Raw genomic sequence first — 41,524 nt, forward strand, 5'->3', positions numbered from 1 at the left:
TTGCATATAGTTTTCGATATTAATTAAAGTGTCATTTTCAAAAAAGAGCGTTAGCCGTTTATGCTCAGTTAGGTCTCCTTTCTCCCGCATTAAATAAACATAATCCCATCGATTTTCACGAAAGGCATCAACGATTAACGGAGAACCCATCACAAAGAGTACTTGGGATTTGGTCATGCCGAGTGTTAATTTTTCCAGCATTTCATCTGAAACAACATTGCCTTGTTGAACATCAATTCGGTATAGAATATGGGGGAGGAATGAGCATCCGGTGAATAGTAGAAAAATAAGCAGTGCGGAAAATTTTACAGCCATTTTATGAATAGTATGTTTTCAAAGTGAGCACAGCACTATATGATACAGTAAATAATTTTCCGGATAGAAATAACCATGAATAGCTCTGATGGTCTGAAAAGTATAGATCTTAAAAATATCGGTCTAAAAACTACGTTACCCAGACTCAAGATATTGAATCTTTTTGAGCAAAGTAGCATACGGCATCTGTCTGCTGAAGATGTTTATAAAGAGTTGCTCAATGAAGGTGAAGATATTGGATTGGCGACTGTATATCGTGTACTCACGCAGTTTGAACAGGCTGGCCTGCTTGAACGGCATCACTTTGAAAGTGGTAAAGCGGTATTTGAATTAAAGGGAAGCGGCCATCATGATCACTTGGTCTGCCTGCAATGTGGACGTGTAGAAGAATTTTACGACTCGGAAATAGAGAAACGCCAATTAAATATTGCAAAAGAACGTGGATTTACTCTGCAAGAACATTCACTCTCACTTTATGCCGACTGTATTAAACTCAATTGCCCACATAAGAAATAAACCATGCTTGCGATTGTCGCCCCCGCTGTCTTAATCAATTTTTTTGGCGTAAAGTATGACGCGTAAGAAATTCTGTTTAAGTATTGTTGTTGTGTTAGCAGAGTTGATTTCATTGCCATTTGCTTATGCTGATACTGCCAGTTTTGGCGAATGTATTTCCAGAATGAAGATTTTGGCGAGATCCGGGGGTATTTCAGACAGAACGGTGAATCAAGTATTAGATAAGGTCAAACATATTCCGCGTGTCATTGAACTGGACAGGCGGCAGCCTGAATTTACACAAACATTTTCGGGTTACTTTAATACACGCATCAATGATGAGCGTATTAAACGCGGTCGAGCGTTATTAGCACAATACCGTACATTATTGGAGAGAACTCAATTAGAAACAGGTATTCCGGCGCAATATTTGGTTTCATTCTGGGGATTGGAAACTAATTATGGCGGATATTTTGGTGATTGGCTGGTAACGGATTCTTTGGCGACATTAGCTTGTGATCCGCGTCGAAGCACCTTTTTTACGCAAGAGTTGCTCAATGCTATGCGGATCCTGGATGCGGGAGATATCGCCCATGAGCGGATGATCGGTTCCTGGGCGGGCGCCATGGGACATATGCAATTTATGCCCTCGACTTTCTTGAGTTATGCCAAAGACGTCGATGGTGACGGACGCCGGGATTTATGGGGCAGTATTCCGGATGCCATGGGATCGGCCGCGAATTTCTTGCGGGAACTGGGCTGGACGCCAGGATTGGATTGGGGACAGGAAGTTCGATTGCCGCCATCATTTGATTATGGATTGGCTGGCCGTGATCAAATGTTAAGTCTGGCAGCGTGGGCGAAGCTGGGGGTTACTACAACTTCTGGATCGCCTGTAGCATCGACAGAGCAGAAGTTTGCCCTGCTTGTACCTTCCGGTCATCAGGGGCCGGCGTTTTTAGTTTCAAAAAATTTTCACGTCATCATGCGCTGGAATCGTTCAGAGTTTTACGCATTGTCGGTGGGTCATTTGGCGGATCGCATTGCGGGTGCAGCTGCATTACATCGCATACCTCCGGCTGATACTGATAAAATATCCCGCGAACAAGTACGCCAGCTTCAGCTGGATTTATTGGCTTTAGGCATTGATGCAGGTGAAGTCGATGGCGTATTGGGCTCAACAACCCGCAAAGCAATCAGTCGCTTTCAGCAAAAAACACAACGTATTGCTGACGGACATTTGGATATAGCTTTATTAACTGCGATTCGTCAAGCAGCCAGCGTGGTGCCTCGCTAGAAATCATTAATAAGGATCCAGCAGCATGTCCGGTTTCTAAGTCAGAAGGTGCTTGATGGCCTCTTGTTCCGCAATCAATTCTTGATAACTTTGTTGCATTTTTACTTGATCAGACTGATTTGTTTCCAGGTTCTCAACGATTCTGTACTGACCGTTCTGACAGGTGACAGGGAAGCTGTAGATGACTCCGCTCGGAATACCATAGCATCCATTCGAAGGTACGCCCATCGAGACCCAGTCACCTTCCCGCGTACCGAAAATCCAATTCTGCATATGATTGATAATAGCGTTAGCTGCACTCGCTGCGCTGGATTTGCCACGACGTGCCTCGATAATTGCCGCACCGCGTTTTTGCACTACTGGAATAAAGTGATTTTCTACCCACGCAGAATCATTGATTAGCGAGGAAGCTTTATCGTTTCCTACTGTTGCATGACTTAGATCAGGAAATTGCGTATTTGAGTGATTTCCCCAAACGATAATTCGTTTAACATCTGACACGGGTACCTGAAGTTTAAGCGCAACTTGCGACAATGCGCGATTGTGATCCAATCTTAGCATTGCAGAAAAATTTTCTGGAGCAAGATCGGGGGCATTTTTTAAAGCAATGTAAGCATTCGTGTTGGCCGGATTGCCAACAACTAATACCTTGACATTACGCTTGGCAACTGCATTAAGTGCTTTTCCTTGTGAAATGAATATGGGGCCGTTGGCTGCAAGAAGATCCTTGCGTTCCATATTTTCTCCACGTGGCCGCGCACCCACCAGCAAAGCAATATCTGCATTTTCGAATGCAACTTCAGGATTGTCAGTGGTGATGATTCCAGCCAGTAGCGGAAAAGCGCAGTCGTATAGCTCCATGACGATGCCGTCAAAGAAAGATTGAGCCTCAGTAATGTCATGTAATTGCAGAATAACGGGCTGATCTTTACCCAACATGTCACCCGCTGCAATGCGATATAGCAGGCTATAACAAATCTGTCCGGTTGCACCGGTGACAGCGATACGAATAGGCGATTTCATTTTTTCCAATCCTCGAGAAGCCACCAATAGACTGGAAAATTGGCGGTATATGGGGAATAGTCAGCAAATTATACTTGCAATCAGAGTCTGGCGAAAGAGCAAGTGTGCCTAATAATAAGGCATTCTTCTAGGGCATTGATTGCATATCAGAATACTAATATGTGAAACATGTGAAGCTAATCAATGCTGACAGGAAATAGCTTTTCTGTTTTTGCTTTTTTGCACCTGCTAACTGATCGATGAAGTGATTGCGCGGTCCTCAGACGTGCATTTGATACAGCTGGGTCTGGTTCAATTAGTAAATCTCATTAAGTATTGAGCATTCAGCATCCATTCAGCTCGTATTCAATACAATCGTGCAAAACGAACCTGCAAGGTAGCCGTATGAAAAGTTTTTATTGAAATTATTTGATCATTGTTTTACCTGCATGATTGTCAGAAACTGGAAGATTGCTATTCATGAAGCTGGATAGAGGTAGCTCCTCAATCGAGAATGGAATAATGTAGGGAGGTTATATGTTAATACTGAGAAATTTGATTGTCATTATGATCGCCGGGTTTCTGGTTGCTTGTGTCCATTTACCAACTGGTCCGAGTGTAATGGCATTGCCAGGATCCGGTAAGAACTTTGATCAGTTCCGGTCTGATGAATATGTATGCAAGCAGTATGCGTACGAGCAAGTTGAGGGTTACACACCGCGAACCGCATCCCGGATGAGCGGTATCCAGAATGCCGCTCTGGGGAGTGGGCTTGGTGCCGCAGGAGGCGCTATTTTGGGAGGTGGACATGGCGCGGCGATCGGGGCCGGAATCGGTCTTTTATTTGGTAGTGTCCTTGGAACAAGTAATGCAACAGCCACAGGTTATGCTGCTCAACAGAGATATGACAACAGCTATGTGCAGTGCATGTATGCCAAGGGACACAGCGTTCCTGTCAATGGCAGAGTTATTCATGGTTCATCGGGCACAAATAGTGTCAGCAGGGTAGCTGTGCCGGTACCGGGAAATTTTGTTCCACCGCCACGCGGTAATCCGCCGCCTCCACCTCCACGCTGATACTTTTTCATTTAGTCATCGACGTGGGGCCACTAAGACTAAGGAACGAGCAAAATGCCACTGCCGCATTGAAACAAAAGCTGATTCTGGAATTAAGTTATGGAAAGATATTCAGTCACGTTTTCAGTGAATGAATATCTTTGGTAACGATATGCAATATAAGCGTTGATAACAGCTGTTACTATTGCCGTTGCTTAATTTGACGTCGCTTCAGCAGTTTATCTGTAAATAATGCGATCAACAGGAATGCGATGATATAGGGTATAGCAGTAAAGAAAGCCTCCTGATAATTGGTCATTTGTATTCGTAGTGGATATTCATACTGCAAGGGGGGGACGCCTTCTCCTGTTACAAATAGGGTGTATTGCCCCTCATCCAGGTTAAATGCGCCCTTGATGATCCCGTCAGAATGATTGGTAGAATATAAAGTTGTTATTGTATCGCTTAACGCTTGGCCGGTACCTCTCACAATTTTGATAGCAATCGGCATATCACGCAGCGCCTGATCGACAAGATCCAGTACCCACAAGGTTTCGCCTTCATTTGGAATTTCAGTGCAGTATTCCGCTTCCGGGTCGCGGTGAGGTTGATATGTACTGAGATGCACCATGCTGCCGGAAATATTGCGCATGCAAATATCGGATTCCAAGGATACTTTACCGTGAGCGGCGGCTAGGCCGGAATAGAAAGCTGCGGCGAGTATGATGACTGAAATCCATATTTTTATGATTGGGCTCATTCTCTAAACTCCTATACTTTTTGATCAACGATCTGTTTGAGTATTTGATGCAATTTTAATTCCATGATCTGTTGATTACAGATTACGCATAATAGGAAAAATTAAGGAACGATGTGCTTGCGGCTATATAACGGCAGACGCGTCATCGCATACGATGCACATCGCAACAAATTTTCAGGAGATTACCGAATTTATAGAGATTTTCTATAATTGACAGAGAAAACAAAAAAGACTGGTTTATTTGTCATCAGTACAATTTATGCAGCAGTACTATGCCAATTTGCTTACTGCTTAAACCTCGCCATCGACATGGTGCCAACGGCGATTGGTGTTTACCCCTATAACCAGTATAGTGGGCGAATCGTACACCGGCTCGAGTTCAGCACCGAAACGGCGGCAATGGTTGGCGTAAGGGTTGAATGCGTGGCTAATCAGATTAAACAGTGGAATGCCGTGGACTGCTTCGAGATCGACAGGTATAATTTTCATGATTTTTTCTTATTCTGCAATGCGCAAGCTCCAGTTCCTCATACCAACAATATGGCCGACTTATGACCAAGCGTTTGATCACTGACGGCCAGGAAACTCCGCTGGTTACTCACTGGCATGCGCGGTCTAAGGAACAGGTCGAGCGCGCGCTGCAAACTGGAGTAGATGGTCTAACAGATGTGGAAGCGCGGCGCCGCTTAGCATTTTACGGTACGAACCGGTTGGCCCCGCTGAAGCGGCGCGGCCCGCTGCAGCGTCTGTTGATGCAGTTCCACAATATCCTGCTGTACGTGATGATGGGAGCTGCTGTTATCACGGCCGTACTTGGGCATTGGATCGATACCGGTGTGCTGATGGCGGCAGTAGTCATCAACGCCATCATCGGCTTTATTCAAGAAGGCAAGGCCGAGTCGGCACTCGGTGCCATTCGCGCCATGCTGTCGCCGCATGCCACGGTGATCCGGGATGGACAACGGCAGGAGATCGACGCTGCCGAGCTGGTGCCTGGCGACCGGGTGGTACTCACCTCAGGAGATCGAGTGCCGGCCGATTTGCGTCTGATCGATATTCGGGAGTTGCGCATCGAAGAGGCCGCCCTGACCGGCGAATCGCTGCCGGTAGAGAAGTCCGAAGAAGCCGTGGCCGTCGATGCCTCGTTGGGGGATCGATACGGTATGGCCTACTCGGGAACGCTGGTGGTCTATGGGCAGGCCAGTGGCGTCGTGGTCGCGACCGGTACGGCCACCGAATTGGGTAAGATCAATCAGATGCTGTCCGGCATCCACGTGCTGACCACCCCCCTGCTGCGCCAAGTGGACCGTTTCGGCAGGATGCTGGCTCTGGCTATCCTGGGCATGTCGGCCGCCACCTTCGTGCTCGGCATTTGGTGGCGCGGATATGCTCCATCGGAAATGTTCATGATGGTGGTGGCGCTGGCCGCCTCGGCGATTCCGGAGGGGCTGCCGGCGATCATGACCGTTACCCTGGCGTTTGGTGTGCAGCGCATGGCCCGTCGCAATGCCATCATCCGTCGCCTGCCAGCCGTAGAAGCCTTGGGCTCAGTAACAGTGATCTGCTCAGACAAGACTGGTACGCTGACGCGCAATGAAATGACCGTCCAGCGCGTGGTGTGCACCGGCCGCGTATTTGACGTGGGCGGAGTCGGTTATGCTCCGGTGGGAGATCTGAGTATCGGTGGCCATATCATCGATCCTAACCGCTATCCCGCGCTGGTCATGACAATCCGCGCCGGTGTCTTGTGCAATGATGCTCGCCTGTGTGAAGAAGACGGCGTGTGGCGAATTGAAGGGGATCCCACGGAAGGAGCCTTGCTCGTGCTTGGAGGCAAGAGCGGCTTTACTCAGCACGTGGGACATAAGACATGGCCACGGCTGGATGCCATTCCTTTCGAGTCGCAGCATCGCTTCATGGCCACCTACCACCGCGACAGCGACAATGAGCCGTGGATATTTGTCAAAGGTGCACCGGAGCGCATCCTCGAGATGTGCGGCACGCAATTGGATCATGACGGCGAACGAGTGCTGGAGGTCGATTACTGGCGGCGCATGGCGACCGATACGGCAGCCCAAGGGTTGCGGTTGCTGGCTCTTGCGTGCAAGCGGGCATCTCCGCTGAAGGGCCGCTTGAGCTTCACCGATACAGAATCCGGTTACATGCTGCTGGCTCTGGTGGGCATCATCGATCCGCCGCGGGAAGAGGCCATCCTTGCCGTGCGCGAATGCCACCGCGCCGGCATCCGGGTCAAGATGATTACCGGCGATCACGCGGAAACGGCGCGCGCCATCGGTGCGCAACTCGGCATCGGCGTCGGCAAGCTCGCTGTCACCGGTGCCGAAGTGGCAGTGATGGATGACGCCGCCTTGCGTCGCGTGGCAATGGAGGTCGACGTATTCGCGCGCGCTAGCCCGGAGCACAAGCTGCGTCTGGTAAAGGCGCTCCAGGAAGATGGTCAGGTGGTGGCCATGACTGGCGACGGAATGAACGATGCCCCGGCGCTAAAGCGTGCCGATGTCGGCGTGGCGATGGGGATGAAAGGTACCGAGGCAGCCAAGGAAGCCGCCGACATGGTGCTGACTGATGACAACTTTGCTACCATTGCGGCGGCGGTGCGTGAAGGCCGGGCGATCTACGATAATCTGAAGAAATTTATCCTCTTCATGTTACCCACCAATGGCGGCGAGGGGTTGGGGGTGGTTGTCGCTATCCTGTTCGAGCTGGCCCTGCCGTTTACGCCGACGCAGGTGCTGTGGATCAACATGGTCACCTCCAGCACGCTCGGTTTGGCCTTGGCTTTCGAGCCAGCTGAGCGCGGCATCATGAACCGCTCGCCGCGTCCGCCTCGCGAGGCACTGCTGTCTGGCTTCTTCGTCTGGCGGGTGCTGATGGTTTCGGTTCTAATGATGATCGGCGCATTGGGTCTGTTCCTGTGGGAATTGAACAACGGAGCGAGTATTGAGACGGCGCGTACGATGGCCGTTAACGCAGTGGTGGTGGCCGAAATGTTCTACTTGATCAACAGTCGCTTCATTTTCGCGTCAGTTATCAGTTTCGACGGTCTGACTGGCAACCGCTATGTGTTGCTGGCCATCGCCGCCTGCATTCTGCTTCAAATCGCCTATACCCATGCGCCGGCCATGCAGGCCGTTTTCAGTTCGACCGACCTGACGCTGCTGGAGTGGGGGAAGGTCTTGGCAGCCGGTCTATTGGTATTCAGCGTGGCCGAGTTCGAGAAGTTCGTGGTCCGCCGCAGCCCTCTGGCTGTGCGCTTGAACAAATGACTTTCAAGGAAATCTCATGACTGCCATTGCTTTGTCCGATACTGCGCCTCAGCGTCTCCTGTTGGCCACCGACCTGACGGTACGATGCGACCGAGCTTTGGATCGAGCGGTTCAGTTGGCTGAAGGATGGAAGGGCGAACTGATTGCGCTCCATGTCCTCGATCCCTCCGCATCGCTTGAGCAGGCGCTGGCCTGGGCCAGCAGGGCCGACGATGAGAAATTTCTGCAAATGGCGCAGCGCCAGCTTGCCCGCGACCTCAAGGCTATCAAGGTTCCGGTAAAGCTATGCCTCAGCCGCAGCGGGGACACCACGGCAGCTATTCGAAGAACGGCTACCGACACGCAATCAGGCTTGGTTATCACCGGCGTGTCCCGCGATGAGACACTGGGGCGGTTCCTGCCCGGATCGACTGTTGAAAACCTGGCACGCTCACTGTCCGAACCCCTGTTGGTGGTGCGCAACCGAGTGCATGAACCATACCGGCGAATCGTCGTGGCCGCTGATTTTTCGGAATCCTCTCGATATGCCCTGCTTGCTGCCGCACGGTTCTTTCCTGGGCGCGAGCTGATTGTGTACCATGCACACGCATCTCCGATGGCAAAACTGACCGATGCATCCGTTCATTCCGGCCTGTGCGTGAGTATCGTGGAAAGCGAATGCGCCGCCTTCTTGGCGGCTACAATCCTCCCCGAGGAAACGAAGCTCAGAACGGTCGTGAAATACGGGGCCATTGAGGATACGCTGACCCAGTACGTGCGCGAGCACGAGATTGATCTTGTAGTCATGGGCAGCCACGGCCGTAGCGGGATCATGAGCTTGTTGCTTGGCAGCACCGCCGCCAGGCTGCTCGACTGGCTGTCTTGCGATATGCTGCTTGTGCCCGACCCGCGTGCCAGAGAATGATGGCGGCTCAGGCCGGGAAAATATCAAGTGTGAGTGCGGTACCGAGTGAGCTGTGCGGCGAAACGTTGCAACACATGCCCGTTATCCCTTGATCGGTTTTTCCTCGCCGAAGGAGATCGTGCCGATGCCTGACAGCAAAGGATATGGATTTTGTTCTGTGAATTTGTGGTGTGCACATTTTGCCTGTAGGATTCGTGATTCAGCAGCTGCTTCCGATAGTGCGTGACTAAAACATAAATGGAGGTTCTTGTAAAAAGATATCAAATATTTATGGTTATATCTTTTGTTTTAGGTTCAATGTCTGTTGCAGTTCAAGCGCAAAATTGTCGCTCTGGTGGTTTGGGCGGTTTTAATTGCAACCAGATTGCCTAATGAGGCAAATCGTTCCAGAGAACTGCTTCGGCAGTCCTCTGAACTCAAGCGTTATATGTCTCTCTGGCAGTTTGAATGTAATATCAATGAGCCGCATTGCTCTGGTTTATTCAAAGCAATGCGGTTTTTCAGGTAATTACTTGGCGCGCGCAGCTTGGTAGCTGGCCTTGTTACCGTTATTACTCCGAAAAGAATTTCCGCGATTGTCGGGGCCGATGGTGCGAGCGCCCTGTCCATTGCGATTCCTGCCGGATTCACCTGTTGCGCCGAAGCCTGGACGACTGTCAAAACCGGAAAAAGGCGCGCGTTTGCGTTTTTGCGTAACGTTAGGCGTGCCTCTGGGGCCATTATTGTGGAAACGTGGTTTGATACGGGGCTCAAGACCGGGGATGATATGCGATGCAATGCGCTGACCGGTATAACGTTCGATTTTTGTCAGGTGCATGCTGTCTTTCACCGATGCGAATGAAACTGCCACGCCTGTTGCACCTGCGCGGCCGGTGCGACCAATACGATGGACATAATCTTCGGCGAATTTGGGTAAGTCAAAATTGATGACATGGGTGATATCAGCGACATCAATGCCACGGGCGGCGACATCGGTTGCGACCAATACGCGCAGGCCGCCATTGCGCAGACGGGTCAGGGTACGGTTACGCTCGCGCTGATTCATGTCGCCATGAAGTGCGGCGGCGGCGTAGCCCTGAGCGTACAGGTTGTCTGCCAGTGAATCGGCGTCACGCTTGGTGGCGGTGAAGACGATGGCTTGCTTCAATTTTTCGTCGCGCAGTACATGATTCAGCAGGCGGTTTTTGTGCGACATATCGTCGGCATAATGCAATCGTTGTTCGATATTATCGAGTTTGGATTTAGGCGATGAAACTTGGATACGTTTTGGTGTTTTTAATAATTTTGCGGCAACTTTGTCGATTGCGTTGTCCAGTGTGGCGGAGAACAGTAATGTTTGCCGGGTAGCCGGCGTGGCGGCCGCTATGGTTTCGACATCCTCAATGAAACCCATATCCAGCATACGATCAGCTTCGTCCAGTACAAGCATTTGCAAGCGTTTGAAGTCGATGCGTCCGCGTTGAATATGATCGATCAATCGTCCTGGCGTGGCTACCAGAATATCAACAGATTGTGACAACAATTTGTTCTGCAATGGATAGGGCATGCCTCCCAGGATGCTCACCACGTTGATGTGCGGCAAATACTTGCCGTATTTTTTTGCGGCTTCGGATACTTGCAGTGCCAATTCACGGGTCGGGGTCAGTACCAGAACGCGTGGGCCGCGGCCGCGAATTTGCGCCGGTGTTGCCAGCGTATGTAATGCCGGTAACATGAATGCAGCGGTTTTTCCGGTACCCGTTTGCGCGGAAGCCATTACATCGTGGCCGGCGATTAATTCGGGTACGGCTTGCTGCTGAATCGGTGTTGGGGTGGTATATCCAGCTTCTTGAATTGCTTTAAGTATTGAGGGATGTAAATTTAATGCTTCAAAAGACACGTTATTTTCCTAAAAAATACAGACAATGAGACACACAGGCATCATAATTGCATGCCGCAAATGTGAATTGTGCGAAACCTTGTCAGCGCGTTAAAAAGCATCGCCGCTAACCATAGTTGTTGCACTTTTTCGGAAAAAACTTGAAAAATTGGGAAGGTCAGGAACGATGAAACCATGCAAAGTTGATCAAAAAATGACCCTGTTCAACTTTGAGCAGCGAAGTATACCGGATTCTGCCGGCTCCTGCAATTGTTTGCGGTAATGTTTTTTATTGAATAATAGCTTTGGCAAATTTTCGTTTGCCGACTTGTATTACAACAGATGCGCTACGTGCTATTTGGATCGATTTGTCGGTTACTTTCTCATTGTTCAATTTGACGGCGCCTTGTTCGATCATGCGCAGTGCCTCGCTGGTGCTGGCGGTCAATCCCGTCTGTTTTAACACTTGCACCAGCGGTATTTCGTTGCCCGGAATTTGGATTATTTTTTCCGGAATACCTTCAGGCAACACACCGTGTTTAAACCGTGCTTCAAAGTCAGCCAGCGCGGCCTCAGCGCTAACCTGATTATGGAAACGGGTAACTATTTCCTGTGCCAGCATCACTTTGATATCGCGTGGATTGCGGCCTGTCGCAACTTCTTCGCGCCATTTTTGAATGGTTTGTAGGGATTCAAAGGACAATAGTTCCAGGTAACGCCACATTAGTTGATCCGAAACTGACATTAACTTGCCGAAAATTTCGGTCGGGCTTTCGGTGATACCGACATAATTGTTCAAGGATTTGGACATTTTATTAATGCCGTCCAATCCTTCAAGCAGCGGCATTGTAAGAATGCATTGTTGTGATTGCCCGAAATGCTTTTGTAGTTCCCGTCCCATCAATAAATTGAATTTTTGATCGGTTCCGCCTAATTCCAGGTCTGCCTTGAGCGCGACAGAATCGTAACCCTGGATCAAAGGATACAGAAATTCATGAATGGCAATCGCTTGATTGTTGCGATAGCGTTTGTCGAAATCATCTCGTTCCAGCATGCGTGCAACGGTATGAGTCGCAGCCAGCTTGATCAAATCCGCGGCGTCCATTTTGCTCATCCAGGTGGAATTAAACACCACTTCGGTCTGATCCGGATTTAAAATCTTAAAGACCTGCGTGGTGTAGGATTGCGCGTTTTCTGCAACTTGCTCCCGGGTGAGTGGCGGGCGGGTACTGTTTTTCCCGCTGGGATCTCCGATCATGCCGGTGAAATCCCCGATGAGAAACAGAATGTGGTGTCCCATATCTTGCAGTTGGCGCAACTTGTTCAATAATACCGTATGGCCTAAATGCAGATCCGGTGCTGTTGGGTCGAATCCGGCTTTAACACGCAAGGGATGCCCGGAAACAAGCTTGGTTTCAAGCTCGGCTTCGACCAATAACTCTTGACTGCCGCGTTTTATGATTTCAAGTTGGGATTTTATTGATGTATTCACGATGGAGTAAGCTTGTAATTTTTATTTGATATGAAATTCTGGAATGCTTATTTAGGTCATTTTTAGTCGTTTTTTGGTACATATTGACTATTTCCATGTTAAACTCGCGCCTGTCTTGTTACATGACTGGAGGTACTTCATAGATGCTATATACGCCTATTAGCAGTAAACAAAGGATTCTAGCTCAAAAATCATCTAAATTAACAAAAAAATCAATTCGCTGGCTGGTGGCTCTCTCCAGTATTCCATTATTTGGCATTGTCACAGCGTTTGGTATCGCGCCTAACTCTCCGTCATTTGGAGAAATTCCTGTAGAAGAAATCGTTCTTGATCTTGATTTATCCATTCCGGATGCGCTTGCCGAGGTGCAGTCCAATCAATCCTTCTGGCGTCAGGAAAGCATTCGGCGTGGTGATACGATTGCGGCAATCTTGAATCGACTGGATGTCAGCAGCGAAGATTCTACCTATTTCCTTCAGGCAGCTCGCGATAGCCGTGCGATGCGGCAGTTGAGACCTGGTAAAACCGTTTATGCACAAACGACTGCTGAAGGTGAATTGTTGTCATTGCGTTATTTCTTCGGGAATGAAGAGTTGTTTTTGATGGAAAAAACAGACGATGCCTTCAAGATGACGGAGCAGTCGATTGAATTGGATGCGCAGATTCACATGAGATCCGGTGTGATTAACAGTTCGTTGTTTGGTGCGACCGATAGTGCGGGCATACCGAACAATATCGCCATGCAGCTGACGGAAATATTTGCATCAGAAATCGATTTTTACCGGGATTTGCGTCAGGGAGATCGTTTTACCATAGTTTATGAAACTTTCTCGAGCGATGGTAGACGTGCTAAAACGGGTCGAGTGCTGGCCGTTGAGTTTGTCAACAAAGGAAAATCTCATCAAGCGATCTATTTCAAATCATACAATGGGGCAGAGGGGTATTACACTCCTGAAGGTGAAAGCTTACGCAAGGCATTCTGGCTTTCGCCGCTTTCTTTTACGCGCGTAAGCTCCGGTTTTACGAACAGACGTTTTCATCCCATACTTAAACAGTGGCGGGCACATCGTGGTATTGATTATGCTGCTCCCACCGGTACTCCTGTAAAAGCTACGGCAAGTGGGATTGTTGCTTTCTCCGGTTCGCAAAGAGGTTATGGCAATCTGATTGTGCTTAAACATAATAGTAAATACGAAACCGCCTATGGTCACCTTTCCCGGTTCGCAGCCGGATTAGGTAAGGGTAAGCGCGTAAACCAGGGGGACGTGATCGGTTATGTGGGTTCGACGGGTATGGCGACAGGGCCGCATTTACATTATGAATTACGTGTTGATGGCGTGCAGCGTGATCCAGCTAAGGTTGTTTTGCCAACTGCGCCATCGATAGCGAAGCGCGATTTAAATACATTTAAAGATGAGGCACATGCTTTGCTGAGTCGCTTAAGCATCATGCGCAGTATTCATCTCGCTGCAATAGAGTAATCTTGTCAAGTTTATTAATTGACGGTTTGTTTCAGTAAACGAATCGTCAATTCCTCAATGGAAATTGACCTCTAACTTTTTCCGCTCTGTACCCGAATAGTTGAAACCCGTTTATTACATAGGCATGATGTCGGGCACCAGTTTGGATGGTGTGGATGTCGTACTGGCGGATTTGCGGGTGACTACTGCTCCATTATTACTGGGGACCTGTTATTACCCATATAACGATGATCTGCGCGAAACATTGCTGCTGTTGCATCAGTCCGGTTACGATGAGCTTCATCGTGCGGCAATGCTCAGTAACCAATTGTCTCGTTTATATGCGAAAGCAACTACAGATTTGCTAGAAAGAACGGGTGTTTTAGCAGCACAAATTGTTGCCATCGGGTGTCATGGACAAACAATCAGACATTGCCCGGAACCGGAGAAGCGTTATACGATTCAGCTTGTCAATGCGGCTTTGTTAGCTGAATTAACCGGGATCACAGTAGTTGCTGACTTAAGAAGTCGTGATATCGCGGCGGGTGGTCAGGGTGCTCCACTGGTACCTGCGTTTCACGAAGCTGTTTTCAAAAGCTCAAGCCGTCATCGCGTAATCGTTAATATTGGCGGCATAGCCAATATTACGAATCTTGATCCTCATCATGCAACTACGGGGTTTGATTGCGGGCCAGGTAATGTATTAATGGATGCGTGGTGTTTGCAACATACTGGAAGAAATTATGACCAAAACGGGCAATGGGCAGTAACGGGTCGGATTATTCCTGCTTTATTAGATGCTTTACTATCAGATCCTTTCTTTGCCCAAGCGCCTCCCAAAAGCACGGGCCGGGATTTGTTTAATCTCCGTTGGCTGGAAAAAAAGCTGCAATTCAGTGAAGAATCACCGGAGGATGTTCAGGCAACGTTGCTGCAATTAACCGTCATATCAATTGCCAAATCCATCGATACTCACTGTTTGGGTGCGGAAGAAGTTTATATATGTGGCGGCGGAGGGCATAATTCTTTATTGATAAATCAGCTTGCTGAGGTAATGTCCGGGAAAAAAGTGGCGCTGACTGATCGGCTCGGCATAACGATCGATTGGGTAGAGGCTTTTGCATTTGCGTGGTTGGCCCAGCAGGCGATTTTGCGTAAGACGGGCAATCTGACAGCAGTTACCGGTGCAAAAGGAAGTAGAGTTCTGGGAGCGATTTATCCCGCATGAAATATCGAATGTGGATGCGCGTTCGCGTTATACCGAAAATGATGATCCACAGCCGCAAGTGCTGGTGGCTCCGGGGTTTTTGATGATGAACTGAGCGCCTTGTATATTTTCTTGATAATCGATCTCGGCGCCAATCAAATACTGAAAGCTCATAGGATCAACCAGTAGCTTAACGCCATTCTTTTCCATTACGGTATCATCTTCATTGATTGATTCATCAAAAGTGAAACCATATTGAAATCCTGAGCAACCGCCACCGCTGACAAAAACTCTAAGATTAAGATGATCGTTGCCTTCTTCCTTGATCAGTTGTTTGACTTTGGAGGCTGCATTTTCAGTAAAAGTGAGCGGGATATTCAGTTCAGTGTTCATATTAATCTCTGCGGTAACTGTCAAATCATGGATTGCGAATACTATACAACATATACATCAGGGTATATCTTTCTCAGTAACAGTGTGAGTGTGCGACTGATCGGCCGCTGGGGCTATGTTATCATTTTCTCTGATTGTTGCGTGCCTTCTATACCCAGCGTGTGCTGGTGAATCATTTTCCCCGCAACGGAAGCACCAAGCCGGATCTCTAAAGAACCATAATGAACATCGCCGTATACTTTGGCTTTTTCCTGTAGTTCCAGATATCCTTGCGCGTCTATGGGGCCGGTCACTGTGCCATTAATGACGACATTAGTCGCTTTTATTTCCCCTTTGATACTGCCTTCATTGCTGAGCACCAGTGTACTGTGTTCGTCATCGGTTGCAAAGATGTTTCCTATAATATGTCCATCGACTCGAAGGCCACCCGTAAAATGAATATCGCCCGATATCGTTGTGTTTGCGCCGATTAGGGTATCGATATGATGATGTAGTTGGTTTTTCTTTTTTCTACCGAACATTTCTTTTCTCCTTCACAATGCCGGTTGTACAGTTTCCGATAGCATGGCTTTCTTGTCACCATTTCTAAAAACTTCTACCTGAATATTTTCTACGATGGAGTTCGGTGGTATTTTAAAAAATTCTTCCAGTCTATGGAAGAACTTAAAGATAACAGGAAAATCTTGTTGCTGATTTTTTTTTGTGAGGGGTAGCACCTTGCTCTGATCATTCTGCGTCAGTTTAACAGTGAACCTTAAATTTCCCTTAAAGTCATTCGGTCTTTCTCCACCTTGAATCAATGTCAATGCATAGCGGTATTCACCAGGTGTTTGCGTTTCTTTCAAGCTAAATTGATAAATTGAAATGCCTCTCTTCGTATTGATGGAGGTAAGATGCTGGAAAAATTCGAGTTTTTCTTTTAATTGACCATTCTCACTAGCTAGAGACTTCATTTCCTCCGTAAGGTTCTGGTTGGCTGTATTGCTGATTTGTAATTGCTGAGTTAAATCACCAATCTGAGCGCATAATTTTTGTTTCTTGGTTTGTCTGCATGCTCCAGGATCAAATAAGTAGGCTAGTTTTTCTTCAAGAACATCTTCTTGTGTGCTAATGGATTGCTTTCCCATTTCGTACATAAACCAAGAAAGCAACAGTAGTAATGTGCAGCTAACGATCATACCGATCAGATATGACTGCCAAGTCCGGCGAGGGCGAACAACGACCCGTGGAGATAGAATTTTAGGTTTTCTCTGGAACAACTTATACACCGGGCACTCTGCGGAATTCGGCTTAATTGATCTGGATGTGATATCGGTAGAATTTTGTTATCAAGGCAGCAGTGGTACCTGATTAATTCCCAGTGTTTCAGGCAGGCCAAACATGATATTCATGTTCTGTATGGCTTGCCCTGCTGCGCCTTTGACCAAATTATCGGTCACCGATAGTACCACAACTGTATCACTATCTTGCGGTTGATGCACGGCGATGCGGCAAATATTTGAACCGCGTACAGAACGAGTTTCCGGGTGTTTCCCGGCAGGTAGTACATCAACAAAAGCCTCGTTCTGGTAGCGCTTCTCGTACAAGACTTGTAAGTCAACCTGCTGGGTTAGTTTGGCATAGAGCGTGGCGTGGATGCCGCGAATCATCGGTACCAAATGCGGAACAAATGTTAGGTTAACTGGTTTTTTGGCGATATTGGAAAGCCCTTGCTTTATCTCTGGTAAATGCCGGTGTCCCGGAACGCCGTAAGCTTTGAAATTATCAGATGCTTCTGCGAGCAGAGTATGAACTTCGGCTTTACGTCCCGCACCGGAAACGCCTGATTTGACATCAGCGATGAGATGATTGATATCTATGATGCCGGCTTCTATCAGTGGCAAGAAACCAAGTTGTACAGCAGTAGGATAACAACCGGGGTTGGCGATAAGACGCGCATTTTTTACCAGTTCGCGGTTAATTTCCGGTAAACCATATACCGCTTCCGCGATCAGAGCGGGACAAGCGTGCTGCATGCCGTACCATTTTTCCCATTCCGCAATATTTTTGATGCGGAAGTCTGCAGCCAGATCGATTACTCTGACGCCTGCTTGCAATAAGGATTCTGCCTGTTGCATGGCGATGCCGTTAGGCGTGGCAAAAAATACTAAATCGCATTTATTGAGCTTTGCATCTGCGGGATCGCTGAATTTAAGGTCGATATATCCTCGTAAGTTGGTAAACAAATCCGCGACATTTATGCCAGCTTCGCTTCGTGAGGTAATCGCTTTGATTTTTACTTTAGGGTGCAGAGTCAGTAACCGTAGTAATTCCACGCCGGTGTATCCTGTTCCGCCAACAATACCGACATTAATCATTGTGACTCCTGTTAAGCACTCAGTAGATACTGCTTTAATAACACAAACAAAAAAGCCACCTCATTGAGGCGGCTTTTGGTGTGAAATCCAATACGAAAAAATTATCGTTTTGAGAATTGTTTACGCCGCCGCGCCTTACGTAAACCAACTTTCTTTCTCTCTACTTCACGTGCATCACGGGTTACTAAGCCTGCTTTGCTTAAAGTAGGTTTAAGTGTCGCATCATAATCGATCAATGCGCGAGTAATGCCATGCCGAACTGCGCCAGCTTGACCTGATTCTCCTCCTCCATGAATATTAACCATAATATCAAATGTGTTGGCATTATCGGTTAACTCCAAGGGTTGTCTTACGATCATTCGACCTGTCTTGCGGGAGAAATAATCATCAATGGGTTTATTGTTAATGACAATTGCACCTTTTCCTGGTTTGATAAAAACGCGTGCAACAGCACTTTTACGTCGTCCGGTACCGTAATTGTATTGAGTGGCCATAGGTTAAGCTCTAACTTCAAGTGGTTTGGGTTGTTGAGCAGCATGCGGGTGAGTATCACCAGCATAAACTTTAAGTTTCTTTAACATCGCATATCCCAAGGGGCCTTTAGGCAGCATTCCTTTGACTGCTTTTTCAAGCGGACGTGCGGGAAAGCGCGCGTGCATTTTGTTCAGAGGGGTTGCATATATACCGCCTGGATAACCGGTGTGGCGATAGTAGATCTTATCTTCCATCTTGTTGCCGGTAACTCTCATTTTGTCAATATTGACCACAATGATGTAATCACCCGTGTCAACATGCGGTGTATAGATCGGTTTATGTTTGCCACGTAAGCGATGAGCAATCTGCGAAGCAAGACGCCCTAATACTTTATTGGTTGCATCAATGACGAACCAGTCATGGTTTACTTCGTGTGGTTTGGCCGAAAATGTTTTCACGAAAAACTTGTCCTGCGAATTCAAAAAGAGCCGGGAATTTTAAGTCAGACATCGAGAAAAGTCAAATTTGGAAAGCTTTATTTTTGCCACGGCAGTTGTGACCAAAAGGGATAGGGCGTGTTTACCCAAGAATAGTGGATTTTGTGCTAATCGCCGCTATAATTATGCTGTACTGAGAAGAAAAATGACATTTGAATGAGCAATTTTGAATGAATTTCTGATCGGCCAAATGAGTCAGTGGTATTTTCTTACTATTAAAAATATGCCGAGAGATACGCTTTGAGAGAGAAATCTGAAACCAGTTTGCACGTTGAATCAGCGCCTTCCAATTTTATTCGTAATATCGTAGAAGAAGATAACCGTTCTGGCAAATGGAATGGGCGTGTAGAAACGCGCTTCCCACCCGAACCGAATGGTTACTTGCACATTGGTCATGCCAAGAGCATTTGTCTGAATTTTGGCATTGCGCTCGATTATGGTGGTGTTTGTCATTTGCGTTTTGACGACACTAATCCGGAAAAGGAGGCGCAGGAGTATGTCGATTCGATTTGTGACAGTGTTTCCTGGTTGGGTTTTGATTGGGGTCGACATCTTTATTATTCTTCGGATTATTTCAATCAGTTATATGACTTCGCCGAATATTTGATCAATTGTGGAAAGGCTTATGTGGAAAGTCTCTCAGCTGATGAAATTCGTGAATTGCGTGGCACATTGACTAATCCCGGTAAAAACAGTCCTTTTCGTGATCGTCCGATTGTGGAAAGTCTGGATTTGTTTCGGCGGATGAAAGCAGGAGAATTTCCTGATGGACAGTATGTATTGAGAGCGAAAATTGATATGGCATCACCCAATATCAATATGCGCGATCCGGTGATTTACCGCATTCGTCACGTACATCATCAACGTACCGGCAAACAATGGTGCATCTATCCAATGTATGACTATACACACTGCATCTCAGATGCACTTGAGAGAATCACGCACTCATTGTGTACGCTCGAATTTGAAGATCACCGGCCACTATATGACTGGGTGCTGGATCAACTGGCCGATGAAGTGCCATGTCATCCCCAGCAGATCGAATTTGCCCGTCTCAATTTGACGTATACGGTAATGAGCAAGCGCAAGCTGATCGAACTGGTTGAAAGCAAGCTGGTTGACGGTTGGGACGATCCCCGGTTAAGCACGCTTGCCGGGGTGCGCCGCCGCGGATTTACGCCACGCTCTATTCGGTTGTTTGCCGAGCGTATTGGGATCAGCAAGGCTGATTCCTGGATAGATATGGGGGTGCTGGAAGACTGCTTGCGTGAAGATCTGAATGAAAGCGCACCGCGACGCATCGCTGTTCTTAAGCCAGTCAAGTTGATTATTGATAATTACCCGGAGAATCAGCACGAAGATTGCTTCGCGCCCAATCATCCGCAAAAGCCGGAATGGGGAAAACGCACCATTCCATTTTCCAAAATTTTGTATATTGAGCGTGATGATTTCATGGAGGTTCCGGCTAAGGGCTATTTTCGCCTTGCACCCGGCGTTGAAGTACGATTGCGCTATGCTTTTATCGTCAAGTTCGTACAAGTGGATAAAAATGCACAAGGTGATATTGAAGCCATCCATTGTACCTACGATCCGGATACCAAAAGTGGAACCCCTGGCGCAGAAAGCCGCAAGGTTAAAGGCAATATTCACTGGCTTTCAATAAAATACGCGCAGGCAGCAGAAATACGGCTTTATGATCGTTTGTTCACCGATCCATATCCGGATAGCGGTAATAAGGATTATAAAACTTCATTGAATTCAAATTCGAAGCAGATCATTACCGCGTATGTAGAGCCATCGCTATGCGAAGCGAAGCCTGAACAAAGCTTTCAATTTGAGCGTAATGGTTATTTTATTGCTGATCGTATGGATATGAAATCCGATAAACCGGTGTTTAACCGGGCTGTGACCTTGCGTGATTCTTGGGGGAAATTGACGGATAAGTAACTGTTCCTTTAGTGAATTATTGAAAATTAATAATCAATATGGGTTTTTGGGTATTCGTTCCTTTCAGTATCGATATTAACTGCAATTGATTAGAATTTATTTTTCCATTCGCGTAATACCTCGAAAACATTCTCTGGGTTTTGCATGGGTTGGGCAGAATAATTTTGCGCGCTGCTAATGATTGGCTGGTATTCACAGCGCAGGAACGGATTAATTGCTTTTTCGAGTGCGAGTGTTGTCGGAATTGTTGGAATATTTTTGTGACGTAATTCTTGTGCAGTGATTGCGAATTCGTTAAGTTTTTTATTTTCTGGATTAACGGCTCTGGCAAATTCTATATTTCCCAGAGTGTATTCATGTGTGCAGTAAATTAAGGTAGCATCGGGTAGCCGGGAGATTTTTTGTAGGGATTGGTAGAGTTGTGCTGCAGACCCTTCAAATATTCTTCCGCAGCCGCAAGAAAAAAGCGTGTCACCGCAAAATATCATATGCCATGGATCTGATCCATAATAGGTGATGTGCCCCCGAGTGTGCCCGGGTGTATCTAACACTGTGAGATTGAGTGATATCTCGGGGAGGTTTACGATATCATTTTGCTGCACGGGGTTTGTTATAGCGGCGATTGATTCGTTGCCTGGTCCGTATACGGGAATATCAAACAGTTGAAGTAATCCCGCTATGCCTCCAGTGTGATCGTTATGGTGATGGGTAATAAGAATTGCATTGGGTTGCAGTTCTTCTGATCGAAGATACTCAATCACCGGGGCCGCGATACCCGGATCAATGATGACCGCATAATTTTGGTTGTGAGCTACCCATATATAATTGTCTTTAAATGCATGTACTGGATGTATATTCAGCATGAAAGCTCCATTTAAAGAAGATGCCGTAATGAAAAATGTTAATTGATATCACTAAATAGTGTAAATTCTGATATCGAGTAAGCGATATGGTTCATGATGATTGCGCAAAATGTTCAGCAATGGTTTGAGTCTTCCCTTGGTCAATATTTGATTGAACATGAGCACCGTTATTTTGATCAGGTTGTGGCGAATATCTTTGGTTACAATGCAGTGCAGATAGGTTGGCCGCAGTTTGATTTTTTACGTTTGAATCGCATGCCTTTACGTTTTTCCGTTGGCCTTGAACGTGAAACTTCAGTACGAGCTGAAGCGGGTTTTGTTCCTATTCAGACTAACAGCATGGATCTCGTTATTCTGCCACATGCGCTTGAGTTTAATGCAAATCCCCATCAAATTTTAAGAGAGGTGCATCGAATCCTGATACCTGAAGGCCATCTCGTTGTTTCAGGCTTTAATCCGTTCAGTTTATGGGGTGTCTGCCATCATTTAAAATCAATGCGAGGGGAATTTCCGTGGCATGGAGATTTTATTGCATTGTCGCGGCTTAAAGATTGGTTGAAGTTGCTGGATTTTGAAATGGCTGGCGGTCGGCTTTGTTGCTATGCGCCGCCACTCAAACAGGAAAAATGGCGGCGGCGGTTTGCTTTTATGGAGGCTGCAGGGGATCGCTGGTGGCCAATTTCAGGCGGGGTATATTTCTTGCATGCCATTAAGCACACGCACGGGATGCGAATTATCAAACCTGACTGGAGAAATTGCTTAGATGCCAAGAGAAAGATGGTGCCGATTGCCCGGATAATTATCAGGGCTTCTAAGGAAAATCAATCATCAGGCAATTCAAATCAGATTGATGATTTAAATAAATCGTGATGAGTAATGCTTCTAAGGTTGTGGAAATATATACAGATGGTGCGTGCAAAGGAAACCCTGGAATTGGGGGATGGGGGGCATTACTGCGATACGGGGATCATGAACGGGAAATTTTCGGGGGAGAGAAACTTACCACCAATAACCGGATGGAGCTGCTCGCGGCCATTCGTGCTTTAGAATCTTTAAAGCGTCCTTGTAAAATACATCTGCATACCGATTCACAATATCTGCAAAAAGGCATCAGCGAATGGCTTGATTCATGGAAGGCACGCAACTGGCGTACTGCAGGTAAAAAACCGGTTAAAAACGAAGATCTGTGGAAGCTGCTTGACCAATTAACCCGACAGCATGAAATTGAGTGGTGTTGGGTGCGCGGACATTCCGGGCATATTGATAACGAACGCGCTGATCAGTTGGCTAATCGGGGTGTTGAAATGATAATTTCTGAGGAATTGCATCAATGTTAGGAATGGGGATATGCGTCAAATTGTGCTAGATACTGAAACAACAGGCTTGGAATACAAGCTGGGTCACCGCATTGTTGAAATTGCAGCTGTTGAGTTATGTAATAGACAATTTACCGGTAGCCATTTTCATTACTATCTGAATCCGGAACGGGAGAGTGATGAAGGCGCTTTGCAAGTTCATGGTTTAACGATGGAATTCCTTCAAGACAAAGCAAAATTCCATGATATTTCCAGGGAGTTCCTGAGTTTTATTGGTGAGGCTGAGCTAATCATCCATAATGCCCCGTTCGATGTCGGATTTATCAATCATGAATTAGGGTTGTACAATTTAAAAACGCTCGATAATTATTGCTTGCAAATAACCGATACGTTGAAGCTGGCGAAGGAGCTTCATCCTGGTAAACGCAATAACCTTGACGCTTTGTGTGAACGATACAATATCGACAATTCAAAGCGTAAGCTGCATGGCGCATTATTGGATGCTGAATTATTAGCTGAAGTCTATCTTGCGATGACCCGTGGGCAAGAAAGTTTGTTGATCGAGCTGGATTATGTTGAATCTGTGCAGCATTCGCAGACAGACCTGGATAGTTCTGATTTAAGAATTATTGAAGCGACTGCGGAAGAAAATGCGCGGCATTGCGGGATACTGGAAGAAATTGCGCGAGCAAGTAACAATAAATGCCTGTGGAATAATCTTGAGACCACAGATATGTTTGATGATACAAGCATGGCGAGCAATTAATAAGCCACGCGTATGTGATGCTGGATTCCATGGGACGAAAGTGATCGTGTTTTGATGTCTCTGGTGATGAGACATTTCCTGGTAAGTGATTTTATATCGCGAAGTACAATCGCCATTTCAGCGGCTCTGGAAATTTGATGCTGGCTAACTATTGGTATGGGCTTGGTGCAGCTGTTTGGAATGCGCAAATAATCGGCAGGAAATTTGAGAAATTCTTCACATAAGCTTGTTTACAATGCCGAATTAGTAGTTCCGGGCTAGTGATGACAGGGTTTGTATGAAACAGAAACTATTAGCGCATTGTATTTATTGTTTGATGATGTCTATCACAATGACCGGGTGTGTATCTGCCATTGTTACAGCTGTGAATCTTGGTTTCTCCGGTACTTTTCTCGAGCACTGGTTTTATTCGTGGAGTATTGCATTTCCGGTTGGCTTTGTTCTGTTACTGTTAGTGTCGCCGTATTTCAAACGTATCGTAGAAGCATTCATACATTAATGATTAAATACAGAACAAACAATAGAATGAGCGCGTTTGCCGGTAGAGTCACTATTTAAAGTTAATCAATAAGGTTTTTTCTGATACCAATGCAATCCATCAATCCGGCCACAGGTCAAATCATACAATCGTTCGCAATTTGGCAAACCGAAGAAATCGGCGCAGCCCTGAAGCAAGTGGAATCTGCGCAGACTGAATGGGCGGCGCTTAATTTTGCGCAGCGATCGTGCTTAATGCACAATCTCGCACAAATCTTGCGTCAGCGCATCGACGAATACGCCAGTCTGATTACCGAAGAAATGGGTAAACTGCTCAAGGAAGCTAGAGCGGAGATAGAAAAATGCGCAATAGGCTGTGAGCATTACGCTAATCAAACTGAATTCTATCTGCGCGATGAAATCATTGCCTCCGATGCCAGCCGCAGTCTGGTGGTTTATCAGCCTTTGGGTACTGTGCTTTGCATCATGCCGTGGAATTTTCCGTTCTGGCAATTAATTCGCGCTGCTGCACCGGCAATGATGGCGGGTAACACGATAGTGCTTAAGCATGCGTCAAATGTACCCCGATGTGCGTTGGCACTGGAAGATGCATTCCGTCAAGCAGGATTTCCTGAGTATGCTTTCCGTACACTGATGATTAGCGCGGAGCAGGTGCAGGCAGTGATTGCCGATCGACGCATTGCCGCCATCACTTTGACAGGCAGTGGCACAGCAGGTCGCAAGGTTGCCGCTATTGCCGGACAGCACTTAAAAAAATGCGTGCTCGAATTAGGCGGCTCAGATCCATTTATTGTGCTTGATGATGCTGATATCAAGTCGACGGCCCGGCAAGCCCTTGTGGCTCGCCTGCAAAATATGGGGCAGAGCTGCATTGCCGCTAAGCGTTTTATTCTCATTGATACGATTGCCGATGCATTTGTCGAACAATTGAACATGCTCTTTAGTCAGTTGCAAATCGGTGATCCGAAACACGAAGCAACCGGTATTGCACCCATGGCACGGGAAGACTTGCGCACGGAACTGCATGCGCAGGTTGAGCGAAGCCTGGGAGCAGGTGCGAAGCTTGTATCCGGCGGTACTGTTATCGGTACGCAAGGCGCATACTACGCGCCGACAATTTTGGATCACGTGCAACCGGGTATGGCGGCGTTTGATGAGGAATTATTCGGCCCGGTCGCCGCAATCGTACGCGTGAAAGATACGGATGAAGCGATCCGATTAGCCAATCAAACGCAATTCGGCCTTGGCGGCAGCGTGTGGACACGCAATACGGCACGCGGGGAAGAGCTTGCGCGGCAGATTCATGCCGGCTCTGTGTTTGTCAACGGTATCGTCAGAAGTGATGCGCGCCTGCCATTCGGAGGTATTAAGGAATCCGGCTACGGACGGGAATTGTCGTATCATGGAATTCGAGAATTTGTGAACGTTAAAACGGTGTGGATCAAATAACGGTTAATTACCGGATCATTACCAGCCGGTATGCAATCCAGGTATGCCGATGCGCTGGATATGAATAGCATTGCTGCCTTCTTCGTAAGCAAGCAATTTGCCTTCTTTGTGCCAGAGACGAAATGCCAGCGAGTAGGATAATACCCGGATCGGATAATCGCGTGGCAAGGTCTGCAAATAAGGCTGTATCGTGGTGAAATCAGCCGCGCCGTATTGTTGCATGATAAAACGTAATCCCCCATTTGCGGGGCCGATATTATAGGCCAGCAATCCCAAGAAGAGATCATCTTTCATTTCAGTCAGGTAATGCTTAAATGTGGCTGCGGCGACAAAGGCGTTATGGCGGGAGTTATCCAGAGCTATTTTTTCCGTACCCAGCCGTTTGCGCGCTTGCGCAATAACCGTTTCCGGAACGCGAGTGATTTGAAATAATCCTTTGCCGCCATCGCTGCTGTCGCGCGGAATGAAAGAGGATTCCGTTGCGGCAATACCATGTAGCAGATTGACATCGATATTAAAAGAACGGGCAGCATCTTCGATCGCCTGCCGATATTCCTGCGACCGGTCAACCATTTTTTGCAGCTGTGCGGCATCGTGCCGTCGATAAGCCGCGTAGACCTGATGTGCAACCGTTACGCGCCCGGCTTCTTCCTTGCCGCCCACTAAAGTGCGGAAATGACCATAAGTCAGTGTAAATTGATCGTGCGTAACAAGCCAGGAGATCAGCAACGCCAGCGCCAAGGATAAACCCGGGGTCAGAAATTCCGAATGCAATCGCAACCACTTTCTCAGTTTCCACCAGCCAATCAGAAAAAGACTTGCTGCTAATATCAAACCCGATATACCGGCAGCAAATGGCAACAAGTTAACAAAAAAACTGGTACCTGAGAATCGGCTGGCGGAATAACCCAGCAACATGATAGTGGTGCAAAATGCTGCAATGCCCAGGCCCAAAAATTCAATACCGGTCAGGAATATTTTTCGCCGGAGTCCGCCGGGTTGAATTTTTCCGGTTCGCTTCCTCGATTTGTCGATATTGGCGCTACGCACAACTTTGGTGCGTTTGCGTTTTTGCTTCGGTTTGATGTCGCCGGATTCAAGATTATTAAGCGGCTTTGTTTTGTCCATCGAAATAAGGCCTAGGCGATTGAATATATTATGACTAGTGGATCGGGAGATTTATTCACATTAAATTTTTCTAATGGTTTCACTGAGTAAGAAACAAGGGTTTCCCCGGTATGCAGCATTGTCTCGATTACGTTAAGGTGCGTCCTTCCATTTTACTTTGAGTTATTACAATCAGGAACATAGGACGATGAAAAAATGCATAATGCGTGCAGAAATAACAAAATAAGGCTATACGCTCGTACTGGAGTTCTGTTGCTTGCTTTGCTGGGCATCTGTAATGCTCATGCCAATAGCTTGTCAAATCTGTTTAAACAAAGCGGCCTGGAATTAGGTGGCTGGATCAACGGTGGCGCGACATATAATGCCAACAATCCTGCAGATGGTTTCAATGGGACGGTTACTTTTGCCGATCGTGCCAATCGGTTTCAGCTCAATCAGCTTAATTTGTTTTTACAACGCAATGTCGAATCGGAAGGCACAAAGTGGGATCTCGGCGGCCGCTTTGATTTTTTGTTCGGTACTGATGCCATTTATGCACAGGCTTTTGGCATCTCCGCGTTCGATGAGAATACCGGTGAGCCTTCAAATCGAGGGAATTGGGATCTGAATTTGTGTTGCAATTCGACGCGTACGTATGGAATTGCGTTGCCGCAAGCCTATTTAGAAGCTTATGTGCCAATGGGTCGTGGCCTCAATATCAAAGTTGGACATTTCTATACTCCGCTGGGATATGAAACCGTTCCTGCACCGAATAACTTCTTTTATACACGCGGATATATTCTGAACAGCGGCGAACCGTTTACACATACTGGACTTCTAGGCAGCCATACCATCAATCAGAACTGGCAAATTCAGGGTGGTGCAACCACCGGCAGTGCAACGGGTGGTTGGGATGGAGGTTTTGATAAGCAGCTTGATAACTGGGGCGGGCTAGTGAATATCCTGTGGAACAGTGACGACAAACGAACTGCGGCGCAACTCGGTGGCACTTATGGACGAACCGCCGTTAATGAACCCTGGATGATGTATAGCGTTGTCCTGCAACACTGGCTCACGCCCAAAACCCATATGGTGCTGCATCATACCCATGGTTGGGCTGCCAATATCAACCTGCCGGAAGGGATTAAAAATGCTGCATGGTATAGCATCAATACGCATCTGACTTATGACCTGCTGCGCGATTTGTCTGTCGGCATTCGCATGGAACGCTTTCATGACCGCAATGGCTGGCGCGTTTTCTCACCTTATCGTATATTGTCCGCGTTGAACAACAAGGGGGTCAGTTACGCAGGAAATATCCCTTTCGTGAGCGCGCCCGCAGACTATTACGCGGTTACACTGGGGATGAACTGGAAGCCGATAAAACGATGGAATGGGGGGTGGAAACCTATCCGCAATATCAATATCCGGAAAAATATTCGTTATGATCGTGCGGACGGCATCGACATGGCGTTTCGTCCGTTTGATGGTAAAAAGGATCAGTTTCTGTTTTCATTGGATGCAACAATTCCATTCTGAGCAACCACTGATACAGTGGTTGGGTAGTATGAAGCCCGAAGACGCCGCATATAATAATACGAGGAAGCGCTAAAATTTAAAAGTAGCCATGGTGTATCCATAGTTGGTATCCGCCATGCCCGGACTTTGTGAGACTTTATCGAAATAGTCGCCTTTGAATATATGGCTATACCCTATATCAAAACTTACGCGTTTTAGATAACTCCATTGAGGAGCCCAACCTACACTGATATCAAGCATGTTACCCAGGAAAGTACCGGCCTGCCCCGTCGGATCCTGCAGGCCGCTGCCTACATACGCGCCATGCTTATTGGCTAACCAATATGCGCGATGAGACAACATAAGCCTGACATCGGGGCGTGGTATGAAGGTTGCACGAAAACCCACAGGTGAAAACAGATTGGAAGGAAAGAATGGTCCGAACATACCGGTGGGGCCATATTCCACGCGGCGTTTAGCATACAAGATATCAAAATTCTTATTGGGATCCTGGCTTCCTGATGAAAAATCGAATAGGTAAATTAATCGTAATGGCATTGAAGTTTTAAAGCTGTAGCCTATTTCACCATGATGACGATGCGCAAAAACCTTGGTGTCCTGGGTATCACCAAACTGATACATGGATTCAATTTCATAATCCATTTGTCCTGCCACTGGCTTGGCAAACAGTCTGAAGCCCGTGGTGGATAGATTGCGTTTCCTAAGCTTATTTCCTTCATTTAATTGAAGGAAATAATAATCAACGTTAGCCCAGGGCAGATCACGATTCGTAATTTGCAAGCCAGAAAAATAAGTTTCAGGCGTATTCCAGTCCATATGCGTCGTTTCTCTATTGACCGGGCGGGTGCCGAAGACTTGCAGACCCCATTTTTCTTGATCGTTTCCTACTACAAGCCGTATCCCATCAAAAGTGGGCGTAAAAGGTCCCCACCGATGACCCCCTAACAGGCGCGCCTCTCCAGTTTCCAGCAAGAATCGGCCTACTTCGAACGTTGCGTTATAGCCTGTTCCTAGAAAATTCTTGAATAAATAATCGAGATGAAATTGAGTAAAATCAAAATGATTAGCAAACAACGGTGAGCGGTCTTGTCCAAAATTTGCTAATGGTGCACGTTGATCTGTCAGTTCAAGCGTAAACTTGAGAGGCTCTATAATATTCTTGATTTCCATCAAGAATCTTGTTCGTTGATGAATCTGATCATTAAAACCCGGAATATTTCTTGTAAATCCGTTATCGTAAGCATCATAGCGCGTTCGATGCTCAACCGCTAAATCAAGCCAGTTTGGTGTTATGGCAGAAAGCGGGTTTTTGTGATTTTCCATAAGCTTGGTTAAATTATCAAAGTCAAACCGAGTCTCTCCCACCGTTTCCTGCGCACTGAATGGTGCTCCATTAGTTTCTTTGGGTATTTTGTGGCTTCTGGCAAGAACCGAAGATTTTTGGGTTTTCCCTGCTTCGACATTTTTCATTTCAGCAGCAAAAGCACTGTTATTCCCGATAATGCATCCTAAAATAAAGAAGATTATTCCGTGGATTAAGATTAATTGCTTGTTCTTTCTCGTCATTTGTTCACACCTCCTATTCTTGTTTCAAGAAAACTTGATGCCGAATAATACTGAAGAAGCGCGATACGCAACATTCGGGCTGACACGTAAGGATAATTCCTTATATGCATAATTTTTACAGTAAAATCAATTTATTGATCTGGGTTGGGAGTTGGGGTTTTTTAACAGCAGCTACATTAAAGCGCAGCTGGAAAGAGGTTGTAGATGGACTGTAGGGAGAAATCGTACGGGAATCCTGCAAAGAAGCATCTGGCGATTGATGGTTGTCGTTTACCTGCTGAGTTTGCGATTGATGCTGGAGAAGCGAATAAGAGAAGTTAAGAAAATCGGTAGCCATCGCCTTTGGATATCAATGGCTACCTGCGTGGAATTCAATAAAGCCTAGTAAGAACCTTTTTGAGGGCTTTCTTCACGAGGTCCTCCTGAATTAACATCACGTTTTTCAGACTCACTTTGTTTTTCCTTAGCATTATCATCTTTTGGGTGGGATGAAGGATGAGGCTGTGCTTGCTTGGGTGAATTCTCTTTGTCATCAATTTTATTTTGTGTTTGAGAATAGTCAGCAAAAACATGCATACTTGTTAATAGGAATGCTGCACTGATAACCAGCGCTAATGTTGATTTTTTTCCTTGAATCATAATACTGCTCCTTTTTTGATTAACAGATTTTGCATGATGCTTTTAATTCTTATTCCCGTCTGTGCGCTATCTTACAAACAGGCAAAAATCCTTGGGCCTTGCTTTCCAGAAATCTGCCCAAGAAATTGTTAAATGTTGGCTATCGCACATACAGATTCGATTTCACCCGATAATTTAAAAAACGATGATAAGAAAAATCATTCATTATTCTTGTTATCGTATAAATTTAATTAATGAAATTAGAAACTTACTAAGGAGAATTAATTATGAATTGGGATCAAGTTAAAGGAAATTGGACGCAAGTTAAAGGTAAAGCCCAGCAACAATGGGGCAAATTGACTAACGATGACTTGGACGTTATTGAAGGAAGCCGCGAGGAATTCGTTGGTAAAGTTCAGGAAAGATATGGCATTGCAAAAGAAGAGGCTGAAAAACAAGTTGATGACTTTTGCAGAAAATGTAACTAACTGAATTAGTTAAATACAGCTGTGATTACAGAGCTCATTTTTCATGAGCTCTGTAATCGAAAATATTCAGTTCCAGAATAACTACCTACCTACCCGACGATCAGAGACCCCTTCTTACAACGATATCCACTCGTACTCATATACTCCTCGCTACAAATTAGGCAATTCTGCTACCGTCGCACCGATATTCCAATATTACGCCAACTTTTCTTTGGTGAATACCTGCACAATGGTGTTCATTCATGGTGACCGTTTTACTGTTCCAGATGACATAAACCAGAGCTATCCTTGGCAATCAGGATGTTCTGCTTAACTTGGCGCTTTGTGTGTGATCGCACATACCACACAGAATTCCTGCGGTAGTATTACCTTTGTAACGTCTGCAGTGCGGGACACAATCGATCAGAAGCATCAATAACTTCTGAATATTATTTTCCAGGTTGATGTAATAAGTTAATGCGCTAATCTGGAGCCTTAAACAAGGAGAAAACTCATGATAAATTTGGCGATTACTTTCTTGGTGATAGCAATAATTGCCGCTCTATTAGGCATTACCGGCGTTGCAGGTATTGCTATGGAAATGGCTTGGATTTTGTTTGTTATCGGTGTTGTTTTAGCGATCGTATTCTGGGTAATGGGACGACGTCCACCGCCCGTGTAATTTTGTAATGGTATATAAATCGTAATTTCTCATAAAAGCAATTAAGGTACTGACGTTTGCAAATTTATCTAGCAAGTTAGGAGCCTCAATTAAATTGCTATCTCAATTTTAATTAAGGAGCATTTATTATGAACTGGGATCAAATCAAAGGTAATTGGACACAGATCAAGGGTAAGGCGCAACAGCAATGGGGTGAATTAACGAATGATGATCTGGATATTATTGAAGGAAAGCGTGAAGAACTGGTCGGCAGAATTCAGGAAAGATATGGAATCGCCAAAGAAGAAGCTGAAAAGCAAGTCGATGATTTCACAAAAAAATGTGAATAAGGATTTTTATCGTAAAACGGAGGTATCAAAATGAATAGTTTAATGAAAATGACCGTAGCCTTAAGCGCTTTCTTGTTTATTATCGTTGCATCCAATAGCTATTCCCAAAGCGCCATTCAAAGAATGGATGATGCTGAGACACGGGCTGACAGATTGGAAGATAAAGCGGATCAGATAAGAGAAGCAGATGAAGAGGCCAAAGAAGCAGTGGACAAGGTGCGCGAAAATCAAGCCGATAAAATTGAGGATCGTGCGGATCAGCTGAGAGATGCGGCTGAAGATGAAGCCGACAGAATAGAAGATCGTGCAGATAAAGTCAGGGATGGTTATTAATTACATATTTACATTTCTGCTGCTCAGACTTAGACTCGAATCAAATCTAAATTATTAGCTATTTATTTTTCTGATAATTAACAATGTAGATTCGGGCTGAATCCTACAACAATCAGTATCAAACAAAACAGGAGAGTAGTTATGAGTATGAAAGAAGCCTACGAAAAGAAGCTGCAAGCGCAGCTGGATGAATGTGCCGCAGAGATCGATAAACTCAAGGCAAAGGCAGATAAAGCAGAAGCTGATGCGCAAATTGAATATTACAAGCAGATTGAAGAATTAAAATCCAAGCAAGCTGCGGTGGATGGAAAGCTTGCGGAACTCAAAGAGGCCAGTGAAGATGCTTGGGAAGATCTCAAGTCTGGTGTTGAGAGTGCGTGGGATTCACTGGGTAGTGCAATAAAATCGGCTGCTTCCAGATTTAAATAATAGCTACTGCGTGATATGAATGTGGAGAAATCTATTGGAAGTGATTCTTTCCATTAAGGAAACTCCGGAAAGATTGCATTTGTCATTTCGAGCGTAAGTAAGAATCTCTAACAATCAATGTATAGGTTTCCTTGCGTGCTCGAAGTGGCACTTCCCCGGCATTTTTCTACAAATAACAAATAATTCAACTTTAGATATGAGGTGTGCGACATGAATAAAATAATCTTATCAATTCTACTGTTATCGTCATCATTGATACTGGTCGGCTGTGCAGAACAACAAGGTCCTGCCGAGCAAGCAGGTGAGAAAATAGACAGAGGGATAGAGAACAGCAAAGATGCGACTAGTGATGCTATTGAGAATGCGGGGGATAAGATTGAAGATGCTACTGATCGTTATTAAAAAATAATCAAGAACTCCCTGTTGATTCAAACTGCCACATGAAATTTTGTCTTCCACTATTTTCCAACTATACGATTTTACATGAATAAAGTTCAGATCGAACAATCAAAAGATAAACTTAATCGATTAGCGTGGCTATTAGACAATACTTTCCGCATTCCGGGAACACAAATAAGGTTTGGTCTGGATGGATTGATTGGATTGATTCCCGGAATCGGGGATGCTGCAGGGGCAGTAATCTCCAGTCACATTCTGACACAAGCGGCTCAAATGGGCGTTCCCAAGTCAATTCTTCTAAAAATGGCATTCAATATTGGATTCGATGCAATCTTGGGAATAATCCCTGTTTTGGGGGATGTTTCGGATTTCATGTGGAAGGCCAATCTGCGTAATGTTCAGTTGCTCAATGATTATCTTGAACAACCGGAAAAAACGGTAACGCATAGTCGTCTTTTCGTGGGGCTATTAGGTTTTGTGGCATTCTGCGGTGTAGCTTTTATCAGTATGCTGGGATTTCTGTTGATACGCTGGCTTTGGTTGTCAATCGAGGGAAACTGATATCAGAAACCTCCATGCTTATTGACCTTGTTCCAGTGCCGTCTTGTTGTTTGTTGCCGTTTCATAAAAACCGGAGTAAATATGGAACCGTGACTAGTAATTAAAACCTGTTCTCAAGAATACGATCAGCAGCATATTCATAATCTTTGCTTTGCAATGAAGTCATTTTGCCGGATATCAACTCTCAGGTTCTTTCAAAAATAATTTTAGCAAGCGCATGAATATATTATTATGAATTCAAGTATAACTCCGCTAAACGATTAGCCGTCAATTCTATGCATCTATGATCAATCAAAGAAAAAAAAGGGGATTTTGTGTTTGAATGGCTGACAAGTCCAGAAGCATGGATCGCATTAGGTACATTAACCGCGTTAGAGATTGTTTTGGGCATAGACAATATTATTTTCATTTCCATTCTTGTTGGACGGCTTCCTGAGAATCAGCGGGCTTATGCCAGAAGAGTGGGGCTTGCGCTCGCAATGATAGCGCGCTTGGTATTGTTATTTTCAATTTCCTGGATCATGGGTTTAACCGAGCCATGGATTACAGTGCTTGGTTATGATATTTCCGGGCGCGACGTGATTCTGGTCGGAGGAGGTTTGTTTTTAATTGCCAAAGCGACACATGAAATCCACAATAGCTTGGAAGGAGTCGAGGAGCAGGGGGCTAATGTGGCGATTTCCGGCTTGGGGATGGCTTTGCTTCAGATCGCGCTTCTGGATATTGTATTTTCTTTGGATTCAGTCATTACGGCGGTTGGATTAGTCGATGAAGTCTCCCTCATGGCGATCGCCATCATATTGGCAGTATTGGTGATGCTAGTGGCGGCAAAGACGATTGGAGATTTTGTGGATGGACATCCTACGATCAAAATTCTTGCACTTTCTTTTCTGATCCTGGTGGGCGTTACTTTGATGGTGGAAGGATTCGGGGTTCATGTGCCTAAGGGTTACATTTATTTTGCAATGGCTTTTTCCGTTACCGTGGAGATTCTCAATCTTCGCATGCGAAAAAGACAGGCGGAACCCGTCAAGCTCTACAGGAAGATTTCAAAAGACCATGAAGGCTAACCAGTTTTCCATGCTTGCTTATTCATTAATAGCAGCTATTCGTGCGATATCGTACATACCCGGCAGCTGATTTCTGCAAAACTTTCAATCAGTCAAAAATTTTTTCTTTATGATCTGAATTATGCCAAGTAATTGCAGGTCAATAAATCCAGAACGTTATAAAAATATAAAGGATTATGACTAGGGCCTTGGAATATAGTATATCTTCCAGGAAATCGGATTCTCTCTACTTTACTATGAGATCACCATGCATTCACTGTCTTTTCGTTCAATTTTTCCCGTTCCAGCGATATTTTTATCATCATTGATGCTTCTGACCGCTTGCGGTACTCCATCGGAAAGCTCGGTGATAGGCGCAGCGCAATCCAGCCTTCCACTGGCACAACAAGACAGTAACGTTGAATATGATGCAGAAATTGGCGAATTACCCTGGCCAGATGAGGAAGCGGCAACATTGGCCATCAAGGAGATTATTGAACAGACGGTCAGGTCACGTTATATGAATAATCTTCCCGCACTGCGCCATGTTCACCCCAAAGCGCATGGCTGTGTGTTGGCGGATTTCCGGGTTAATGACACGCTTCAGGATGAGCACCAGCATGGCATTTTCAAGACTAATGCGCATTATAAAGCCTGGATTCGTTTCTCAAACAGCGATAGCAATCCATTCCGTGAAGACAAGGAAGGGGACGGACGAGGAATGTCCATCAAATTGATGGGCATTCCCGGAGAGAAACTCCTGCCCGATGAGAGTAATACCCAGGATTTCTTAATGATTAGCCATCCTGTGTTCTTCATTAACGATCCACAGAAATATTTAAGCCTGGTGCAGTCGCTCAGTAACTCGAATCTGCTGAGTCAATTATCTGCACCCCTCTCACTGGGTATTGAGGGATCAATCATCGCGGCAAAGATCAACAGTAAAAAGATTGCGAATCCACTTTACACACGGTATTGGTCGGCAGTGCCTTATCAACTCGGTTCAGGATCGGACCGCCGTGCAATGAAATATTCCGTAAGGCCTTGCAATCTACTGGATAACACTCCTAAGGAAACCCAGTTTAAGGACCCTGATTACCTGCGTGCAGCGATGAAGCAGCACCTGAGTGCGAATGATGCTTGTTTTGAATTTTTGATTCAAACGCGTGATACCGGAACAGCAGCAGGGGCTGCGCTCAGTGTCGAGAGGGTTACGAGCGAATGGGAAGAAAGTGTGACACCCTTCTTTCAGGTTGCAACTATCATAATTCCCCGGCAGGAATTTGATAACCCGGAGCAGCATAAGTTTTGCGAAAATCTTTCATATACGCCCTGGCATGCTGTACCCGAACATCGACCACTCGGTGGAGTCAATCGGATTCGGAAAGTCGTTTATTCTTCTCTTGCGAATCTCAGGCACAGCATGAACGCTGTTACGCCTATCGAACCAACTGGTAACGAAAATTTCTGAGATCAAGGTTTATTACTGTTTGGAAAAATTCACTTTACTTGCAAATCTTATGGTTTCATTACTTAAGACACTGAATTCTTCATGGCTTACATATTTTTTGTTGTTGATTTCACCTCTGAACAGGGAGACATTAAAATCGAGTTATGCGTAATCTGGAAGCGCCCAGGATGAACACTAAGGAATATATTCTACAATTTGCCCGATTAGTTGTAATCGCCATTCTGCTTATTGGTTGTTACCAGATTCTTCATCCATTCATTCCCGCGATCGTGTTTGCAATGGTGGTATGTATTTCGACCTGGCCGATTTATCTGCAGTTGCGCAGGGCATTAGGAGGAAACACTACGCTGGCGTCATTGCTGATGATAGGAGGAATGATACTGCTCGTGATCATTCCATCAGCATTGCTTGCTTTCAGTCTGGCAGGCAATGTTACCGCCATAATCGATGCCGTCAAAGTGTTTATGCAACAAGGTTCGATTGATCCTCCTGCATGGCTTAAAGATACCCCATTTTTTGGTGAGCAATTCATCCGGTACTGGCAAGGGTTGATGTCCGGAGGGAAAGAAGTAGGCATGCTGCTCACCGGATTACTTGAACCGATCAAGAATTTTCTCCTTAATCTGGGTAACGTAATTGGCAAGAGCTTGCTGCAAATGGTTTTTGCCGCGTTTATTGGCTTCTTTTTCTATCGCGATGGTGAGGCGCTGGTACAAATGCTGCACAATGGTGTTGCGAAACTTCTGGATGGCAGTCTCGGAACAGAGCCTTTAACGCAAATCCACAATACTGTTACAGGAGTGGTGTATGGTATTTTTGGTTCAGCGTTAGCGCAAGCCATAGCGGCTATGATTGGTTTTCTTATCGCAGGGGTATCGGGATCAGGCGCGTTTTTACTTGGCTCTGCGACTTTCTTTCTCTCAGTAATACCCATGGGGCCCGCTTTAATTTGGGGAGGTGTCAGTATCTGGTTTCTCTATGAAGGGGCTTACGGATGGGCGGTTTTTACGGTATTGTGGGGTATTTTTGTGATCAGTAGTATTGACAATTTTGTCAGGCCTTATCTCATCAGTCGCGGAAGTAATCTATCTTTCCTGTTGGTTGTTCTAGGCGCATCGGGAGGCATCATAGCTTACGGCTTTATCGGTATTTTCATTGGCCCTCCCATTCTGGCTATAGGCATCACTCTGGTACAGTTATGGACATCACAGCCGACGACACTTCCAATTAAGAATACTCAGACAAATCATCAAGACTAATGCTCTATTTTGTCGGGATACTATTGATATTGATGTCGCTGATAGGTATCTGCCCCGCTGGTTATATCCGCGATTATAAATGCGATAAGTGATCATGCCCCCTGTCCTTCATTGTGTGTTGCCGCACATATTCCTGGAAATTAATACTGTAGTATCTTTTTATGGTTGTGCGATATGTAGAAGTAGGATTGTTGAGTGTAACCTTTGTGAAACTCGTATACACTCACTGAGCTTTTGTAAGAAATACGCATATTGCCACCAAATTGTCTAATTGATTATCGATTAGGTGAATAAACTAATTATCACAAATCAAAAGGAGGCTCAAATGGGTAAATATTTTCTGGCATGGCTGCTCGGAGTGCCAATAAGCGTATTGGCGATTATTTATTTGTTGAATATGTAAACGCTTAAATATCTCTATAATCAGTAGCGAATGGAAAGATAAAATGAGATCATTGTAGCTGAATATCGCTTGAAACATTCTGATTCTAAGAACAAGTTAAATTTCTTGTGATTTGATTATCAATTATCGAACTTAAGTTCAAACGGAGGTTAAGGCATGGCAACAGCAGATGAATTTAGTAAAGAAATGGATCAAATAAAAAAAGATTTCGCCAGTCTGCGGAATGATATTGGATCGATATTGACTTCAGTGAAGGATTTGGCGGAGAAACAGGGGCAAAATGTTGCTGATCTGGCTCAGGATACTGAGAAGACTGTCAAGAATCAGGCCAAGGAAGCGGGAGAGAATATGGAAAAATATATTGAAGAAAGACCATTAACCAGTGCGCTGGTTGCCTTCGGCAGTGGTTTTATAATCGGTATGCTACTGAGTAATAGACGCTAACTACCAACGTGGCATAGATGCTACCAAAATTGTTGGCAGAAATACTTGCTGCTGAAACAGCCAAGTTATGGAGAGGGTCGGTCAGATTGGCCATAATCATGGCCTTTCTGGGATTATCCGTGATGGCAATGGTCGTGGGCGTGATTTTTGTGCTTATTGGTTTGTATTTGTCGTTAGCAGAGGCAATGCCTCATTGGCAAGCTGGAGCAATTGTTGGCGGCGGGGTGTTTTTATTTGCTGCACTATTACTAATAATTATTTCACAGCAGGGTCAGAGCGCACCACTGAAAAGTGATAGCTTGGCCACACAGACTTCTGATGATTCCACTGCTCAATTGGGTTCCGTGATCGGAAATATCGTTGCAAAATCCAGTGTTAAAACTAGCGACATTGTACTGACGGTTTTAATCTCAGGAATAGTACTGGGTGCCAGCCCTAGTCTACGTCAGCAGATACTGACTGTCCTCTCGGAAATAGCAAAATCCAAATCTAAAGATAAATAACTTTAAGCGCTAAGTTATGACATTGACGGAATTATACAAAATTCTGGAGTTAAGCTATCTTGAGTCATAAGCAGTCGCAGGTTCCAAACATCAGGAAAAACTTAAGATGGTGCTTGCTGTGAAGGACGATTGACTGTTCGTGCTGTTGATTCCTCCCATTCGCTTATATTCCCGTTATAGAGCCGATCCTATACTAATCTAAATGGATTTTATGTATTTTTCAGATCTTCATTTTATGTTATATTTAACTATTATGAAGTAACACTCCATAAAGATTTTGTAAGGAATTGATTGTATATTCTTACTTCCAGAGCACGATGATTTAAAGAATTGTCTGTAGAGTCATTCTGAACTAAACAATAATATTTTCCTTTGTTAAGGTTATCATCATGTTAACTAATACTTCCAATACTGTTCAAGAAAATAGTATTCTAGGCGCATTGACAGCAGCGGAGCTTGACGGTCTGGCCCCTCATCTAGAGCTTGTAACATTGCTTCATTCCGAAGTGCTGTTCGAAGATAATGATATGATGCAATATGCTTATTTTCCGATTACTGCAACGGTGTCTCTATTATGTTGCTTGGAAGATGGGTCTTGTGTGGAAGTGGCCATGGTAGGCAATGAAGGTATAATCGGAATTTCCGTGGTGCTGGGTAATAATGCAAAAACACTGACACAAGCGATCACCAAAATAGAAGGTCAGGCTTATCGAATTTCCATAAGAGAATTGAAAAACGTCTTAGCTCGCAGTGAAGGCCGTCGTGCTGGTACATTAAAGAAATTGCTATTACGCTATGCTCAAACGCTTTTTGTACAAGTATCCCAAGCTACGGCATGTAATCGACGACATGCATTAGAACAGCAATTGTGCACATGGCTTCTTTCATGCTTTGATCGGAGCAATTCAAGTAATTTATCAATGACTCAGGAGTTGATCGCCTATATTCTTGGTGTTCGTCGCGAAAGCATTACAGTTGTTGCAAAAAAATTACAGGAAGAAGGGATGATAAATTATTCTCGCGGCCAGATACAACTCAAGTGTAGAGAGAAACTTGAAATTCATGCGTGCGAGTGTTACGGCATAGTGAAGCATGAATCTGATCGTTGGGTAATCGATGCTAAAGCTGCTTAACGATATACTTCTTCTCGCCCTTTTCTAAGCGTTTTCATAGACCATATCCAGATAAATTATGTAATTTCCCGAATAAGTTGGGAGATAGTGAAAATCTGATAAAGTGAAACGGTTGCCTTGATTACTATGGAGCTAAGCGAAAGTTGGGATAATCAGACGAATGTATTATTACCAAAAAACGATGGTTTGCAGCCTGGAATTATTAATTATGAGCATCGTGTAATGTTTTATTTTGTAGAAACGAAAGAAAATCCCTGAGTGCAACAGCCCACTATATAACCTTTCTGTTTTATTTATACAGGTGGAGCCGGTGGCGGAACGGAGGTGAGTGGATTAAACTTCTCAATAATACGCTTCCATGCAAACCCAAAACTATCCAATAATTCATTCGCCTCAGACGATATGGAGAGGTCAGAAACTTCTAATGGAATGTGATGTGTATAACACCTGCAGATACGCTCCAAAGCTTCATCATAGGCGCTAGGATCGATATGGCTGAAAGAGTAGGTGCAAAACAGTGAAAATTCAATTTTTTTGAATAAATCATTCCATCGATTCTCAAGCTGGATAGCTTCGTCATATGCTCCTTTTTGCCAAAGCAAATCGACCATTTCACCAAAGATACGAATTTTGTCATATTTTAGTTTCATGATCCCAAGGGGATCTGAAACAAATTTTTCGAAAGCTTCTGCATCAATTCCGTCATCAATCCATAAGCTTGATAGCAGAAATTCCGCATCTAAGAATTTAATTTGACCCTGATCCTTAAAAGACTGCACATCGAAACCCTGAGTCACTAAAAAGTCCATTAAGGCTTTTCTTAAAGAAGGCCTGGCAATAATAGCCACAGCTTCGCCACCACTTAAACCCTTGGTGATGTATTGTGCAACTGAATTAACTTTTACAACTTGGTCGCGGCACACTTTGACAATGTGATTCCCAGAAATGGGGTCTGTTAGCACTCCGGATTCAGAATCAATCATTTGCGACCTCAATTTAAATGATTATACAATTGCTCTTTTATCATTGAGCATCATAAAAGACTATCAATTAAAACTCACTCCTTTTTTGAAAGCTTTTGCATGCAATTATAGTACATCTTTTGTAAGAAATAGTCAGAATTTATATGATTATTAAAATATCTGTATAAAGTTTAATGAAGGTTTGAATTGATGGTATAAACTTTTAGCTGTAAGTTTCATTGCTCTAAAATTTCTATATAGAAGCATATAAATTGCTGAATCAATGAAAAAGCTGATTGCTGCTTAAGCAGCATTCTGCATGATAAGTGCTTTTGAAACATATTTCTGGGACTTTTGTATTCAAAAAGGAACTTCTCTCCGGGATTTTGAATCATTGCTTTAAACAACAGCTTCTTATGTTTTCGGTATCTGGTTAAGTAGTCATCCCTGAAAAAAGTACCCAACAATTGTTGTTGAGAAAGTGAATCTGATATTTCCATTCAATGTGGAGAATAACTTTGGTTGGTTGGATTTTCATCGAAAGATTGGGAAATTTTGCAGCTTTCTCCATGGAAAA

Annotated in this window: 45 protein-coding genes (1 of these 45 running past the window's edge); 27 read left to right on the plus strand and 18 right to left on the minus strand. The window is 45.2% G+C overall.

All coding sequences use genetic code 11. From position 1 onward, the window contains the following. Nucleotides 1–315 carry the 5' portion of an outer membrane protein assembly factor BamE gene (locus C4S39_RS04030; RefSeq protein ID WP_103965765.1) on the minus strand. It extends 87 nt beyond the left edge of the window, so 315 of the gene's 402 nt are visible here — the first part of the coding sequence; the start codon lies at nucleotides 313–315; its stop codon lies beyond the left edge, outside the window. Nucleotides 316–390: 75 nt separating this feature from the next. Here C4S39_RS04030 and fur point away from each other — a divergent pair, with 75 nt between their 5' ends. Then, a complete protein-coding gene (fur, locus tag C4S39_RS04035) occupies nucleotides 391–831 on the plus strand; it encodes a ferric iron uptake transcriptional regulator (RefSeq protein ID WP_103965766.1) in 441 nt (146 codons plus the stop codon). A gap of 55 nt (nucleotides 832–886) precedes the next feature. Beyond that, nucleotides 887–2,107 carry a lytic murein transglycosylase gene (locus C4S39_RS04040; protein ID WP_103965767.1) on the plus strand — a complete coding sequence of 407 codons (1,221 nt, stop codon included), beginning with the start codon at nucleotides 887–889 and terminating at the stop codon, nucleotides 2,105–2,107. A gap of 36 nt (nucleotides 2,108–2,143) precedes the next feature. Here the strand turns inward: C4S39_RS04040 and C4S39_RS04045 are convergent, their stop codons facing one another. After that, nucleotides 2,144–3,130: a malate dehydrogenase gene (locus tag C4S39_RS04045; protein ID WP_103965768.1), complete on the minus strand. Its 987-nt coding sequence runs from the start codon at nucleotides 3,128–3,130 to the stop codon at nucleotides 2,144–2,146. A gap of 516 nt (nucleotides 3,131–3,646) precedes the next feature. Here C4S39_RS04045 and C4S39_RS04050 point away from each other — a divergent pair. Continuing rightward, complete coding sequence (locus tag C4S39_RS04050) at nucleotides 3,647–4,186, plus strand: glycine zipper family protein (RefSeq protein WP_103965769.1); 540 nt, start codon at nucleotides 3,647–3,649, stop codon at nucleotides 4,184–4,186. A gap of 181 nt (nucleotides 4,187–4,367) precedes the next feature. On the opposite strand, the gene C4S39_RS04055 is transcribed toward C4S39_RS04050, so the two are convergent. Continuing rightward, a complete protein-coding gene (locus C4S39_RS04055) occupies nucleotides 4,368–4,925 on the minus strand; it encodes a hypothetical protein (protein ID WP_103965770.1) in 558 nt (185 codons plus the stop codon). Nucleotides 4,926–5,216: 291 nt separating this feature from the next. Further along, the gene (locus tag C4S39_RS04060; RefSeq protein WP_181023748.1) at nucleotides 5,217–5,414 is read right to left on the minus strand and encodes a hypothetical protein; all 198 of its coding nucleotides are present in this window, start codon (nucleotides 5,412–5,414) and stop codon (nucleotides 5,217–5,219) included. Nucleotides 5,415–5,476: 62 nt separating this feature from the next. Here C4S39_RS04060 and C4S39_RS04065 point away from each other — a divergent pair, with 62 nt between their 5' ends. Further along, the gene (locus C4S39_RS04065; protein ID WP_103965771.1) at nucleotides 5,477–8,212 is read left to right on the plus strand and encodes a cation-transporting P-type ATPase; all 2,736 of its coding nucleotides are present in this window, start codon (nucleotides 5,477–5,479) and stop codon (nucleotides 8,210–8,212) included. Nucleotides 8,213–8,228: 16 nt separating this feature from the next. Continuing rightward, the gene (locus tag C4S39_RS04070) at nucleotides 8,229–9,116 is read left to right on the plus strand and encodes a universal stress protein (RefSeq protein ID WP_103965772.1); all 888 of its coding nucleotides are present in this window, start codon (nucleotides 8,229–8,231) and stop codon (nucleotides 9,114–9,116) included. 508 nt (nucleotides 9,117–9,624) lie between these two features. Here the strand turns inward: C4S39_RS04070 and C4S39_RS04080 are convergent. After that, complete coding sequence (locus C4S39_RS04080; protein ID WP_103965774.1) at nucleotides 9,625–10,995, minus strand: DEAD/DEAH box helicase; 1,371 nt, start codon at nucleotides 10,993–10,995, stop codon at nucleotides 9,625–9,627. A gap of 268 nt (nucleotides 10,996–11,263) precedes the next feature. After that, nucleotides 11,264–12,466: a tyrosine--tRNA ligase gene (tyrS, locus tag C4S39_RS04085; protein ID WP_103965775.1), complete on the minus strand. Its 1,203-nt coding sequence runs from the start codon at nucleotides 12,464–12,466 to the stop codon at nucleotides 11,264–11,266. 143 nt (nucleotides 12,467–12,609) lie between these two features. Here tyrS and C4S39_RS04090 point away from each other — a divergent pair, with 143 nt between their 5' ends. Next, complete coding sequence (locus C4S39_RS04090) at nucleotides 12,610–13,947, plus strand: peptidoglycan DD-metalloendopeptidase family protein (protein ID WP_103965776.1); 1,338 nt, start codon at nucleotides 12,610–12,612, stop codon at nucleotides 13,945–13,947. 124 nt (nucleotides 13,948–14,071) lie between these two features. Continuing rightward, nucleotides 14,072–15,154, plus strand: coding sequence for an anhydro-N-acetylmuramic acid kinase (locus C4S39_RS04095; RefSeq protein WP_103965777.1), 1,083 nt, complete (start codon nucleotides 14,072–14,074; stop codon nucleotides 15,152–15,154). Nucleotides 15,155–15,181: 27 nt separating this feature from the next. Here the strand turns inward: C4S39_RS04095 and erpA are convergent, their stop codons facing one another. The 6 genes from erpA to rplM all read right to left on the minus strand — a co-directional run bounded on the left by erpA (nucleotide 15,182) and on the right by rplM (nucleotide 18,815). Next, nucleotides 15,182–15,526, minus strand: coding sequence for an iron-sulfur cluster insertion protein ErpA (gene erpA, locus C4S39_RS04100; protein ID WP_374953011.1), 345 nt, complete (start codon nucleotides 15,524–15,526; stop codon nucleotides 15,182–15,184). Between the two features lie 113 nt (nucleotides 15,527–15,639). Beyond that, a complete protein-coding gene (locus tag C4S39_RS04105; RefSeq protein ID WP_103965778.1) occupies nucleotides 15,640–16,047 on the minus strand; it encodes a bactofilin family protein in 408 nt (135 codons plus the stop codon). Between the two features lie 12 nt (nucleotides 16,048–16,059). Next, complete coding sequence (locus tag C4S39_RS04110; RefSeq protein WP_258039273.1) at nucleotides 16,060–16,653, minus strand: DUF6776 family protein; 594 nt, start codon at nucleotides 16,651–16,653, stop codon at nucleotides 16,060–16,062. 201 nt (nucleotides 16,654–16,854) lie between these two features. Continuing rightward, a complete protein-coding gene (gene argC, locus C4S39_RS04115; RefSeq protein ID WP_103965779.1) occupies nucleotides 16,855–17,883 on the minus strand; it encodes an N-acetyl-gamma-glutamyl-phosphate reductase in 1,029 nt (342 codons plus the stop codon). 101 nt (nucleotides 17,884–17,984) lie between these two features. Then, nucleotides 17,985–18,377, minus strand: a complete 393-nt coding sequence (rpsI, locus tag C4S39_RS04120; RefSeq protein WP_103965780.1) for a 30S ribosomal protein S9 — start codon at nucleotides 18,375–18,377, stop codon at nucleotides 17,985–17,987. A gap of 3 nt (nucleotides 18,378–18,380) precedes the next feature. Beyond that, complete coding sequence (rplM, locus tag C4S39_RS04125; RefSeq protein ID WP_103965781.1) at nucleotides 18,381–18,815, minus strand: 50S ribosomal protein L13; 435 nt, start codon at nucleotides 18,813–18,815, stop codon at nucleotides 18,381–18,383. A gap of 279 nt (nucleotides 18,816–19,094) precedes the next feature. Here rplM and C4S39_RS04130 point away from each other — a divergent pair, with 279 nt between their 5' ends. Continuing rightward, nucleotides 19,095–20,801, plus strand: a complete 1,707-nt coding sequence (locus tag C4S39_RS04130) for a glutamine--tRNA ligase/YqeY domain fusion protein (protein WP_258039274.1) — start codon at nucleotides 19,095–19,097, stop codon at nucleotides 20,799–20,801. Nucleotides 20,802–20,890: 89 nt separating this feature from the next. On the opposite strand, the gene gloB is transcribed toward C4S39_RS04130, so the two are convergent. Then, entirely contained in the window at nucleotides 20,891–21,664 is a 774-nt protein-coding gene (gloB, locus tag C4S39_RS04135; RefSeq protein ID WP_103965782.1) for a hydroxyacylglutathione hydrolase, read from the minus strand. A gap of 93 nt (nucleotides 21,665–21,757) precedes the next feature. Between gloB and C4S39_RS04140 the strand changes: the two genes are divergently transcribed. The 5 genes from C4S39_RS04140 to C4S39_RS04160 all read left to right on the plus strand — a co-directional run bounded on the left by C4S39_RS04140 (nucleotide 21,758) and on the right by C4S39_RS04160 (nucleotide 25,693). Then, a complete protein-coding gene (locus tag C4S39_RS04140) occupies nucleotides 21,758–22,534 on the plus strand; it encodes a class I SAM-dependent methyltransferase (protein WP_103965783.1) in 777 nt (258 codons plus the stop codon). Continuing rightward, complete coding sequence (gene rnhA / locus C4S39_RS04145; RefSeq protein ID WP_103965784.1) at nucleotides 22,534–23,001, plus strand: ribonuclease HI; 468 nt, start codon at nucleotides 22,534–22,536, stop codon at nucleotides 22,999–23,001. Before C4S39_RS04140 ends, rnhA begins: the two co-directional genes overlap by 1 nt. A 10-nt stretch (nucleotides 23,002–23,011) precedes the next feature. Continuing rightward, the gene (dnaQ, locus tag C4S39_RS04150; RefSeq protein ID WP_103965785.1) at nucleotides 23,012–23,746 is read left to right on the plus strand and encodes a DNA polymerase III subunit epsilon; all 735 of its coding nucleotides are present in this window, start codon (nucleotides 23,012–23,014) and stop codon (nucleotides 23,744–23,746) included. A gap of 319 nt (nucleotides 23,747–24,065) precedes the next feature. Beyond that, the gene (locus tag C4S39_RS04155) at nucleotides 24,066–24,245 is read left to right on the plus strand and encodes a DUF2798 domain-containing protein (protein ID WP_258039277.1); all 180 of its coding nucleotides are present in this window, start codon (nucleotides 24,066–24,068) and stop codon (nucleotides 24,243–24,245) included. Nucleotides 24,246–24,334: 89 nt separating this feature from the next. Further along, the gene (locus C4S39_RS04160; protein WP_103965787.1) at nucleotides 24,335–25,693 is read left to right on the plus strand and encodes an NAD-dependent succinate-semialdehyde dehydrogenase; all 1,359 of its coding nucleotides are present in this window, start codon (nucleotides 24,335–24,337) and stop codon (nucleotides 25,691–25,693) included. Nucleotides 25,694–25,711: 18 nt separating this feature from the next. Here the strand turns inward: C4S39_RS04160 and C4S39_RS04165 are convergent, their stop codons facing one another. Then, nucleotides 25,712–26,821, minus strand: coding sequence for a lytic transglycosylase domain-containing protein (locus C4S39_RS04165; protein ID WP_103965788.1), 1,110 nt, complete (start codon nucleotides 26,819–26,821; stop codon nucleotides 25,712–25,714). 195 nt (nucleotides 26,822–27,016) lie between these two features. Here C4S39_RS04165 and C4S39_RS04170 point away from each other — a divergent pair, with 195 nt between their 5' ends. Then, a complete protein-coding gene (locus C4S39_RS04170; protein WP_103965789.1) occupies nucleotides 27,017–28,339 on the plus strand; it encodes a porin in 1,323 nt (440 codons plus the stop codon). A gap of 69 nt (nucleotides 28,340–28,408) precedes the next feature. Here C4S39_RS04170 and C4S39_RS04175 read toward each other — a convergent pair whose 3' ends face one another. The 3 genes from C4S39_RS04175 to C4S39_RS04180 form a co-directional block, all read right to left on the minus strand. Next, nucleotides 28,409–29,905 carry an alginate export family protein gene (locus tag C4S39_RS04175; protein WP_103965790.1) on the minus strand — a complete coding sequence of 499 codons (1,497 nt, stop codon included), beginning with the start codon at nucleotides 29,903–29,905 and terminating at the stop codon, nucleotides 28,409–28,411. Nucleotides 29,906–30,020: 115 nt separating this feature from the next. Then, nucleotides 30,021–30,242, minus strand: a complete 222-nt coding sequence (locus tag C4S39_RS15110) for a hypothetical protein (protein WP_146059742.1) — start codon at nucleotides 30,240–30,242, stop codon at nucleotides 30,021–30,023. Nucleotides 30,243–30,286: 44 nt separating this feature from the next. Further along, nucleotides 30,287–30,544, minus strand: a complete 258-nt coding sequence (locus C4S39_RS04180) for a hypothetical protein (RefSeq protein WP_103965791.1) — start codon at nucleotides 30,542–30,544, stop codon at nucleotides 30,287–30,289. Between the two features lie 266 nt (nucleotides 30,545–30,810). Between C4S39_RS04180 and C4S39_RS04185 the strand changes: the two genes are divergently transcribed. The 13 genes from C4S39_RS04185 (at nucleotide 30,811) to C4S39_RS04245 (ending at nucleotide 39,985) form a co-directional block, all read left to right on the plus strand. After that, entirely contained in the window at nucleotides 30,811–31,011 is a 201-nt protein-coding gene (locus tag C4S39_RS04185; protein ID WP_062558588.1) for a CsbD family protein, read from the plus strand. 493 nt (nucleotides 31,012–31,504) lie between these two features. After that, on the plus strand, nucleotides 31,505–31,672 hold the full coding sequence (locus C4S39_RS04190; RefSeq protein ID WP_074701755.1) for a DUF1328 domain-containing protein: 168 nt from the start codon (nucleotides 31,505–31,507) through the stop codon (nucleotides 31,670–31,672). A gap of 128 nt (nucleotides 31,673–31,800) precedes the next feature. Next, nucleotides 31,801–32,001 carry a CsbD family protein gene (locus C4S39_RS04195; protein ID WP_176492718.1) on the plus strand — a complete coding sequence of 67 codons (201 nt, stop codon included), beginning with the start codon at nucleotides 31,801–31,803 and terminating at the stop codon, nucleotides 31,999–32,001. A 30-nt stretch (nucleotides 32,002–32,031) separates the two neighbouring features. Continuing rightward, nucleotides 32,032–32,334: a hypothetical protein gene (locus tag C4S39_RS04200; protein WP_103965792.1), complete on the plus strand. Its 303-nt coding sequence runs from the start codon at nucleotides 32,032–32,034 to the stop codon at nucleotides 32,332–32,334. 141 nt (nucleotides 32,335–32,475) lie between these two features. Then, nucleotides 32,476–32,763 carry a hypothetical protein gene (locus C4S39_RS04205; RefSeq protein ID WP_062558591.1) on the plus strand — a complete coding sequence of 96 codons (288 nt, stop codon included), beginning with the start codon at nucleotides 32,476–32,478 and terminating at the stop codon, nucleotides 32,761–32,763. A 210-nt stretch (nucleotides 32,764–32,973) separates the two neighbouring features. Then, nucleotides 32,974–33,165 carry a hypothetical protein gene (locus tag C4S39_RS04210; RefSeq protein ID WP_103965793.1) on the plus strand — a complete coding sequence of 64 codons (192 nt, stop codon included), beginning with the start codon at nucleotides 32,974–32,976 and terminating at the stop codon, nucleotides 33,163–33,165. A gap of 81 nt (nucleotides 33,166–33,246) precedes the next feature. Then, the gene (locus tag C4S39_RS04215) at nucleotides 33,247–33,723 is read left to right on the plus strand and encodes a DUF4112 domain-containing protein (protein ID WP_103965794.1); all 477 of its coding nucleotides are present in this window, start codon (nucleotides 33,247–33,249) and stop codon (nucleotides 33,721–33,723) included. A 314-nt stretch (nucleotides 33,724–34,037) separates the two neighbouring features. Further along, nucleotides 34,038–34,793, plus strand: a complete 756-nt coding sequence (locus C4S39_RS04220) for a TerC family protein (protein WP_103965795.1) — start codon at nucleotides 34,038–34,040, stop codon at nucleotides 34,791–34,793. Between the two features lie 247 nt (nucleotides 34,794–35,040). Continuing rightward, nucleotides 35,041–36,243 carry a catalase family protein gene (locus C4S39_RS04225; RefSeq protein WP_103965796.1) on the plus strand — a complete coding sequence of 401 codons (1,203 nt, stop codon included), beginning with the start codon at nucleotides 35,041–35,043 and terminating at the stop codon, nucleotides 36,241–36,243. A 167-nt stretch (nucleotides 36,244–36,410) separates the two neighbouring features. Further along, nucleotides 36,411–37,502 carry an AI-2E family transporter gene (locus C4S39_RS04230; protein WP_103965812.1) on the plus strand — a complete coding sequence of 364 codons (1,092 nt, stop codon included), beginning with the start codon at nucleotides 36,411–36,413 and terminating at the stop codon, nucleotides 37,500–37,502. 559 nt (nucleotides 37,503–38,061) lie between these two features. Next, on the plus strand, nucleotides 38,062–38,349 hold the full coding sequence (locus tag C4S39_RS04235) for a DUF883 family protein (RefSeq protein WP_103965797.1): 288 nt from the start codon (nucleotides 38,062–38,064) through the stop codon (nucleotides 38,347–38,349). A gap of 17 nt (nucleotides 38,350–38,366) precedes the next feature. After that, the gene (locus tag C4S39_RS04240) at nucleotides 38,367–38,852 is read left to right on the plus strand and encodes a phage holin family protein (RefSeq protein ID WP_103965798.1); all 486 of its coding nucleotides are present in this window, start codon (nucleotides 38,367–38,369) and stop codon (nucleotides 38,850–38,852) included. A 389-nt stretch (nucleotides 38,853–39,241) separates the two neighbouring features. Beyond that, complete coding sequence (locus C4S39_RS04245; RefSeq protein ID WP_103965799.1) at nucleotides 39,242–39,985, plus strand: Crp/Fnr family transcriptional regulator; 744 nt, start codon at nucleotides 39,242–39,244, stop codon at nucleotides 39,983–39,985. Between the two features lie 293 nt (nucleotides 39,986–40,278). On the opposite strand, the gene C4S39_RS04250 is transcribed toward C4S39_RS04245, so the two are convergent. Beyond that, complete coding sequence (locus tag C4S39_RS04250) at nucleotides 40,279–40,968, minus strand: MEDS domain-containing protein (protein WP_103965800.1); 690 nt, start codon at nucleotides 40,966–40,968, stop codon at nucleotides 40,279–40,281. Nucleotides 40,969–41,524 lie beyond the last annotated feature (556 nt).

This window comes from Nitrosomonas ureae (assembly GCF_900108305.1).
Lineage (GTDB): Bacteria > Pseudomonadota > Gammaproteobacteria > Burkholderiales > Nitrosomonadaceae > Nitrosomonas > Nitrosomonas ureae_B.

Coding starts and splice junctions, on each gene's coding strand:
- fur (WP_103965766.1), top strand. CDS start 391: ATGAATAGCTCTGATGGTCTGAAAAGTATAGATCTTAAAAATATCGGT.
- C4S39_RS04040 (WP_103965767.1), top strand. CDS start 887: ATGACGCGTAAGAAATTCTGTTTAAGTATTGTTGTTGTGTTAGCAGAG.
- C4S39_RS04045 (WP_103965768.1), bottom strand. CDS start 3,130: ATGAAATCGCCTATTCGTATCGCTGTCACCGGTGCAACCGGACAGATT.
- C4S39_RS04050 (WP_103965769.1), top strand. CDS start 3,647: ATGTTAATACTGAGAAATTTGATTGTCATTATGATCGCCGGGTTTCTG.
- C4S39_RS04055 (WP_103965770.1), bottom strand. CDS start 4,925: ATGAGCCCAATCATAAAAATATGGATTTCAGTCATCATACTCGCCGCA.
- C4S39_RS04060 (WP_181023748.1), bottom strand. CDS start 5,414: ATGAAAATTATACCTGTCGATCTCGAAGCAGTCCACGGCATTCCACTG.
- C4S39_RS04065 (WP_103965771.1), top strand. CDS start 5,477: ATGACCAAGCGTTTGATCACTGACGGCCAGGAAACTCCGCTGGTTACT.
- C4S39_RS04070 (WP_103965772.1), top strand. CDS start 8,229: ATGACTGCCATTGCTTTGTCCGATACTGCGCCTCAGCGTCTCCTGTTG.
- C4S39_RS04090 (WP_103965776.1), top strand. CDS start 12,610: ATGCTATATACGCCTATTAGCAGTAAACAAAGGATTCTAGCTCAAAAA.
- C4S39_RS04095 (WP_103965777.1), top strand. CDS start 14,072: ATGATGTCGGGCACCAGTTTGGATGGTGTGGATGTCGTACTGGCGGAT.
- erpA (WP_374953011.1), bottom strand. CDS start 15,526: ATGAACACTGAACTGAATATCCCGCTCACTTTTACTGAAAATGCAGCC.
- C4S39_RS04105 (WP_103965778.1), bottom strand. CDS start 16,047: ATGTTCGGTAGAAAAAAGAAAAACCAACTACATCATCATATCGATACC.
- C4S39_RS04110 (WP_258039273.1), bottom strand. CDS start 16,653: ATGGGAAAGCAATCCATTAGCACACAAGAAGATGTTCTTGAAGAAAAA.
- argC (WP_103965779.1), bottom strand. CDS start 17,883: ATGATTAATGTCGGTATTGTTGGCGGAACAGGATACACCGGCGTGGAA.
- rpsI (WP_103965780.1), bottom strand. CDS start 18,377: ATGGCCACTCAATACAATTACGGTACCGGACGACGTAAAAGTGCTGTT.
- gloB (WP_103965782.1), bottom strand. CDS start 21,664: ATGCTGAATATACATCCAGTACATGCATTTAAAGACAATTATATATGG.
- C4S39_RS04140 (WP_103965783.1), top strand. CDS start 21,758: ATGATGATTGCGCAAAATGTTCAGCAATGGTTTGAGTCTTCCCTTGGT.
- rnhA (WP_103965784.1), top strand. CDS start 22,534: ATGAGTAATGCTTCTAAGGTTGTGGAAATATATACAGATGGTGCGTGC.
- dnaQ (WP_103965785.1), top strand. CDS start 23,012: ATGCGTCAAATTGTGCTAGATACTGAAACAACAGGCTTGGAATACAAG.
- C4S39_RS04155 (WP_258039277.1), top strand. CDS start 24,066: ATGTCTATCACAATGACCGGGTGTGTATCTGCCATTGTTACAGCTGTG.
- C4S39_RS04160 (WP_103965787.1), top strand. CDS start 24,335: ATGCAATCCATCAATCCGGCCACAGGTCAAATCATACAATCGTTCGCA.
- C4S39_RS04165 (WP_103965788.1), bottom strand. CDS start 26,821: ATGGACAAAACAAAGCCGCTTAATAATCTTGAATCCGGCGACATCAAA.
- C4S39_RS04170 (WP_103965789.1), top strand. CDS start 27,017: ATGCATAATGCGTGCAGAAATAACAAAATAAGGCTATACGCTCGTACT.
- C4S39_RS04175 (WP_103965790.1), bottom strand. CDS start 29,905: ATGACGAGAAAGAACAAGCAATTAATCTTAATCCACGGAATAATCTTC.
- C4S39_RS15110 (WP_146059742.1), bottom strand. CDS start 30,242: ATGGCTACCGATTTTCTTAACTTCTCTTATTCGCTTCTCCAGCATCAA.
- C4S39_RS04180 (WP_103965791.1), bottom strand. CDS start 30,544: ATGATTCAAGGAAAAAAATCAACATTAGCGCTGGTTATCAGTGCAGCA.
- C4S39_RS04185 (WP_062558588.1), top strand. CDS start 30,811: ATGAATTGGGATCAAGTTAAAGGAAATTGGACGCAAGTTAAAGGTAAA.
- C4S39_RS04190 (WP_074701755.1), top strand. CDS start 31,505: ATGATAAATTTGGCGATTACTTTCTTGGTGATAGCAATAATTGCCGCT.
- C4S39_RS04195 (WP_176492718.1), top strand. CDS start 31,801: ATGAACTGGGATCAAATCAAAGGTAATTGGACACAGATCAAGGGTAAG.
- C4S39_RS04200 (WP_103965792.1), top strand. CDS start 32,032: ATGAATAGTTTAATGAAAATGACCGTAGCCTTAAGCGCTTTCTTGTTT.
- C4S39_RS04205 (WP_062558591.1), top strand. CDS start 32,476: ATGAGTATGAAAGAAGCCTACGAAAAGAAGCTGCAAGCGCAGCTGGAT.
- C4S39_RS04210 (WP_103965793.1), top strand. CDS start 32,974: ATGAATAAAATAATCTTATCAATTCTACTGTTATCGTCATCATTGATA.
- C4S39_RS04215 (WP_103965794.1), top strand. CDS start 33,247: ATGAATAAAGTTCAGATCGAACAATCAAAAGATAAACTTAATCGATTA.
- C4S39_RS04225 (WP_103965796.1), top strand. CDS start 35,041: ATGCATTCACTGTCTTTTCGTTCAATTTTTCCCGTTCCAGCGATATTT.
- C4S39_RS04230 (WP_103965812.1), top strand. CDS start 36,411: ATGAACACTAAGGAATATATTCTACAATTTGCCCGATTAGTTGTAATC.
- C4S39_RS04235 (WP_103965797.1), top strand. CDS start 38,062: ATGGCAACAGCAGATGAATTTAGTAAAGAAATGGATCAAATAAAAAAA.
- C4S39_RS04240 (WP_103965798.1), top strand. CDS start 38,367: ATGCTACCAAAATTGTTGGCAGAAATACTTGCTGCTGAAACAGCCAAG.
- C4S39_RS04245 (WP_103965799.1), top strand. CDS start 39,242: ATGTTAACTAATACTTCCAATACTGTTCAAGAAAATAGTATTCTAGGC.
- C4S39_RS04250 (WP_103965800.1), bottom strand. CDS start 40,968: ATGATTGATTCTGAATCCGGAGTGCTAACAGACCCCATTTCTGGGAAT.